Here is a 57,671-nt window from a genome sequence, read left to right on the forward strand (position 1 = left end):
ACTAAAATGCACGACTATAAAAATAGAGCTTTGGCTATTTTAGAAAATTTCCCAGAATCTGATTATAAATCATCATTACTTAAAATGATTGAATATGTTGTGGAAAGGAAGATTTAATTTTATACATTTTTGATTTTATTATAAATTTTGTTTAAACTAACATTATGAAAAAAATTACTTTTTTTGTTGTTTTTCTTTTTTTTTATTTGCCTCAAACAAAAGCACAGAAAACTTTAGATATTATTTTTTCTCAAAATCCATCTCAAGACAGTAGATGTAATTATTTTAATAATTACTTTTTAAATTCACCTAAAGAGATACGCTATTCTATTGTAATGGAAAATGAGAAACTGTACTTTGAAGTTACAAATAAATCTTGGGCAATTCATTTATTTAAAAATACTGGAGATGGTATTGCCATAGATATAGTGTCGAAATCTAGTTATAATTGTGGTATAGATATGGGAAAATCTCAAATTAAAGGCACTATTTTAAAACCAGTTTATGCAAAGCAATTAGTAAGAGGTTTTAAACCTTCAAGAGGAGGTGGATTTAGAACTTTAGTAGGTGCAATACCTCAAAATTTAAAACATGAAGAATTAGAGTTTAATATTTTATTTTTAAATAATAAAGTACTTTGTAGACAACAGAAGATTTATAATTTAGAATCATACCCTTGGGAATTACTAGATATGGGTGTTTATTTAGATTCACTTACTTATAAATCTAAGGAAATAAGAACAGTGAAAGATAAATTCATTACAAAGTATAAGAAGCTAAAATTTATAATCCCTTTTCAAAAAAATAAATCAGAATATATTCCAGAAGATATCAAACCTTTATATGATTCTTTAAGATTGACGGATTTTAATATTAAAAAAATTAATATCAAAGCATATTCTTCAATAGAAGGTAGCTTGGAAAGAAATTTAGAATTACAAAAACAAAGAGCACATACTATCGCGAAATCATTAAAATCTTTTCAAAAGCCCGATATAGTTACAAATATATCTTCTTCAGAAAACTGGGTAGAATTTTTAAATGATATATCTAAAGGTAAATATAAGGATTTTAAAAAACTCAATAAAAAACAAATTAAACATAAAGTTATTGGAGTTGTTTCTAAAGAATTAGAAATGTTTTTAAAAAATCATAGAAAAGCAGTTATTATTCTTGAACTAGAAAAGAAAAATAAATACGGAGAAATGACTACTGGTAATCTGATTTCTAAATTTAATAAACTGGTAAAAGAGGATAATATTGAAGAAGCTTTAGTAATTCAAAATTCTATTTTCATGAAATTAAGAGAAGAAAAATCACCTAATAAATTAAGGCGGTTAATTGTTCCAAAACAAATAAAGTTTATTCCTGTTTTAAATAAAAACAGCATTTTTAAATACTTATTAAATTTAAGCTATTCAAAAATTGTTTTTGATGAATTGAAAAAACTAGAAAAATTAGATTCAAAAAATAAAAGAATCAAATATAATTTAGTTGTTGTAAAATTTATTATTTGGAGAAATAATTGGGAAGGAATTAATGAGGAAGATTTCGAAAAAGAAATTAACCTACTGAAAAAACACGGAATTAAGCAAAATTTAATAGACAGGATGTTAGTGAATTTTCATATTGTAAAAGCTGAAAAAAATATGAAAGCTGGAAAGTATGATGAGAAAGATGATTCTGTAGAGTTTATAATTGATTCTTATGAAAATTTCAATTTTTCTAATTATGATTATTTAAGTTTAGCCCAGTTTTTAACTTATTACTCTAATATAGATGATGCAACCGACTTATTAGATGACAAAGTAAGAATGATAACAATAGATGAAAATTTATTATTTTATTATTTAAACTTAACAATAACTAATAAATATAATGTGGCATCTCAAAATTATAGAACTATCATGCTAAATGCAATTAACATGAACAAAGAAAGGTTCTGTAAATTGTTTAATTCCTCATTAGAAAAAGGTGTGACTTTTCAGTTATTAGAAAATGAATATTTAAGAAAGACATATTGTGAAAACTGTAAAAATTAATATCCTAAATTTTCAATCTTAGCACAGCACTTTACTCGATAAGATTTTTTTTAAAAGCCATAAAACCTCAATATTATTTTCACCTTTTTTAGGTTGAATAAAAATGTTAATTGCTGTAACTATTTCTTTTTCAGTAGCAAAATGACGACAATGTCTTTGTCTACTTTGTTATAAAAAACACGTGCAATACCAGAAGTTATAATATTTATATGATTGCAAATTTTAACTGTCTGTTGTAAAATTGCAAGTTCAAGGTGTTTCTCAAAACTCATAACCCTTTTAAAAGCTTCTGAAAGCTCAGGATTTTCTAATAATAAAGAAGCATTTTGATCGAAGAAGGAATTCATAATTATAATTTTAAAAGTTCTTCTACAAAAGCTCTAGAGTTCGATAATCTGGGTACCTTATGTTGTCCGCCTAATTTATTTTTTTGTTTTAACCAATCGTAAAACAATCCTTTTCTTGCTTGATGAATTTTAGGTAAAGCCAACGTCATGTTATTATATCGCTTTGCTTCATAATCAGAATTGATAGATTTTAAAGCATTGTCTAATAATTCAATAAAATAATCTAAATTTTCAGGAGCTTGATTGAATTCAATAATCCACTCATGACTACCACTTTTTTTATCTTCCATAAAAATTGGTCCAACCGTATAATCAGAAATAGTAGCATTCGTTTTTTCACAGGCTAATCGTAAACCTTCTTCAGCATTTTCTATAATTAACTCTTCTCCAAAAACATTAATATGATGTTTTGTTCGTCCAGTAATTTTTATTCGATACGGATTTAGATCTGTGAATTTTACAGTATCACCAATTAAATAACGCCACAATCCACCATTGGTTGTAATTAAAATAGCATAGTTAATATCTTTTTTCACTTCTGATAAGGGAATTGCTTCCGAGTTTTCTCCATCATATTCATCCATCGGAATAAACTCATAAAAGATACCGTAATCTAACATTAGCAGTAATTCTTTAGAATTATTTCTGTCTTGTAACGCAAAGAAACCTTCCGATGCATTATAAGTTTCATAGTATTTAAAATCTTTTTTAGGAATTAGTTTTTTGTATTGTTTTCTATAGGGGTTAAAATTTACGCCGCCATGAAAATAGACTTCCAAATTTGGCCAAACTTCTAGAATATTGTCTTTTCCAGTTTTTTCTAAAACACGATTTAATAGTACCAACATCCAAGAAGGAACACCAACTAAACTGGTAATATTTTCATTGATAGTTTCATTAATAATGGCTTCCATTTTGGTTTCCCATTCCGCCATTAATGAAACTTCTTGACTGGGAGCAGAACTAAAGTCTGCCCAAAAAGGTAAGTTCTCTGTTATGATTGCAGATAAATCTCCGAAATACGAATTATTATCTTCGTAAATAGTTGTGCTACCGCCTAATTTTAAGCCTTTACCTGTAAACATTTTGGTTTCTTCATTGTTGTTTATATACAGGCACAACATGTCCTTTCCAGCTTTCATATGGCAGTATTCTAGCGCTTCATCACTTACAGGAATAAATTTACTTTTTGCGTTAGTTGTTCCGCTAGATTTTGCAAACCATCTTATATCACTTGCCCAAAAAAGATTTTGTTCTCCTTTTCTACAACGCTCTATTAAAGGTTCTATACTTTCATATTGTTGAATAGGAACATTTTTAGCAAATTCTTTATAACTTTCTATGGATGAAAAATTACAGTTTGTACCAAATTCAGTATTTTTTGCACTATTTAATAGTTTTAATAAGAGTTCTTCTTGTACATCCATAGGATATTTTAAAAACAACTCTATTTGGTGCTTTCGTTTCTTTAAAAACCAAGAAATGATAGAATTAATAAACGGAAACGCCATAGAATTTAGTAAGTTTGTTAGAAGCTAAAAATAATAAATTCTTTTTGATGGAATACCAAGGTGTCTTAAAAAAAATGCCAACTGAATATTTAGACGAAATTCAGTACTACCTAGATATGAACTCTGATTTTCTAAATGTTAATCAGTTATTAAATAAAGAGATTACCATTTCGTTTGTTAAATACGAGTGTTTAAACTGTCATTTAGAGAAACAAATTTACCGTCAAGGATTTTGTAAATCATGCTTTTTTGAAACACCAAATGCTGGTGATTGGATTATGAGACCAGAATTAAGTAAAGCGCATTTAGGGATTGAAGATCGTGATTTAGCCTATGAACAAAAAGTGCAATTACAGCCTCATATTGTGTATTTGGCAAATTCGAGCAATGTAAAAGTTGGTGTTACAAGAAAACAACAAGTTCCAACACGTTGGATAGATCAAGGAGCTCATGAAGCAATTGAAATTGTTGAGGTTCCTAATCGTTATTTAGCAGGGATTACAGAAGTTGCATTAAAAGAGCATGTCGCAGACAAAACCAATTGGCGTAAGATGCTTAAGAATGATATTGAAGATGAAAGTTTGGTAGAGTGGAGAGATAAATTAAAAGAATACATTCCTGAAGAAGCAAAACAATATCTAATAGAGAATAATACAGAAACTAGTATAAATTTTCCAGTGCATAAATATCCAGAAAAACCAAAGAGTTTGAACCTTATTAAAACGCCTAGCTATTCTGGAAAGTTAGTGGGTGTTAAAGGACAGTATTTAATCTTTGAAGACGAAACTGTTTTTAATGTGAGAGCTAATGAAGGATTGGTGGTTTCGATTAACGTTTAAGGAATGAAAAATAATCTATTAAAAGTAGCACTTGCACAAATTTCTCCAATTTGGTTAAATAAAGAGAAAACAATTAAAAAAATTGAAAAATCAATTTTAGACGCTGCAAAAGAAAATTGTGAACTTATTGTTTTTGGAGAAGCATTATTACCAGGATACCCTTTTTGGATTGCCTTAACCAATGGAGCAGTATGGGATTCTAAAATTCAAAAAGAGATTCATGCTCATTATGTTCGTAATTCTATAACGATAGAAAAAGGTGAATTAGATTCCATTTGTAAATTAGTTAAAGAAAATAATATTGCTATTTATTTAGGGATTATGGAGCGTGCCCAAAATAGAGGTGGACACAGTATTTATGCTTCTTTGGTATATATAAATGCAGAAGGAGAAATAAAATCTGTGCATAGGAAATTGCAACCTACCTATGATGAACGATTAACTTGGGCACCTGGAGATGGAAATGGTTTACAAGTACATCCATTAAAAGAATTTACCGTTGGAGGTTTAAATTGTTGGGAAAATTGGATGCCTTTACCAAGAACAGCCTTATATGGTTTAGGAGAGGATTTACACATTGCTGTTTGGCCTGGAAGCGATCATAATACAAAAGATATTACACGTTTTATTGCAAGAGAATCTCGCTCTTTTGTGATTTCAGTTTCTAGTTTAATGCAAAAATCAGACTTTCCAGCAAACACTCCTCATATAGAAAAAATACTAGAAAAATCACCAGAAACTTTAGCGAATGGAGGCTCGTGTATTGCTTCACCAGATGGTGAGTGGTTGGTTGAACCTGTAATTAATAAAGAAGGTTTAATTATTGAAACCTTAGATTTTAATAGAGTTTTGGAAGAGCGTCAAAATTTTGATTGTGTAGGTCATTATTCTAGACCAGATGTAACCAAATTACATGTAAATAGAGAAAGGCAAAGTACAGTTTCTTTTAAAGATGAAGCGTAATTTATTACTTAGTAGAATCTCTAATTACGATATCTGTTTTAATAACCTTCGTAATAGTATCTGTAATTTTCTTCTCTAATCTGTCAATTAAAATTTCAGCAGCATTTTCTCCCATAATTTCTCCATGCTGACTAATAGTAGTCAGTTTTGGACTTGAATGTCTAGCTAAAATACCATTAGAAAAAGCAATAACAGCCAAATCTTTTGGAATGTTAGTTCCATTTTTTAAAGCTGATTTCATAGATGCAATTGCTGCAGATTCTCCAGTAGTTATAACAGCATCAATATTATTTTCTTTGAAAAAAGGTGTTAAAACAGTTTCGTATTTTTTATAATCCTTCTCAAAAATATTAATCACTAAATCTTGTTTAAATTCCAAACCAGATTTTTCTAATCCTTCTTTATATCCTAAGAAACGTTTCTTACCAATAATTAAATTACTCATGGTAGAAACAAAGGCAATATTTTTATGGCCAGATTTTGCTAAAAATTTAACGGTATCAGTTGCGCTATTAAAGTCATTTGTGATTACTTTATCACAGTCAATAGATTCGGCAACTCTATCAAACATAACTATAGGTGTTCCTTCTTTAATCGTTTGGCTTAGGTGATTAAAATCTTGTTTTAATTCAGTTTCTTTAGCCATAGACATAATAAAACCATCAATACTTCCATTAGAAAGCATTTCAATAGTTTCTACCTCTTTTTTATATGATTCGTTAGAGATACAAGTGATTATTTTATAACCACGTTTGTTGGCCGTTTTTTCAATTCCTTTAAAAACTTGAGCAAAAAAGTAATTTAACATGGTTGGAATGATAATTCCAATAGTTTTTGTACTTCTGTTTTTTAAACTTAATGCATTAAAGTTTGGTTTGTAGTTATTCTCCTTTGCATATTTCTGAATCTTATCTTTTGTGTTTTGACTGATTTCATAACTATCATTCAAAGCTTTAGAAACCGTAGATATAGATACATTAAATTTTTCTGCTATGTCTTTAATTGTAAGTTTTTTCATGAGATGCTAAAATACGAAAAATATAAAAAATCAATAATCAATATTGCAAATTGTTATGAACTTTTTATTAATTTTTGCTTTTTAAGCTCCCAAATTAGGAATCCATAAACAAAAATGTATTCTAAAAGAACAAACCAAAGGTTTTCTTTCCAAGGATTATTGGCGTATGCTTGGTAACTAAAAATAATAACTAAACTCCAAATTATTGGAAAACGATATTTTGTGAAAATAGATAAAATAATTAAGGTAGCTAAATACCAAGGATGCATTGTTGTGGTTGTAAAGTAGTAAAAAGATAATCCAAATAATAGTGCGGTTATTAATTGTTTAGTTGAAGTGTTTTTTCTGAAAAAAGTAATAATTAATAAAAAAAGGATAGTGAGTATTGGCGCTATTTTACCAATAATAGCAATTTCATTATAGCCTCTAAATAGATATCCAATTTCCCTAAATACATAATAAAAACTAGCATTGAATTCAAAATTTCTAAACCATAGACTTACAGAGTTAGCATAGTTATTAATAAATTCTGATGAATAAAAAGGAAGGAATAAAATTAGTATTGTAGTTAAAATGATAAGATAAAAAGTGAATAGTTTTATTAAGCCATTAAATGAAAATTTTAGATTGTCATTGTGAAGAGTTTCCGACGAAATAATCTCATTATTAAAAAGAGATTGCTTCATTTCATTCGCAATGACGTTTCTCTTAACAAACCATTGATAAAACAACGGTAAAAATAACAATGGAATCAGTTTTATAGAAACGGAGCATCCTAAAAATATCGCAGCCCATATCCATTTTTGTTGATGTAATTTGTATAAACTCAATATTAAAAAGAACAACATAACAGGTTCAAAATGTAAATTACCTGTTAGTTCAATAATAATAAATGGATTGAGCGCATACCAAAATATATTTCTTGGATTTAATTGTAGCTTTTCTAACAATTTAGAACCATAATATAAAATACCAATATCGGCTAGAATAATTAATAACCTCATAGTAATTACTGAAGCAAAAATACTTTTACTGCCAATAATTGCAGCAATTAAAAAACATAGTTGATTTATTGGTGGGTAATTGGTGTAATGACTTCCGTTGGACTCTCCCATACCATTGTATAAATTAATGGCTTCATCAATTGGATACTTTTGTTGCTCTATAAAAGTTTGTGGTAAACTTAAATAGGGATTAAATCCTTCAAAAATCATTCTTCCATCCCATATAAATCTATAAAAATCTTGTGATAGGTTTGGGATAGAAAACAAAAATATTAACCGAAATAAAATGGTTAAACCTATTAGAGTTGAAACGTCAATTTTTTTATTCTTTATTAAAAAGTAAAAACAAAAAAACAGTGAAAACCATAAAAAAAGTAACTGGTAGAAATTAGTTCTGTCTAAGAAATACGCTACAAAAAAATATAAAACGGAGCTTAAAAGTATTAAAAGAACATCTTTATATTTTTTAAAAAAAATCATTAAGCTTTAGAAAAGATAGATTTAAAAAAGACGTAACCAAACCCAGCAAAAAGCATCAAATGAAAAGGGAATAAACCAAAGTCTCCACCTTGTTTGCCAACTATAAATGCACTGTACATTCCGAATGCAAAATACAACGCTAATAAACCTTCAAGAATTACATGTGGAGAGACTTTTTTACGAATATATATATTGTTTTTCCAGCCATCCTTTAGATTTTTAATATTGAATTTTGGTGTTCTTACAAATTCACTTTTTTTACCAAAATGACCTTCCAAAACTGCTATTGTATTGTGTAAGGAAAAGCCCATTGCAATAGAGAAAAAAGAAAAGAAAGCACCAATATATTTTATAAAATTTAAAAAACCACCACCATAACTATTCTTATACATAAACCAATAACAAACAAAGAAAATGATTGTGCTGATTACAAAAAAGCTCATCACAATAAAGTACATTTTTAAGTGTTCATATTCGTTTTTTATATAGAGCATAGGTATACTTAAAACTGCTACAATAAAAATGCAAGTAAACATAGAGCTGTTTAATAAATGTAAAAGTCCGTGAATCTTAGTTTTAAAAGACATGGTTTTACTGGTCAGAATTCTCTTTAACATTTTTTGAAAATTCTCTGCGCCTCCTTTATTCCATCTGAATTGTTGAGATCTTGCAGCACTTATCACTACAGGTAATTCAGCTGGTGTTTCTACTTTTTCTAAGTATTTAAATTTCCACTTTTTTAATTGTGCTCTATAACTTAAATCTAAATCTTCAGTTAAAGTATCTCCTTCCCAATTTCCAGCATCGTAAATACATTCTTTACGCCAAACCCCAGCGGTTCCATTAAAGTTGATGAAATGCCCTTTACTATTTCTGCCAACTTGTTCTAAAGTAAAATGGGCATCCAAAGCAAAAGCTTGAATTTTTGTAAGTGTAGAATAATTTCTGTTGATATGTCCCCAACGTGTTTGAACAACTCCAATTTCTGAATCTTTAAAATAAGGGACAGTTTTTTCTAACCAACATGGTTTTGGTAAGAAATCAGCATCAAAAATGGCAATAAATTCACCTTTTGCAATTTTTAAACCTTCTTTTAAAGCACCAGCCTTAAAGCCTTCTCGGTTTTGTCTTCGGATATGTACAATATCTAAACCAGTTTCTTTTAACCTTTTTATGTGTTTTTCTGTGGATAAAATAGATTCGTCTGTAGAATCATCTAGAACCTGAATCTCTAATTTCTCTTTCGGGTATTTTAATAATGCAATATTATCCAATAAACGCTCCATAACATACAACTCGTTATAAACGGGAAGTTGAATGGTTACAAAAGGAATTTCTTTTGCGTTATTGAAGTCAAGTTTAGGAGAACTGTCAACTTTTTTACTTGCTTTTAAATAGTTGAAAAGTAAATTTAATTGAGCAATAGCATACATTAGAATTAATACTAATGCAATAGTATATATAGTTATAATAACGTAATCGATAACAATCATTTGAAACTATATTTAAAAATCCAACTTAAAATTTTTATTCCTGCAAATATAGTTCCTTTTACGGTTCCAGAAACTTTAGAAACGCCAATTCTATTTCTGTATTTTACAGGTATTTCTTTATAAGTCATTTTTTGTTTTAAAACTTTTAACTGCATTTCTACTGTCCATCCATAGGTTTTGTCTTCCATGTTTAGAGCAATAAGTTTGTTGTATTTAATCGCTCTAAAAGGACCTAAATCTGTAAACTTAGCTCCAAAAAAAAGTTTCATTAAAAAAGTTGCTAACCAATTTCCAAAAACTTGTTGAGGTGTCATAGAATTACTTTCACGTAGTCGTTTAACACGCGAACCAATAACAAAATCAATGTCTTTTTTTATGATAGGACTTACTAGTTCTGTTAATTGCTCTGGATAATCTGAATAATCACCATCTAAAAAAACGATAATATCTGGATGCTGAGAGGAGTCATTTCGCGCTATATAATCCATTCCTTTTAGACACGCATATCCGTATCCTTTTCTATTTTCGGATAAAACTGTTGCACCAGCATTTTGGGCATTTTCTTCTGTTTTATCGGTAGAATTATTACTGATAACTATAATTTCATCAACAATTGAGGGAATATCATTAATAACATTTGCAATAGAATCTTGCTCATTATAAGCAGGAATAATAACCTTTATTATTGATTTCATTTAATTTAAATCCTTCAAATTATTCTCGTTTTTAAAAGATGAGAAATTAGTCCACTCTTTTACTTTTTTACCGTTTTTGAATTTTAAAGCTTTAATCAATTTCTGCTTTTTGTATAATAAACAATAGCCATTTTTTTGATTATTTTTTAATTGACATTTATGATTAACAAAACCACTTTCATCATAAAATAACCACCAATTTTGTTGTTTACCTTTTTTGTAATGTCCCTCTTTTTCTTTTGTAGAGTTTTTTTTGTAAAAGTACCAATAATTAGTTTCTATGTTGTTTTTAAAATGGCCTTCTTTTTTTAAGCTACCATTTTTATGATAAAATTTCCAATAAGCAACTTTATTATTGTTTTCTACCCAACCTTCTTCTTTTACGTTACCATTTTTAAAATATGTTTTTTTATATTTTTTTTGTGAAAAAAGTGAAAAACAAATTAGAAAAATAAGAATTGAAAATTTACTTTTCATTAACTAGCTCCATTAAATCAACATCATTACCTAATAAAATTTCCGTTGGATTTATACGTCCATCTTCTGGGCCGTTTTCTAATTTTAAAACCCCACGAGGGCACACTGCAGAACAAACACCACATCCAACACAACTAGATCGAACAATGTTTTCTCCTTTTTGTGCGTAAGCTCTTACATCAATTCCTTGTTCACAGTATGTAGAACAGTTTCCGCAAGAAATACATTGCCCTCCATTTGTGGTAATCCTAAATCGAGATTTAAAACGTTGCACTAATCCCATATAAGCTGCTAAAGGACAGCCAAATCTACACCAAACTCTATTTCCCATTATTGGGTAAAAACCAGTACCAATTACGCCTGAAAATACAGATCCAATTAAGAATCCATAATAAAATTGTAAATCATAAGTTTTGATTCCTAAAATCATATCAGTACCAGAAAAATAAGTATACAATGTAGCGGCAGTCATTAATAAAGCAAATACTAAAACTCCATGAATTAACCAACGTTCAATTTTCCAAGCAACTAATTTTTTACTAGAATGCTGTCTATACGGGTCTCCTAAAGTTTCTGCTAAACCACCACAACCACACACCCAAGAACAATACCATCTTTTACCATAAAAGTAGACCATTACAGGTACAATAACTAGCGTTAAAACGATTCCCCAAACCAACATGAAAATACCAAGATTTCCGTTGGCAATTAAACTATTAATATTCCAATCGAAGAAAAAATCGTAATCTAAGGGAAATGCATTTTTAAAGTCGAAATAAGGTTTATTAAATCGAACTAATATTTCAGGAATGATAAAAGCAAATGCTACTTGAAAAAATAATACAGATGTTGTTCTTACAATTTGATAGGCATTATGACGATATTTTATATACATTCTTACTGCCATTACAGTCATAACAGTGCAATATAAAAATCCGTATAAAAACCATTGACTTGCTAAATTACCACTTAAACTCTGACTTATTGGATCTAATACATATGTCCAATTAACAATAAAATCTGGATAAAAATATAAGAGGATATAAAATCCTACCAAATAAACAAAAGCAAGCATACTTATCCAACCTTTATTGGTTGCTGCATGATGATAAATTCCGTTGTTTTTTATCCCTGGGTTTCCAAGTAATATTACATCAGGAATGATGAACATTAGTGCGCCAATAATTCCTAAACCAAAAGTTAAGAACCAATACCAACCTTTGTTTGTTATTATTTTACCAATTCCCGCAGGTTTTAATAAATCGTATGATAAACTATGTGGTTTATCCCAAATTACCTTATCCCATTCATTATTTTTTTTATGTACCGTATTTGATGCTTCGATTGCTTCCACAATCTTTGAAGAAAGTTCAAATTGACTATCGAATTCCTTATCAACTACTTTCATTTTAAGCGAATTAATAAACCATTCGCTTTTTATATTTTTACTTTTTACTGTAGATTCAAATTGTCCTGAAGTTACTTTAAATTTACCAGTAAAAAGGAGAGAGGTAAAGAAGATTAAACCTACCAAGAAAATAAATAACCCTATATTTTTTATTGCTTTCATAAGTTTATGCTTTACTAAAAATTCTTTTCCAACTTTTCTTTTTTAAGTTGATGTTTGTATTGTTTTCTTTATTGAATTTATCCACAATTTCTGGTTCATGAAGTTTGTAAAATTCTGGGTCAAAATTTGCATCAGCTAAATGTTCTAACACATATTCTACCGATTTTTTTTGGGTAAGAATTTTATCAAAAAACTCATGACGCATTCTAATTCCGAATGTATTTATCCCAATAAATTGGTGTGTTTTTTTATCATAATTAATATGAATACACTTTTTTCCATCTTCATGTTCCCAATAAAAACGTGCTTCGTTTTCTTTTGATTTTGCCCAAACCCAACCATAAGTTTGGTATTCTATATCCATAAATTTGGCAGAATTAAACCAATGACCTGGTTTATATTCTGTTTTTTTATTGCAAATGGTTTGTGCAACAGTTTCTCCCATCATTCTTCCGGTATACCAAACTGCTTCAATATTTCTACGCTCTCCAATAGCTTCATGTTGTTCTGCACAATCACCAATAGCATAAATTCCATCAATATTTGTTTCCAAAAAACGATTGACTAAAACACCTCTATTTGTATTAATTTCACTTTCTTTTAAAAAACTAACGTTAGGAGAAACACCGGCTGTTAATCCAACAACATCGCAAAAAATTTCTTCACCAGTTTCAGCTATTACAATTGATTTTACTCTTCCGAGATCGTCAGATTTTATTTCTTTTAAATTAACGCCTAAACGTAAATCAATATGATTGTCTAATATCTCTTTATTTATCATGTTAGATTCTTGTTCTGGTAAAACACCATTCCAAAAACTATCTTCTCTTACTAAAAATGTTACGGGAATATTTCTACTATGCAACATTTCAGCAAGTTCTATCCCAATTAAACCACCACCAACTATTACTGCTCTTTTACACTCTTTATTATCTGGTGCAAATTTTTCTAGTTTTTCTAAATCTTGTTTGTGGTACATACCCATAACGCCATCTAAATCTTGCCCTGGCCAACCAAATTTATTTGGTTTAGATCCTGTAGCAATAATTAATTTATCATACGTTAAATTAGTGCCGTTAGAAAAGTTTAAAATCTTGTCATTAGTATTAATGTTATCTACAAATCCTTGTTTGAGTTCTATATTGTTTTTTTGCCAAAACCAATCTTCATAAGGTTGTGTATGTTCAAATTTCATATGCCCCATATAAACGTACATTAAGGCTGTTCTAGAAAAAAAGTACTTTGATTCTGCAGAAATCACAGTGATTTTTTTATCAGAATTCTTTCTAATATGTCTTGCAGCGGTAATTCCTGAGATTCCATTACCTATTATTGCAATATGTTCCATAGTTTTAGTTTGATAGCTTTTAAGTCGAAGCTAAAGTTAAGAACTTAATATTTAACTTTAATTTAGATTTGTTATAAATAAAAAATGAGTTTAGCATTTTGTAAGTAATTATATTTGTTTGTGACTTATGGAGTATTAAAATTATTTATACATGAAAAATTCAATTTACAAAGTACTATTTACTTTTATCATTTTAATAAGTTTAAATACTTATGGACAAGAAGATGATACAGACACCAAAAGTAATATCCAAACGTACACTCCCTCTAAATTATTAGATAACGGACAATGGGATATTAAGTTTTTTAATAGTGTTTATACGCAAACAAAACAAACAGATTCGGGTAGTAAAAGTGTAACCATACCGAGACAGAATTTCTTTACATCAACCGTAGAGTTTTTTACTGGAATCAATGATAATAACAGAATAAATATTGGTGCTATTGTAGAATTTAGATCAAATACTTTTAATGGTAGAAATGCTTTTTCTGTCTTTAGTTTTGATGGAAGAGCAGGGTTAACTACGATTGCACCAGCAATTAAATGGCAGCCTCTTGAAAAAGTTGGAAATTTTTCTATTCAAACTGCATTACACATTCCTACAATAAGTGATGAAGAAAATACTGATGGATATTTAGATCAAACTGCTTGGTCATTTCAAAATAGATTTTTTTATGATTACACTTTTCCAAGCGGTAATTGGCAAATATTTACAGAGTTAAATACAGAGTATAGTTTTGGATCTGATCAAAGTTTTGCAAATAACACTTTTCTGTTTTCACCTGGGTTCTTTTTAAGCTATTTTCCAAGTAATGAATCTACCATACTTGTATTTACTCAACACTTGCAAAGAGTAGGAGATTTTGCTCAGAATGGAACATCTTTAGGTTTAGGTGGAAAGTATCAACTAACAGATGTTTTAAATTTAGAAGTTTTGTATAGTAAATTTGTTAGAGGAAATAATTTTCAAGGGTTAGGTAATACTTATAGTATTGGTTTAAGAGCTCTTTTCTAGAAAAATAACTTATTTTAGGAGTCAATTATGAAAAAATATAAACTCCTTTTTATACTACTGATACAATTTAGTTTTGGTTGCCAAAGTCAGCAGCAAAAAATAAATGGTATCAGTTTTGTTGCTTCTGGCGAAAAAATTATTCAAAAAAATGTTACACCAGTTGCAAATGTTTCAGCTAATTATGCTGCATTAATGCCGTTTGGTTTTATTAAAAATTTAGCAGCTCCTACAATTAATCATAATACAAATAGACAGTGGTTTGGCGAAACTGAAAAAGGAATTATTCAATACGGAAAATTACTTCAGAAGAACAAAATCCAATTAATGATTAAACCTCAAATTTGGGTTTGGCATGGCGAGTTTACTGGTAATATTTTAATGAAATCTGAAGAAGATTGGAAGGTTTTAGAAGATTCTTATCGTAGTTTTATTTTGACTTATGCTAAGGCTGCAGAAGTTTTAAAAGCTCCAATTTTTTGTATAGGAACTGAGTTAGAGAAATTTGCATTAAATAGACCAAGATATTGGCGTCATTTAATTAAAGAAATTAGAAAACTATATAAAGGAAAACTAACATATGCAGCAAATTGGGATGAATTTAAACGAATTCCGTTTTGGGATGATTTAGATTTTATTGGTATTGATGCTTATTTTCCTTTAACAGATAAAAAATCACCAACTATAGAAGAATTTGAAAGTGGATGGAATTCTCATAAAAAAACGATTAGTGCTGTTCAAAAGAAATATAACAAACCTGTTATTTTTACAGAATACGGATATAGAAGTGTAAATTTTACGGGTGCAAAGCCTTGGGAATCGAATAGAGTAAAAGATAATGTAAATTTAGAAGCTCAAATAAATGGATATCAAGCATTATTTAATCAGTTTTGGAAAGAAAAATGGTTTGCTGGAGGTTTTATTTGGAAATGGTTTCATGATTATAAAAAAGGTGGTGGTTTAAAAAATAATAGATTTACTCCACAAAATAAACCTGTAGAAAAAACGATAAAACAACAATATGAAAACTAACATTGGTATTGTTTTAATAATAACGTTATTGCTTTCTTCATGTATTGGAAGTGTAGATTTAGACACTAATTTACAATCTTATTTAGATGATAACTCATTATTAGAAAAAGGTGAAGTTATTGCATGTGCGGCAAGTAAGAAAAATGATGATACTACAGCATTTATTTTTTATTATCCAATTGTTGGGGCTGAAGAAATTCTATACTTTGAAACTGAATCTGCAGGTGTTGATCCTAATGACTTTTCTAACTATCATTTTAAAGCACTTCCAAAAGAACCAGTATTCAATGGGTATTTAGAGCGTTTTGTAAAAGGTGAAGTAAAAGAAGTTTATTGTTTGGTGACTTATATTGTTAATAATACACTTCATAAATCGAATCCAATTAGATTAAAAAATCAATCAAAACCTACAGAATGGAATGAAAAAGTTTCAATTGACTTTACACAAAGTACGATGCCAGTTTTTTCTTGGAAAGATGGAATTTATGATGATACAGAGATTTATTTTGAAGTATTAGCTGATAAAGAAAATAATTTACTTTCTGGAACATATACATATGATAAAAAGTTTCAGTATTATAATTTAAATAATGTGGTGTTAAATGTAACAAGAAATATACCACCCAAACTAGAGTCATCAGAAGAATATTCTTTCACACTTATGGGTGTAAGTAAAGATAATTGGGTAAATTTGGTAGTTCAAAAAACCTTTATAATACCTTAAACTGATGAGGTTTAAAATTTCATTTTTACTATTTATTCTTTGTAATATTCATATTACAAAAGCTCAAGAATATAAAATTGAACACCTTAAAATTAATGGGTATAAAAAAACAAAACTTAGTTTTTTAAAATCTATTGTTGTTACTAAACGAGGAGATCGATTAGATTCACTTACTTTAGAAAAAGACATTATTTCTTTAAAAAGATTAGCGGCTATTTCTAATGCTTATTTTAAAGTAGGGTATTCTGAAAATAAAAAATCAAATGTTGAAATTATTGTAGAAGAAAATTTCACAATCATTCCTGAAGTAAATTTATGGACATCTGTTAACAATCAATTTTCCTATAAACTTGGATTGTACGACTATAATTTTTTGGGAAGAAATATTGGGTTAGGAGGGTTTTATCAAAATAATGGATTTGATACCTATGCGATTAATTTTAGGGCTCCAAATTTATTTTCTAGAAAATGGGGGTTGGCAATCAATCATCAAAATTGGAAAAGTGAAGAGCCATTATATTTTAATTCTGGTTCTGCAAATTATTTGTATAATAATATTTCTTTCGAAATTTTAGGGTTACATCAAATCAATTTTAATAATAAAATTAGTTTCGGGATAAACTTTTTTAATGAAAAATATAAATACTTATCTGGTGTTACATCAGCAACAATTCCATTAAATCTAGATTTAAATAAGAAGCTCTTAAAGTTTGTATATACCTACGATAATTTAAATTATTTTTATCAATATATAGATGGATTTAAAAGTGAATTGTATCTGCAATATGTTGTAACGGAAAACGATTTCCAGAATCAATTTTTTGTATTTTGGAATGATTTCTTTTACTTCAGGAAAATGTGGTCAAGCGGAGTTTTGGCTAATAGATTACGAATAGGTTTGGCCAAAAACGATAAAACACCTTTTGCTCCTTTTGCTATTGATAATAATTTGAACATCCGGGGTGTTGGAATCCTAGTGGATAGAGGTACAGGAAGTGTTGTATTAAATTCAGAATATAGACATACGTTGTTAGAAAAAGACTGGTTTGTTTTACAAAGTAATACTTTTATTGATGTTGGTTCTTGGAGAACTCCAGGTGGTGATTTAAATGATTTAACCAATCATAAAAACATTCAATTATTTTCTGGTGTTGGTTTACGATTTATTCATAAAAAAATATTTAATGCGACTTTTAGAATAGATTATGGATTTAGTTTAAAGGATAAATCAAGAGGAATTGTTTTTGGTATTGGTCAATATTTTTAATCTTATTTAAATTTCTTTTCTTTTTAGAAAGTACTTAGTTTTGTCTAAAACTAAATAGTATATGCGAATGTTTGCAATTGGTGATATTCATGGTGGATTACGAGCTTTAATTCAGGTTTTAAATCAGCTAGAAATTAAAGAAGATGATACCCTTATTTTTATGGGCGATTATGTTGATGGTTGGAGTGAATCTGCACAAGTTATCGAGTTCTTAATTAATCTCTCTGAAAAAATAAATTGTGTTTTTATTAAAGGAAATCATGATGTTTGGTGTCAAGAATGGTTAGAAAAAGAAGCAGTGCACCCTTCTTGGTATATGCATGGAGGCAAAGAAACCATGGAAAGCTATGAGCGATTTTCTCCTGAAGAAAAAAAGCAGCATTTAATTTTTTTTCAAAACATGCCTTTATATTATTTAGATTCTCAAAATAGACTGTTTTTGCATGCAGGATTTACTTCATTACATGGTGTAGAAAGAGAATTGCATCAACAAAATTTCTATTTAGACAGGTCGCTTTGGGAAATGGTTTTAGCAATGGATTCGGAACTTTCTGTTAGTTCAAAATTTTATCCTAAACGATTACAACATTATAAAGAAATTTATATTGGACATACACCTACAACAAATTATGAGATCAATGTTCCAATCAATAAAGCAACTATTTGGAATATTGATACTGGCGCAGCTTTTAAAGGAAAAATTTCAGCATTAAATATCGATACAAAAGAAGTTTTTCAAAGTGATGCTTTACCAGGTTTGTATCCAGATGAAAAAGGTAGAAATAAGTAGTTTTTATTTCTTGCTTAAAGGATAGATTTCTTGCCCAATAAAATCTTGCGGAAAAACGTCATCATCATCAAAACCAAGTTCAATATTTTTTCCATCTGAAGGTATATAATCTGTTTTAAAAAGATAATCCCATAGGCTTAAAGTGAGTCCAAAATTAACACCTGTTTTATTCGGAATTTCTTTACTATGATGCCAAATATGCATTTTAGGATTATTAAAAATATATTTGAAAACACCCAAAGAAATGTTGGTATTGCTATGATTAAAATGGCCCCATGTAAGTGTAAATAAATGCACTAAAATAAAATCGTCAATTCCAAAACCTATCAATGCTAACGGAATATATTCTAGGGTTCTGTATACTACAGTTTCCATCCAGTGAAAACGTAAATGAGCTGCAAATCCCATTTCTTTTACTGAATGATGGACTTTGTGAAAATTCCATAAAAAAGGAACTTTATGTAGTAGTCTGTGGATAAAATATTGAATGAAATCTCTTACCAGAAAGAGAATCAATAATTGACTCCAAAAAGGAAACTCTTCTACATGAAAAAAAGTAAGATTGTCAATTCCGATAGCTTTTAAATTATCGTTAAAAAAAGTTACAGCAACATTAGAAATTGCATTATAACCAATTAAAGAAAATAGAAAGAAATTAAAGAACATGTAAAAAGTATCTAGCCAAAAATCACGTCTAAAAAGAGCTTGTTTTTTTCGCCAAGGAAGTAAGATTTCTATAAAAAAGAAAATTAAAGAAATAGCAATTAACCAATAGAAATAATTACCCCAATGTGGGTTTAAAATTTCATTGATTAGATAGTTGTAATATCCAACAAAAGACTCTTTTGCTATGTCAAAATATTTAGTCAAAATTGATATTTTTTCTAGTGCTATTTATAGACCAATTCATGTTTTTATTTATAAAACCAAATGCTATTTTATAATCTCCTTTTATATTTTTTGATGTTACTTTAAACTCGATTTTTTTAGATTGATTAGGATTTATTAAGATACTGTTTTCTTCTAAATTTCTCAAATTATCATCCCTTTTTTCTTTACCAATTATTGAAATATAGATTTTTGAAGAAGATATATTTATAGTTTTATTTCTGTGATTTTTTAAGGTGATAAATCCTGAGAGCACATCTTTTTTTAAAGAAATGTCTTTTGGATTAAAATCAATTTTAATGTTGTTAAACGAGGTGAAATTATCAATTAATTTATAATGAATTGTTTTTCCCATTCGGGTTTTTAAATCGATACTAGTATTAAAAGAGTGTCTTTTAATGAGCATAATATCTTTATTCTGAATAGAATCTTCGTACTGCCAAATTTGATATTGAGATTTTTTAAACTCACCTGGAAACATAGCGATACCTAATTTTTTGGCATAAAAAGAATACATTGGTGCTTCTCGTAGAGATTCATTTCCAGCATCAAATAAAACAGGTTTTCCTTGTGAAATTTTTGTGATGTCTTCTGCCCATAAGTTTCTATCGTGATAATAATCGGTACCTAGTTTATTAGACGGAAATATCTGAAAAGATAAGTACAATCGAATTATAAGTAACAAAAAGACAAAGGGTAACACTAAACTATAAAAAAGTGTTTTCTTTTTTAAAGATGAATAATATTTAGCAGATAAAATAATGATAGGGAAAATTGCAATAGATGTCCAATGAATATGAACAAAACCTTTTAAAGAACTAAATAAGAAAAATAAAAAAGATCCAATTGCTATAAATTTCAATGTTTTTTCAAATTGATTTTTTGTTTTAAAAATAAAGGGAATCCAAATTAAACCTAATCCAATTATTGGGATTTGTTGACTTATAAATTCGCCAAAAAAGCGAGTTTGAAAAGGATTAGATCTTCCCACTAAATGAAATTTTAAAGAAGCAAAATTATGATCTATTTGCCATAATATATGAGGTAAATAAAACACAATAACTAACGCTAGAGCAGTATAAAAATATTTGTTAGTCAGTAATTTTAAGTTAGAGATAATTACAAATCCAATAAATAAAATTGCATGATATTTAGCATAGAACATCAAGGCTATAATAATGCTTAGAATAAACATATTCTTTTTAGAACTACGTTCTAAAAATTGTTTATAATAATATAAAAAAGCCATGCTTAATGCAACCAAACTAGAATCTGGAAAGGCAATAAATGTGATATAGTTTAAAAGAGGAAATCCTAAAATTATGAGATATAAAAAATGCTTTTCTTTTCTTGTCCAAGGTCTAATTTTAAAAAGAAAATAGAGTGCAATTGAAAGTAACAGTACATTTCCAAAACGAACAGCGATTTCACTTTCAAAAAATAGTTTACCAAAGTTTATTAATAAAGAAATTAAAGGAGGATGATCGTAATACCCCCAATCTAATTCTTGTGAATAAAACCAATAATAGGCTTCATCACTTGTAAGTTCAGTTGTAGCAATTTGAAAAAAATTCAACAAAAACCAGAATACTATAAAATGGTTTTGGTTAAATTTTTTAGAAAAAAAATGAATGATTTGTTTCACGAACTCTTGTGTGTAATTGTATTCTTTTCTAAAGTAAAAACGTTTACTTCAAAGTTAATGAAATAAACGTTTTTAAAATAATTTAATACCGATTATCGGCTAACAACAACCTCCACCATCATAATGAAACGTAGAAGGAGAAAAGAAAATATCATCTCTACCTAAAGCTTCTAAAGCGGCAGCAGTTTTATCACAAATTGCTAAGGGTTGGTTTTTTAGTAATGTATGTCCTAAACCATCATCAAAATAATCATCTTCACCATAATAAATAGCCGCTTTTCCAGTAAAAATACAAGGGCCGTCAGCAGGCATCGGATCTTTAATTGCAGCAACTTCTATAGATTCAATATAAATTAATTCGTCTGTTGGGTAATTCTTAGGGTCAAGAATTCGATATGGTTTTCTAGCTCTAATTTCTATGGTTCCAAAACCAGCATCAGTTAATGCTTTTACATAATCGGCAATTGATAAACTTCCGCTTAAACATAAAGCACGTAAACGTTCATCGTTACGTAATTCATCATTCATTGGTTGTTCACACGTAGGATCACTCATTACTAAACGTCCGTGAGGTTTTAAAACTCTATGCATTTCTGCAATCGCTTTCTTTAAATCATCAGACTTAAAAATATTAAACAAGCAGTTTTGCGCAGCAACATCTATAGAATTATCATCCACAGGTAAATCCATTGCATCTCCTTTTCTAAGGTCTACAAAATCACTCTTAAACCAATCATTCTGTTCTTCAGCAATTTTAAAATTTTTGCGCGATGCTTCAAGCATTTCATCAACAACATCTAAACCAATTACGCCATCTTTATTTCTATTAAAATAAGCGAATTGTAGTAATTCCATTCCACCACCAACACCAACATATAGCATCTTAGGATTGTTTGTTAAATCGCGTGCATGTACTGTAGAACCACAACCGTAATTCATTTCTTGCATGATTCTTGGAATCTTTAATCCAGGTAATTCCCAAATAGGATTTGTAGTACAGCAAAGCCCTACATCTGGTGTTAAAGCTGCCTCTTTATATACGTTATGTGTGGTTTCTAAGTAACTCATTTTTTTTAGTTTTCGGTTTTCAGTTATCAGTTTTTAGTCAAGTTACAGACTGTTATCTGATTTACTGCAAACTTTATATTGTTTTAATTAATTCTTTAAATAATGTTATCATTTTTGGTTCTGTTTTTCCAGCAATTTCAATGATTTCTGCAATATTAACAGGTTGTAAATTTTTAGGATCACATTCATCGGTTAACACAGAAATTGCGGCACAGTCTAAATTCAATTGTTTAGCAACAATGACTTCAGGAACTGTACTCATACCAACGGCATCCGTTTCTAAAATTTGTAACATTCTATATTCTGCACGTGTTTCAAGTTGAGGTCCTACAACACTCGCGTAAATACCTTCATGCAATTCTATATTATTTTCTAAAGCAATTTCTTTAAGTTGATCATTTATTTTTTTCGAATACGGTTCTAACATATCCGCAAAAATATTTCCAAAAGTGTTAGCTCCTTTAAATGCTAATGGCGATCCACCTTGTAAATTAATATGATCATCAATCAACATTAAATCTCCTTTTTTATAGTTTAGATTGATGGCACCAGCAGCATTTGAAATTAACAATGTAGTGATGCCTAAAGAATGCATCGTTCTAATTCCATAGGTAACTTCCCAAAGATTATAGCCTTCATATAAATGAAAACGACCAGACATTACCAATACTTTTTTACCAGATAAGGTTCCGTAAATTAATTTTCCAGAATGAAACTCTACAGTGGCAGTTGGAAAATGTGGAATTTCAGAATAGGCAATTTCTTGTTCAATTGTAATCTCATCAACTAATTTTCCTAAACCAGTTCCTAAAACAATTCCTAATTGAGGGTTTGTAATTCCTTTTGATGTAAGAAAATCTGAGGTTACTTTTAAATGTTCAATCATAAATTAATTAACTATTCTATCACCAATTTTCTAGTCGTTTTTTTATCACCTTTAATTACTGAAAGTAAGTAAATTCCAGTATTTAAATTAGAAAGGTCTAATTTGTTTGTGCCTTTTTCTTTAGGTTGATGATATACTTGTTTCCCTAAAACATCAAAAATACGGATTTCAGTTTTAGCCATGTCTACATTAGTAAATTGAATACTATTTTTTGCAGGGTTAGGGTAAAAACTAAAGTTAGTTAACGATGTTTTTTCAACATTTAATATTGAACAAGAATTTGCTGTAAATGGTGTGTATTTTCCATAATCCCAAAATGCTGTATATTGAAGACAATAGAAAAATACTGTATCATATTTAGTGATATCTGCTCCATTTGGAATGTTTGCGGTGTAAGACTGAACGCCAGAAAAACCTACTAAACCAAAAGAAATATTATCAACTGTAGTTGGATTTAAACCTTTTAATTCATCATTTGTTTTTCCTTCAGATTTTATTAAATATGCTCGTACATCTGGCCCAGAAGCAGTAGAAAAATTACTGCCAAAATCTAGATTTACACTGGTTCCGTTTGCGTTTAAAACTACAGAAACATCCCCGGAAATATTGTATGATTGTGTTGATGTATTATTACCAAAGCTAGAAGCAGATTCGGTACATTGAGCGCTTGTGTTAAGAACTAAAAAAGAAGTTAAAGCAAAAAATAATATTGCTTTTCTAAAAGGTAAAGTTAGTTTCATAATTTATTCTTTAATGATTTTTAACAATGAGTCGTGTTTTTTTAAGTCTTCATACACATCAATGTCATTTAATTCTTCAAGTTGAAATGTATTTTGATTCTTTAAATCTTCTAAAGTGGCTTTTCTTACAGAAGAAGTTCCCCAATTTTTATTTTGAAAGATTTCTGGATAGTTTTTTTTCATCCCTAATAAATAGTACCCTCCGTCTTCTGCAGGTCCAATAACAGTATCATTTTTATCAAGTTGATAAAAAGCTTCATTTATAATTTCTTCTGATAAATCAAATAAATCACTACCGATAATCATCACTTTTTCATATCCTTTTTTAAATGAATTTTCAAAAGCATTCTGCATTCTAAAGCCTAAATCATTTCCTGTTTGTTGATGTTTTTGATATATTGATGAATCCCAAATATCATTTTTTCTAATCTTAACAGAATAATAAACGGCCTTATCACAATCTAAATATTGAGTTACCTTTTTAGTTTGATGTAGTAGTTTTTTGTAAATTTTTAAAGCATTTTTATCACCAATGGTTTTAGCGAGCCTAGTTTTTACTTTTCCTAATTCAGGATTTCTAGTAAAAATTAAAAGTAAGTTTTTACTCATATACTTTTTCTCCTTTTACTAACCACTGACTCCATTCTTTAGTACACGTATGTACTTTTTCGGTTGATTTTTCTTTAGAATTAAAAACAGTATTACCGTTGTTTTTCCATTCAAAAATTCCGCCATATAAGTTTAGAACATTAGTATAACCAGCTTTTTTAAGTTTTTCTGCCACAATTTCCGATCGAACTCCTAAGCTACAATAAACCACAATTTTTGCATTTTTATTAGGAAGGTTTTTAGTTGTTTTTTTTAAGTTGAACTTATCATACCCTACAAAGAGCGCATTTTTTAAATGACTGACTTTATATTCTTTTTTTTCTCTTGCGTCTAATAAAATAATGTTATTGTCAGCTAGAGTGGAGTCGAAAGGTTTTTTTGTTATTTTCTTTAAACTATCAACAGAAATATACGGAACACTTTCAGTATTATATTTTTTTAATAAATCTTTTAAACTCTCTTGAGAAAAAGAGTTTAAAGAAATTAATACAAATAAGAAGACTATTTTTTTCATTTATAAATGAACACTTAATTTTTCTAACAACTATTACGCTACAACACCTTGGCAACTACTTCCTGCACCAGCAGTACATCCATAGCAATGTTGATTGATAATTATATTTCTGTTTTGTAATAATTCTTCGTTATATTCTGAAATGTGTTTTACTTTACTAGCTACTTTTAAATTTAGCATTTGATTAAAATCACAATCGTATAAATTTCCGTCCCAACTAACCGATAAGGTATTGGTACACATTACATTTTCTACTGCTAACGGATTATATGCTTCTACTAATGCATACATGTAATCTTCGTAATTTTCTGAAGCAATTAAATAATCTAAAAATCGACTGATTGGTAAATTTGTAATAGCAAAAAGTTGATGAAAATCGATGTTAAAATCCTCTTTCAACGCTTTTTTAAAGTCGTTTTCTAACGCCATTTGATCTCCAGGTAAAAATGCACCTGAAGGATTATATACCAAATCTAATTTTAAATTTGAACCTTCTTTTCCATACCCAACTTCGTTTAGCATTTGTAATGCTTTAATCGATTTGTCAAAAACTCCGTCACCTCTTTGTTTGTCTGTTTTACCACGTGTCCAATGCGGCATTGATGAAACTACATGAACATTATGCTTTTTAAAGAACTCAGGTAAATCGTAATATTTTTTATTAGCTCTAATGATAGTTAGGTTTGAACGAACGATAAAATCTTTAATTCCTGCTTTTGATGCTTCTTCTACAAACCACCTAAAGTTAGGATTCATTTCTGGTGCGCCACCAGTTAAATCTAACGTGTGAGCTCCAGTTTTTTTAATGACATCCAAACATTGCTGCATGGTTTCTACCGTCATAATTTCTTTTCTGTCAGGCCCTGCATCTACATGACAATGAGCACAAACTTGATTGCACATATACCCTAAATTAATTTGTAGAATTTCTAACTTTTTAGGACGTAAAGGAAATTGATTGGTTTCTTTTATTTTTTTAGCAAACGTTGGTAATTCTCCATCAGCAAACATTCCGTTTGAAAGAATTTCTAACTGACGTTGTGTGTTTGCTAAATCGTTATTTCTTGCTAATAGTGATTTCTTCATTTATGCTGAACTTGTTTCAACTTCTCATTTTAATGGATCCTGATTTTCATCCGGATAAGCGACCTCTAAAATTTTGCTTTAGGCAAAATTAGAGCCTGCTTACATTTCTAATTTATTCACTTTATTCATCATTTGAACTCCATGTACTAACGTTGCACCACTTTTTATAGCAGCTCCAACATGAACAGCTTCCATCATTTCTTCTTTGGTAATTCCACGTTGTAAGCCATCTTTTGTGTATGATTCTATGCAATATGGACATTGTTCTGTATGAGAAACTGCCAAAGCAATTAAAGATTTTTCACGAGCAGTTAATGCTCCTTCTTCAAAGACTTTTCCATAATAATCAAAGAACTTGTTACCAAGTTCTTCGTTCCATTCTGTTATTTTTCCAAACTTTCTTAAGTCAGCCGGGTCATAATATGTTTTAGACATTTGTTTTATTTCTGTTGAAAAGTAAAAATACGAATTGTTTTCAAGCTTTTTTATCAAAAAGTAATAGTGTTTCTTACTTTCCGTTTAAACTCCAGTCGTATTTTAAATAACTAACTTTTGTTTTTTTGGTAGTTATAACATCTGAATATTTATTTAAATATTCTTTTAGAGAACCATTTGTTGTAAAGTCTTTTTTGTACCAATCAAATATTTTAGAAAGTTGAGCTTTCTTTTCAGAGACTTTATTTCTTTTAGGGTCATTAATAAATTTCTTCATTAATTCTTCTGTTTTTGCTTCGTAGTTTTCTTCTGTAAAAGCAAAGTTTCCTAATTGTGGACAAGATCCTGAAGCACAATTTACCGCTACATGAATTTTTGGATCTTTATAATTCTTTCTTAAAACATCATGTTCAATATTATTTAAGGTATATGTTTTTCCACCAACATTTGCAAACGGAATATTCCAAGCATCTTTCCCTTTTTTCTTAACTTTCATGATGCTTTTTAATGGGTAATTTTTTAAAATTAATTTAACAGTATATGCATTATATGCATTTGCCCAAAAAGCTTTGGTTTTTGCTGCAGACCAAGATTTGTCTATTTTAGTTTCTACTAAACATGTTAAGTAAGCGTCTAGTTTAGCTTCATCTTTTTTGAAGCCTTTATAATCTACATTACCATCTTTATCTACATGCGTTTTTAATAATGAATCAAATTTTTCAGTTTGCGCATTTATGTTAAATGTTAACATAAGAATAAAAATTATTGCGATACTTTTTTTCATGATTATGATATTTAATTTTAAGTTTAGACGAATGGCTATTTATAAGTTTACAAAAATGTTGCCAAAATTTTAATCGGTTATTTCTTCTCCGATTTTTAAGTTGAATTTTCTTCTAAAAAGATACACAATTCCGTATAAAATTGGTGTGTCTAGGGCAGCTACTATTATTTTAAAGAGTATTCCGCTTATTAGTAAGCCTAAAAACAAGTCCCATTTTATGATTCCGAAAGAGCATAATAAAAGTAAAACTGTTAATGTGTCTACAATTTGTGACGTAAATGTTGAGAAGTTATTTCGAAGCCATAGGTGTTTTCCTTTGGTTAGATTTTTCCAAAAATGATAAACTCTAATGTCTATAAATTGTGCAAATAAATAAGCTAACATAGAAGCTAATACTGCTAATGGTGCAGCGCCAAATACATCTAAAAAAGTATCGTCTTTAACAGGAGACCATGAAATTGCTGGTACACTTTTAGATACATATATTATTAAAAGAGAAAAAAATGAAGCGAAAATTCCGGCAATAACAACTTGATTAGCTTTCTTTTTTCCATAGATTTCTGATAAAATATCGGTGATTAAAAAAGTGATAGGATAGGGTAATAAACCTACAGAAATTTCAAATAATTTAACATCAAATAGTTCTATGTCGATTGGATACCAATAAAAGAATTTTTGAAAAATTAAATTTGAAGTAACTAATGATGCAATAAACAACGCAGCTAAAATTAAATAGATTAATTGTGCTGAGGATTTTTGTTTCGCTGTCATAAAACGAAGTTAATGAATTTAGATTATTAGATTGCTAGACTTTCTAATTTTTAAATTCGATTATAAATATGCTTAGCCCCGATTGAAGCATTTGTTTGAGCTCTTTTTTGTCATTGCGAATAAAATGAAGCAATCTGCTATTTTAATGAGATTGCCACAGTTTACAAAAAAGTAAACTTCGCAATGACAAAAAAAGCGAGTGCATTTCGACTTCGCTCAACATAAACTTCAAGCGGGAATAGCTTCCAATTAAAATCATTATTTTTGCGGCGATTAAATAATTAAACGAATTATCAGTTACATAAATAAACATTACATGAAAGCATATATTTTTCCAGGTCAAGGAGCACAATTTCCAGGAATGGGATTGGATTTATACGAACAATACCCTTTGGCTCAAGAATATTTTGAAAAAGCCAACCAGATTTTAGGGTTCAATATTACCGACATTATGTTTGAAGGTACTGCGGAACAATTGAAAGAAACTAAAGTAACGCAACCGGCTATATTTTTACATTCGGTAATTTTAGCAAAAGTATTAGGTGATTCTTTTCAGCCAGAAATGGTAGCGGGTCATTCTTTAGGTGAATTATCTGCATTGGTTGCTAACGGAGTTTTATCTTTTGAAGATGGATTAATTTTAGTTTCTAAGCGTGCTTTGGCGATGCAGAAAGCATGTGAAATTCAAAAATCAACGATGGCAGCTGTTTTAGGATTGGAAGATAAAATAGTGGAAGATATTTGTGCAGAAATTGATGGAGTAGTGGTTGCTGCAAATTATAATTGCCCAGGGCAATTAGTAATTTCTGGTGAAGTTTCTGCAATTGAAAAGGCTTGTGAAATATTAACAGAAAAAGGCGCAAGAAGAGCATTAATTTTACCTGTTGGTGGTGCTTTTCACTCCCCAATGATGGAGCCTGCAAGAGAAGAATTGGCTGCTGCAATTGAAGAAACTACTTTTAGCGAACCGACTTGTGCAGTATATCAAAATGTGCCAGCAAAAGCTGTTACAAACCCTGATGAAATAAAAGAAAATTTAATTGCGCAATTAACTGCTCCTGTTAAATGGACACAATGTATCCAGTCTATGATTGCTGATGGAGGAACTGAATTTATTGAAGTTGGACCTGGTAAAGTGTTACAGGGTTTAATGCGTAAAATTGATAGATCTGTTGCTGCGAGTGGTGTTAGTTTGGAGGCGTAGTTTTGATCTTTCTAGATTAAATCAGTTATAAATTTATTTTCGATATATATCAAACCAATATTTTAGCAATCAATAAAAATTACTTTTTTTGCTCAAAAAAAGATGTAATACTGCTCATAATAATATAATTTGAGCAGCATTCAATTAAAGTTTGGGCAGTATTTTGTATATTTGTACTTAGTAAAGTAATAATTAGATAGCTAAATTGAAAATATGTTAAAGGTTAAAAAACAAGCAATTATAGATTTTGTAAGAGCAAATCAACCAGTAGAAAGGGCGAGCATTTACAAAGGAGTAAAAGTAAAAATGGGGGAAAGTACCATAAGGAGGCTGTTATTAGAAATGACTCCAAAATTAATAAAAACACATGGCAACGGAAAAGCAAGAAGGTATTCAATCTCTGATGCATACGAGTTGTTTGTTCCAATCGACCTTAAAGCATATTATAACTTGCTTCCGGAAGAACGTAATGCAAAGAAATTTTTTAACCTTGAATTGATTCCAAAAGTGTTGAGTAAAGCGGAACTATTTACAAAAGAAGAAATTGAACAGTTAAATTTATTGCATGATAAGTATACTAAAAATATTGCTCCACTGTCTAGTAGTGAATATAAAAAGGAATTAGAAATTTTGGCAATCGATTTGTCTTGGAAATCTGGTGAGATAGAAGGAAACACTTATACTTTACTTGAGACAGAAGCACTAATAAAGTATAAGGAGCTTGCTGAAGGTAAGAAGCAAGAAGATGCTATAATGCTTCTTAATCATAAAGATGCTTTAGATTTTATTATAGCTGAACCAGATTATTTGAAACCTTTGACAATCAATCGAATTGAGGATATCCATTCTATCCTAATTAAAAAATTAGGAGTTGAAAGAAATATCCGAAAACGTGGAGTTGGAGTTGGAGGAACAGAATACAAACCTTTAAGTATGGAGCAGCAAATAGTAGAAGTTCTGCAACAAATGTGTGATTTAGTAAACGAAAGGAATAATATATTTGAAAAAGCATTATTATTATTAATCTTATTATCATATATTCAAGCATTTAATGATGGTAATAAGCGTACTGCCAGAATTATAAGTAATGCCATTCTTATGGAAAATGGATATTGTCCATTGTCTTATAGAAGTGTAAAAGCTTCTGATTACAAAAAAGCAATGCTCCTCTTTTACGAACAAAACAATATTACTGAATTTAAAAAGATATTTATAAATCAGTACAAATATGCTGTAAACAAATATTTTAATTTAGAACCAAAGCTAACAGAGTAGTGTTTACTAAGTAAAATTGATAGATCTGTTGCTGCTAGTGGAGCAGTTTTGGAATAAGATTACTTATATTTTAATTAAAAAGAGCATGTTTACATGCTCTTTTTTTGCATTAATTTTTTTCACCCTTTTTTACCATTAATGGACTGAACTCGACAGGTAATGGATTGAGAGCGACACTAAATGGATTAGCTATTGTGTAACTGTACCTCTTGTTTCATCTTTGAAATTGAAAACTATATTAATTTAATATAAAGACAAATGAAAACAAGAATACTTTTTTTAACGCTAATTACTTTTTTAGTATGTAATAGTAAAACATACGCGCAAGTAGATGTTGTAACAGGTTTAGGTTTGCCCACGGATATGGCAATTAACGGTAACGATATGTATATTGTAGAAAATGGAGGTAGAAAAATTTTAAAAATAGATATAACATCGCCAATACCTACAACTGCAACAGATATAATAACAGGTATAGGTGGTGGGGCTGGATTACTTTTAAATGGGAATGATTTATATATAGCAGAAAATTCGAATGGTAAAATTTCAAAAATAGACATTACAGCAGCTACACCAGTAGTTATAGATGTTATTACAGGTTTATTTAACCCTCAGGATATGATTTTGAGTGGTAATGATTTATATATAGTTGAAGGTATTGGTGGTAAAATTTCAAAAATAGACATAACTGCTACTATACCTGTTGCTGTTGATGTTATAAGAGGTTTAAATAATCCATCAGATATAATATTAAACGGAAATGATTTGTATATATCTGAATTTGCTGGTAATAAAATTTCAAAAATAGATATTACAGCCACTACCCCTGTAGCAATTGATGTAGTAACCGGTTTAAATTGGCCATCAAAATTAGAATTAAATGGAAATGATTTGTATATATCTGAATTTTTTGGTCAAAAAATTTCAAAAATAGATATTACTGCTTCATTACCAACAACTGCTACAGATGTAGTAATAAATTTAGCTGGAGTTACTGCAACTAAACTTATTGGTTCAGACCTATATATAGCAGAATATAGTGCTGGTAAAATATCTAAGCTTTCTTTAACAGCTAGTGGTTTAACAAATGTACCAGATCCTAACTTAGAAAATTATTTAGAATTACATAACGCACAGGGTATGCCAGTCGCTCTTAATTCTCCAAATAGTATGGGTGATGGTATTAATGGAAATGGTACTGTTTTTACTAATAGAATAAATACGGTTACAAAACTAGAAGTACCAAATTTAACCATATCTAGTATGGTAGGTATAGAAGATTTTGCTGCTTTAAAAGAGTTAAATTGTAAAATGAACCAAATTGGTACTATAGATTTATCTCAAAATACGTTATTAGAAAAACTAAATATAGGTCAAAATCAACTAACTATGTTAGATGTTACTAGTAATGTAAATTTAATAGATTTAGTCTGTTTGTCAAATCAAATCACTTCCATAGATTTATCTATGAATAGTATGTTATTAAATTTTGATGGAGGTAATAATAAATTTACATCGTTAGATTTTAGACAGAATACTAAAATTACTACCATTAATGGAAGTACTAATCAATTAACTAATGTAAATGTTTCTGGTGTAAGTACTTTAACAACCTTAGCTTTAATAGATAATCAACTATCTTCTTTAGATGTATCAACAAATATAAACCTTAGAGCTTTTTTTATTAATAAAAATAATTTTTCAAATATAGATGTTACTAATAATCCATTAATTGATAGTTTTTATGTATCAGATAACCAATTTGCAAGCTTAGATTTAAGTGCGCAAACTAATATGAGGGTTTTTAGGGCTGAAAATAATATGTTTACTGCCCTAGATTTTAGCGCATTCTCTAGGTTGTTTACTTTGATTCTTAATAATAACCAGCTCGTTAGTTTAAATATAGCCAACGGTAATAATACGGGTTTATTTAACTTTAATATATCAGGAAATTCTGGTTTAACATGTGTTACTGCAGACGCAGCAACACCTGCAGCAGGTTTGTCTGCTTAGGTAAAAGATGCACCCCACATGTTTAACGCTACTTGTACAAACGCATTAACATACGTACCAGATGATAATTTAGAACGTTACCTAGAAACACATGATGCCAATGGTGTATTTGTTGGTCATGGTGCTGCTACAAGTATGGGTAATATAACCTCTACAGTTGGGCCTTTAGTTTTAGATAATCATGTTTTTACAAATCGAATAAATACGGTTACAAAATTAGAAGTACCTAGTTTAATGATTTCTGATATGACAGGTATTCAAGATTTTGCTGCTTTACAAAGGTTAGAATGTTCTAATAATACTATTTCAAATTTAGATTTAAGCTCAAATACAGCACTAAACTATGTTAAGTGTGAGGTAAATCAAATAACAAATTTAAATGTAACAAATAGTCCAAACTTAAATTTTTTAGCATGTCCTATAAATATGTTACCTGCTTTAGATGTAACACAAAACCCAAATTTAACAATCTTAGATTGTGATACAAATAAAATTACCAACTTAGATGTAACACAGAATCCTAAATTATATTTATTAGATGCTCAAGATAATTTGTTAACTGCTTTAGATGTTAGTCAAAACCCGTTACTTTTTACGTTGGTTTGTAGCAGTAATCAAATTCCAATGATCGATGTAAGAGCCAATACTAAATTAAATGCATTTAATTGTAGGGATAACTTACTTACAAACTTAGATTTAAGTTTAAATACTGATTTAGAGATACTTGATTTTTCAAAAAACAGTATTTCTAGTATCAATTTAGTAAACAACCTAAAACTTAAAATTCTGTCTGCAGCAGAAAATCTACTAAGTAATTTAGATGTGCATTTAAATACTAGTTTGCATAATTTAACTTGTAATAATAACCCCAATTTAAGTAATTTAAATATTGCTAATGGAAATAATGCAAGTTTTACGTTTTTTCAATCAATGAATAACCCGCTTTTAACATGTATAAAAGCAGATGCTGCTACACCTGCTATTGGATTATCTGGTTGGTATAAAGACCCACAGCATATGTTTAGTACAACATGTGCTGCTATTTGTTCTATTGTAACTACTGCAGATACAAACTCAACACTTGAAGATACTGCATTAACTGTAGCTGCTGCAAATGGTGTTTTAGCAAATGATACAGCAGGTTCTTGCTCATTAACTGTAACTCAATACGCTTCTGGAGGAACTTCTTATTCAGCAGGATCTACAGCAACCCTCACAGAAGGTACAATTATTATAAATGCAGATGGAAGTTATACATTTACACCAGCTGCGGATTTTTGTGGAGCGGTGCCACAAATTACATATACAACTACAGATGGTACCACAACAAGTAATAGTACTTTAGATATATCAGTTACCTGTGTAAACGACGCACCTGTAGCAGTAAATAACACCATGTCTGGTGTGCCTTGTCCAGTAGCTACAATACCAACAATACATACCAATGATACTGATGTTGATGGAACTTTAGATCTTACAAGTTTTGTTTTAATTGATTCGAGTAATGCCTCAAATACCGGGAATATAAGTACACCATTAATTGTTGCTGGTGTAGGTACTTTTACAATTAACACATTAGGTTATGCTTTCTTTAATCCAGTAGCAGGTTTTACCGGTGCTATTGCAACAGTTAATTATACGGTAAAAGATAATGACGGAGCAACGTCTAACATTGCTACTTTAACATTTAATCTAACTACAAATTTAGCAGCATATCCAGATACAAATACAACAAATGAAGATACAAGTTTAACAGTTACTGCACCAAATGGATTATTAGTAAATGATACGGGATCTTGTGGACTTTCTGTTGTAGATTTTTCTGTAGGTGGAACAACTTATACAGCAGGGTCATATGTTGTATTATCAGAGGGATCATTGATCATAAATTTTGATGGAAGTTACTCATTTATACCCACTACAAATTTTTGTGGAGTCGTTCCTCAAATTACTTATAAAATTACAGATGGTTTAACTACAGCTACAAGTTCATTTGATATTACAGTTACTTGTATAAATGATGCACCTATAGCTATAGATGATGTTGTAACAACATCTACAAATACTCCGGTTGTAATTTCTGTAAAATCAAATGATACAGATGTAGAAAATGATCCTTTAACGGTTTCTCCTTTAACTTCAAGTCCTACTAACGGAACAATAGTGTTAAATTCAGATGGTACCATTACATATACACCAAATTCTGGATTTACAGGTACAGATAGTTTTACATATACGGTTTGTGATCCTTCAGGAGCGTGTGATACTGCAACGGTAACAGTAACAATAGCTGGCTGTACTTTAGTAACATTAATACCGGATGTTAATTTTGAGCAAGCTTTAATAAATCAAAGTATTGATTCAGATGGAGTTATAAATGGTCAGGTTTGTACAGCAGATATTAATACTATTAAATTTCTTGATGTTAGAAACTTGAGTATTAGATTAATGACAGGTATAGAAGATTTTAGAGATATTGAACAATTATATGCCTCTAAAAATTTACTTACAAGTATCGATGTAACTCAAAACTTAAATTTAATTAAATTAGTTTTAGGTCAGAACCAAATTACAGGAAATTTAAATGTAAGAAATAACAGGAATTTAGAACTTTTAACTTGTGATAATAATCTAATTACCACGTTAGATGTAACACAAAACATAAAACTTAAAGGATTACATTTTTCGAACAATAAAGTTCCAACGATTGATGTGACTAATTTGTCAGATTTAGAAGTGTTAACTTTTGATACCAATCTAATAAGTAATTTAGATGTTTCGCAAAATTTAGCTTTAATTGATTTAGTAGCGGATAACAATTTACTACCCACTATAAATGTTACAAACAATAGGTTGTTAACCAGACTTGCTTGTCAAAATAACATGTTAACAAGTTTAGATGTAACACAAAATACGGTGTTAGAAACATTAGCATATGGAGATAATAATATATCAAGTATAGATTTATCTCAAAATTCGAAAATAAAATATTTATTCTGCTATAGAAACGGAATATCTACCATTGATTTATCATCTTTACCTTTGTTAGAAGCATTGCATTGTAGAGGTAATATATTAGTTGATTTAGACTTAAGTATTCAATCTAATTTTGTTCAATTATTTGGAGATTCTAATAAATTAACTAGGTTGAATATAGCAAATGGAAATAATTCAGCATTCTCCTTTTTTGAGATAACAAGAAACCCTGATTTAAAATGTGTTCAAGCTGATGCAGCAACTCCTTTAACTGGTTTAACAGGTTGGACTTTTGACCCTCAAACATCTTTTAGCACAGACTGCTCATCCGTTTGGTCAATAAACGTTTCTGCTACAACGCTAGCAGCACTATTAAGTGTTATTCCTTCTATAGATATATCTCCAAGTGATGGTGTAATTAGTTTAGCAGAAGCAGCAGCGTATACTGGCACTTTAGATTTAAGTGGTACGGGTATAACAGATGTAGAAGGTTTACAGGCATTTACAGGGATAACAACTTTAGATGTTTCAGGAAACGGAATTACAGATTTAAGCCCATTAACAGGTCTAGTAGGGGTAACTATTAATAGTAGAACAACTGGAGAAACAAAAAATGTATCAGTTAAAGCGATGGCTTTAGAAACATTAATTATAAAAAACAATAAGATAGAGAATGTTAATTTAGATAAACTATCGAGCCTAAAAGAAATAGATCTAAGTGATAACCCAGATTTGGTAACGGTAAGTTTAAAAAACGGAGCTAACGCAAGCATTACCTCTTTTAATGCTAGCAACACACCATTATTAACTTGTATTATGGTAGATGATATTAACGCAAGTTATTTAACCAATTGGACCAAAGATGATGCAAGTACTTTTGTAACGGATGCTGCAGATTGTACCCAAAGAGTATTAAGTGTTAGTGAGCTAGATCTACAGAGTAAAATTAGTATCTATCCAAACCCAGTAAAAAGTACACTTACAGTACAATTGAAAAGTAATTTGGCTTTAAAAAGTATCGAAGTGTATAATCTAGTGGGAAAACGTGTTATGATAAGTAAAGAAAAAGAAGTAAACCTAAGTACTATATCAAACGGAATGTATCTAGTAAAGGTAATTACAGATAAAGGAATACGTATTCAAAAAATAGTGAAAGAGTAAAAGAAACTAGTTGTTCTTTAAAAAATTAAAGCCCCCAGAATACTAAAGAGCAACTGGTTTAAAAAATAGTTTTTTAAGATTAGTTGTTTATTAATACCATAAGTACAAAGTTAATAACATTCAATAAAAGGAATAATAGCACATTAACGGGTTGCTTATGGTGTTTTAAAGTTATAACTTTAAAACCATTAATAAAATTAGCTTTTACATCTAACCAATTTAGAGTATTAATATTAAAAAAAAAGAGAAAGTTTATTTGGGGAAAGTTGCTTTTAATTGTTGTTAAACCATAAGGTTATAAACCTTATGGTTTAACAACAATTAATTCCTTTTAAAACAAAATTGTATCTTTAAACATGCTAAAAAAACTAACCAAACTACTTTTTTTTAGCTTGTGCATTTTTTTATATGCACAAGAACCCATACGCTATACAACAAAACAAAGCTTGCCTTCTAACCATATTTATGATATGCAAGAAGATGCCGATGGTTTTATGTGGTTTGCAACCAATAGAGGTTTGGTAAAATACGATGGTGAAACCTTTAAAACTTTAACGATAAAAGACGGATTACCGAATAACGATACTTGGGCATTAGATTTAGATTTTCAAGGTAGGCTCTGGTATTTCTCTAAAAGCAGTTACCAAGGGTATATTAAAAATGATAGTATCTATAAGTTTCAAGAAGAAAGTAAAAAAGTTAGGACTCCTTCTTTGTTTAGTAAAAATAAAGAAATGTTCTGGTATTATTCAAGAACTGGAGTTATAACGCTTAAAGATGATAAACTAGTAAATTTATTACCTTTTAAGGATGTTACGTACAGCTTACATGCAACAAAAATAATAAAGCAACTTAATTTAGGTAACCAGCATTATACTTATATTTTTATCCCAACAACTAAAGAGTTTTTCTTTTTTATAAAAGATAAACTTCTGGTATATGATTTTGATTTTAATTTTAAAGAAGAAATTCCAAATACGACAAAGGTTGATTTTACGGATGTAAATACTGTAGCACAAGGAATATTACCCAATAATCAATTCTATAAAACTAACGGCTCTATAATATTTTTTTTTAATGTAGTAACTAAGAAATTTTCTAGTTTTGATCTTAAATCTATAGACCGATCCTTAAAAACATTAAATTTTTTAAAAATTAAAGCAGTTAAAGATGAAATACAAGTAAGTTTTCCAGGACATTTATTAATTTTTAATTATAATTTAGAGTTAATCAGTAAGCATTCGTTTATACATGAGGCTTCTAATATAGCTAGTTATAAAGATAGTAAAGGGAATATATGGTTGAGAGATTTTACGAGTGGTATTTCTTTAATACCAAATACCCAAGTACATTCTCGATATTATTTTAACAATAAAAAAGTACAGAAAATAGCCGCTATAGATAGTCTATTAATTTCAGGCATTCAACAAGATGGATTCTATACATTAAATCCAAAGACAACTTCAATTAAAAAGGTTGTAAAATTAAAAAATTCACAAGCCGAAATATATCAAATAAAAAAAGATGCAACCTCACAATTCATAACACTTGTTTCAAGTTATGAGAGTTATTTCTATAAATCTTCATTACAGTTTCAAAAACAACATAAAATTAAGTTACATTATCAAGATTATTATAATGATCAATATGGTTTTAAAGACATTAGACGTTTTAATAATTTTGATTATTACACTAGTGCTCATAGTATATCTAAAATAAACCCTACTACTAAAAAAGGTCCTATTGTATCTGATAAATTAGGTTTAATTATCAGTGAAGTTTTTAAAAATAGTTTGTTTTTTGGTGGTAGTGATGGTTTACATCAGCTTGTAAATGACAGCCTGTCTAGGCCTAAACTTAAGCATAGACTTCTTAAAGTATCTGTAAGTTCTATCGCAGCAACCAAAAATAATCTATGGGTTGGTACAGATGGCCGTGGTATGTATAGTTATAATGAAAAGAACTTAGCACATCTTAAAGTAACTGATGGTCTTAGCATACAACGCATTCTTCATAAAGATTCTCTAATATGGATTGCAAGCAACATAGGCGTGCATAAGATTACATTAGACCAAAATAGTTTAGAAAACTCAAAAATCACCAATAACTTTTTTGAATCTGATGGTTTGTTGCAAAATAATACAAATGATATTGCTATGATAGACAGTATTTTGTATGCAGCAAGTGATATTGGTTTAGCTAAAATTAATGTAAATAGTGAGATTTATAAAACCAAACCAAAACTTTATTTTAAGACTAAAAAAGATACAATGTCTTTTGCTAAGGAAGCTAGAGATAATATTTCTATTTCTTTTGGTTTGCAGGATTTTGTAAATCAAGAAAACACCAGTTTTGAATATCGTTTATTACCAAATCAAAAAAAGTGGGTAACAACCCAAACAAGAATTTTAAATTTTTCTAACTTAAAGCCAAACCTTTATGTATTAGAGGTTAAAGCTACAGACCAACATACTAATTTTACTATCAAAAAGCAATATATAGAGGTAATGCCTCTGTGGTGGCAAACACTAGTAGCGAAAGTAAGTTTTTGTCTTCTAGGTCTTTTTATCATTTTTGGCTTTTTTCAAATAATTAAAAAAAGAATTGAACGTAAAGAGAAAGCAAAAACATTATTAAATAAACGTATTTCTGGTTTAGAATTGCAATCGTTGCGTAGCCAAATGAACCCTCATTTTGTACATAATTCTTTAAATGCAATTCAATATTATATTCAACGGAATGAGGTGGAATTATCGGAAGATTATTTATCAAAATTTTCCAAATTAGTCCGTTTGTTTTTTGAGTATTCTAGAAGAAATACAATAACTATTGCAGAAGAAATTGGTTTGTTAGAAAATTATTTGTTGATAGAAAAATTACGTTTTGAAGATAAGTTATCTTTTAAAATAGAAGTCGATAAAAAGTTGGATGTAGACGATCAAAACATTCCTTCAATGATTTTACAACCCATCATAGAAAATGCAGTAAACCATGGTTTATTTCATAAAAAAGAGAATGGTTTTGTACGTGTTAACTTTCAACAAAAAGCAAAGAATTCTTTTACAGTTATTATAGAAGACGATGGTATTGGTATAAAGAAAGCAAAAGAGATTTATAAAAATTCAACAAAGAATTATCAATCTAATTCTACCAATGTTTTAGAAGAACGATTAAGTCTTTTAAAACAAAGTCATGATTGGGATATTGAATACACAATAAAAGATTTGTCTAATTTTAAAGAAAAGACAGGAACAAAAGTTATTTTAAAATTCAATAAATTAGGTGATTAAAAAATAATTATATAAAACGGATAATAGTTTAATGTTAATACACTTTTAATACATATGTTAATTTGGTTATTCTTATTGGGTATTACTTTTTCGTTTATTATACCTGCAGTAAATCTTTATTTAAGCGAAAGAAAAATACCTTACATATTTTATATAGGTTATATTCTTACTAGTGTAATTTTTATACTTTTCACTTTTGTAAAATATAATAATCTCATACTTTTTAAAGACGTAGATTTCACAAATTTTTTTAGTTATGAAAGAATTATAAATTCTATAGCAGCAATATTTTATTATACCTTTCTATGGCATTATGTAGAAAATTCTAAAAGAAAAAAGGCATATAGAAAAATACTAAATAGATTAATTTTTTTCACTTTCATTGCATCCGTATTTATTACAATATTAGACGTTTTTAAGTTTGGTAACAATATTGTAGATATAGTTACTCTTGTATTAAGTTTATTAGTAATCATATATATTCTAATATTGTGTGTAAAACTTATAAGTGATAAAAACAATGTTTTTAAAATTATAGGTGTTGGGTTTTTAGGTTTTATGGTTTTAGTAACAGGGTCTTTATTTATTGATACAGTTCCAGCTTTAAGTTTCATTTCAGACAATCCTCATAAATTGTATTTAATAGGCGTAATTTTTGAACTAACACTTTTAAATTATGCTTTAAATTTATCGAATCAAGATCATATAAAATCTTTAAGTTTAGAAAAAAACAGCATGGAAGGGCTAGCTCTTAGATCTCAAATGAATCCTCATTTTGTACATAATTCGTTAAATGCGATACAATATTATATTCAAAGGAATGAGGTAGATTTATCGGAAAATTATTTGTCAAGATTTTCTAAATTAGTTCGTTTATTTTTTGAATATTCGAGAAGAACTACCATTTCAGTTTCAGAAGAAATTGTATTGTTAGAAAATTATTTAATTATAGAAAAATTACGTTTTGAAGATAAATTATCTTTTAATATAAATGTTGATGAAAAAATGGATGTTGAAGAGCAACATATACCTACAATGATTTTACAACCCATTGTAGAAAATGCAGTAAACCATGGGTTATTTCATAAAAAAGAAAAAGGTACTGTGAGTGTTAATTTTATAAAAAACTCAGAAAATTCTTTTACAGTAATTATAGAAGATGATGGAATAGGTTTAAAAAAAGCAAGAAAAATATATAAAAACTCTTCTAAAAACTACCAATCAAATTCTACTAATGTTTTAGAAGAAAGATTACAACTTTTAAAACAGAGTAAAAAGTGGAAAATAGAATATAGTATCAAAGATTTATCAGACGATGATAATAAAACGGGTACTAGAGTGACTTTATTATTTAAAATAAATAAACTATGAAAGTAAATGCAATTCTTATAGATGATGAACCAAAAGCGTTAGCAATTCTTAAAAATAAAATTGAAAGGTTCTGTTCTAATGTAACCATTATTGGAGAAACTCAAAACCCAGAAGAAGCAATAGAAATTTTAGAAAAGACACAGCCAGAACTTGTTTTTTTAGATATTGCAATGCCACAAATGAGTGGTTTTGATTTGTTAAGTAAAATTAAAAACCCCACGTTCGAAATTATTTTTGTTACTGCTTTTGATGAATATGCTATTGAAGCAATTAATCATTGTGCAATAGGTTATTTACTGAAACCAGTAGATAATCAAAATTTAATTTCTGTTGTACAAAAAGCTACTAATAATATTGAAGAAAAAACTGCTTTAGAAAAAAACAAAATTTTAATAGAGAATTTAGGAATACAGACATTTCAAAAAAAGAAAATAGTAATCCCTACAAAGGATGGATTAGAATTTATAGAAATAGAAAGAATTATTTTTTGTGAAGGTGTAGATGGGTATACTAAAATTCACCTTATAAATAAGCAAACTATATTAAGTTCCCATAGTATTGGTCATTTTAATAAGCTATTAGTAACTCAAGGATTTTATTTAATTCATAAGTCTTATTTTATTAATATTGATCATATTTCAAAATACTTAAATGAGGGATATGTTGTTTTGAGTGAAAACCATAATCTTCCAATTTCTAGAAGTAGAAGAAATGATTTTGTTAATAGTTTAAAGAAATAAAAATTTAAAAAATAGGTGTTTTCACCCTTTTACAAAATAAAATAAGATAATACTTTTGTTGTGGTAACTCCCCACAGAAACTAAGTTGCTAAAACACATTGTACATTAGTATAATGTGTTTTATTTTTTAGAAATCAAAAAGCTCTTAGAGATCATTCCTTTATCTGTTTTAAGTTTTAGAATATATAAACCATTAGAAAGTTTTTCTATCCCAATTCTTGATTCATTATTTTTTGGAGTATCATTTTTCCAATAAAATAATTCTTGTCCTAGTAGGTTAAATCCTTTTAAAGAATGAATTGTAACAGTTTCTTTTGAGTTTTTTCTGACTACAATTTCATTAGAATTTTCGTCTATATAGAATTGTAATTTATTTGATAAAACATTATTTTCTACGTTTAGAGGTGTTTCTCCAAAAGTTATATAAAACCTATTTTCATATGTTCCTTCAGGAAGGTTTAATGTTAATGGTGAAGATAAATCATGTGTAAGATTTGTTTGACTATCTTTAATAAATATTTTTCTGTTAATGTTTTCAATATCATCTAACATTAAATAAGTCTCTTCTGATGAGTCAATTTTAATTACAATAGGAACTTCAAGTGTGTCCGTAAGTTCTTGCACACCTGCAATTACTAATTTATCTCCATCTTCTGTAAATTGAAAATAAATGTCAGAATCTTTAATTTCAATTTTTTTACTATCAAAACCAGTTTCTATTTCAAATGTTTTTCCTTCAGAAAAAGAAATACCCACTTGTGAGTGTAAATAAAAGCCTTCTGAGTTTTTAGCTTCGAAACCTAGTTTAAGGACTTTGTATTCTAATGTTTCTTTATTACTCTTTGTTCTAAAAAAGTGCGAATCGCCAGCTTCTGTCTCAAAATAGCGTTGACCATTTCTAAAATTAATAGTTGCCGCTAAACCTGTAGCTGTTTCTGCAAAGAAACCTTGACCAACTGGAATATATCTTCCAGGGGTGCTGTATACGTTTCGCCTCCTAATCCTGCAGTTCCGCTCACAGCCGTATCTGCTGCAGTTCCCATAGTTGCATTTCTATAACTATAGCCTCCAATATATCCAGATTGCCAGTGCCCTTCTTCTCCAGAGCCTGTAACTTCATTTTTATGTTCCCAAAAATATAAAGTAGCTAAATTAGAACTATCAATAAATAGTTGATTTGCGTCTAATGCTGATGGATAAGGGTTTCCCAATAAACTAGTTTTGTCTGCATCAATACCAAAAGAATAATCTCCGTCATTTGGAACGCCTTTAAAAGTATAGTTTTGAGTTGCTCCTGGACTTTTTAATAAGAAACCTTCACCTGGATTAAAAGTTCCTAATTCTCCCTTCTGAACCCATGATGATCCATCAGTTCCATTAAGGTAATCATAAATCCAATAACTTGATAATGTGAGTGGTCCTGTTGAACCATCGTAACCAGTTGTGAATGCCAAATCTGGTGGATTTGATACATCAGATGTGGGTGTTGTTCCGTTTTTTAGAACACCAGGAACAGTATAGTTCGAAGCGCCACTTAAGACTGGTGAACTCCAATAATTATATCGATAGACACTTGCTAAATCACTATTTTGATCTATATAAAGGTTTCCTGCTCCACTATTCATAGAACCACCAGTATGTGTTTGAATTAATTGAGAAGATCCTGTTAAACGAATATCACCTTCATTAACAATTCCGTTGGTAATTTGTAATCTAGTATTTGTGTTTAAAACAAGCTTGCCGCCACTTTCTACTTCTACTTCTCTAACGTCTCCATTTTCTGTGATAGCTAAGGATCCGTCCGCTGTATTTTTCACTAATAATTTAAAGCAATCATCATTGGTGTCTGGAACATTGGAATCTCCAGATCCATTATAAAACTGAGTGTCATCTACTACAATCTTATCAATAAATTCTAAAGAGAACTTTCTATTATTTACAAAGGTTACATTTTCTGCTCTATAAAAGTTACCTCCAATATGCGTTAAATCATAAACATGTGAAGGAGATAATAAATTATCATTATTATCAATTACTAACTGTATAGTAGAGCAATCAGATTTCCCAGAAAGATCAACACTATTTAAATCAAAAGTAACGGTAACGTTACCTGGATTATTTCGTCTACTAACTCTCCATCTTGTGTTTAGTCTTTCTTTATAATTTGCGGTATTGGTAGTAAAACTTAAAGCATCTCTATTATTTCTTCCCCAAAATAAGAATTCATCATCGGTCATACCGGATGGATTATTTATTCTTACAATTCCTGTTCCTTGAGAATCGTCATGCCTTGAACCATCAGAAGCTTGTCCAATTCCTGCTACATCGAAATCATAATTACCATTATCATCTTCATTATAAAAATCGTTTGCATCTAAAGTACTATTGTATTTTGCTTGTAAATAGTTTTCTACAATTATCTTCTGAGCTAAATTTAAAGGTTTGTCGTAATAAAAAACTTCTGCATAATTCCCACTTGTATATTTATTCTCAGTGTATCTTTTTGCAATACTTAATAAGCTGAAATTAAAATTTCCTGTTGAAGAAACTGTTGACCCAGCTATACCGTTTTGTCTTATAATATTATTAGCACCATCATATTCAGAGTTCATGATTTTAAACCCTGAAACTGAAAGACCATTTGTAACTATGGATTTGGTTCCGTTTCTGTAAGAATGTAAGTCATTAGTATTATTTAATCTATTTAATAAAACTGTTCTGTTATTATTATTCCAATCTAATTGTCCGGAGGTAGAAGCAGATAATATTCCTGTCCAGGTTGTACTAGTGTAATTTGTAATGTCAGCAGCTACATAGGCTGATAATTGATTTGAAGTATTAGAAGTAATATTTGCTACTAAATGATCATTTCCATCAAAATTAACAACATCATAAGAATTTATTGTTGCAGAAACATTTGGATCACCTCCAATTGTTGAAACATTACTGCCATATCCACTTTGATCTGACCACGCTGTAAGATTATCGCTCCCATCTTTAGTTACTCCATTTTCTGGTAATATCCAGAATTTTAGTGCAGAACTACCATCTGTTTGTCCTACACCTCCTGGGCCTAAATAACCTACTACATCAGTAGAAACAATATTTAGTCCACCAATTAAAAATTCTTGATTAATGCCAGAATTACCAGTTTCTGTATACGTATTTGCTGCAGTATCTACAGTAGGTGATATTGAAGCCCATGTTGTATATGAATTATCTGTTCTATTATATCCTTCAATATTTGGTTCAGCTAATTGTGCAGCAACATAAGAGGTATAATCATAAACTCCAGTATATGTAGGCGATGTTCCACCAGCTACATAAACTCCATAATAAATATCGTTAGACCCAATTGTATTTGTAATTCCCGTTTCGGAATTTGGAGTAGTATCTACTCTATAAATATGTACTCCGTCTGGAGTTCCTGTTATTGTATTTACCTCAAAATCTCCTCTATTTGTAGAGGTTAATGAAACACTACTTCCGCCATAGGTATAGGAAGAAGCATTTCCTATTGCAGCACCTGAGGTTTCCCAATCTGTAGCTGCATTCATATTGGTTAATGTTCCGTCTGGTCCAGTTACAGCTGTTAATGTTGTTCCAGAAGCTTCATCAAATCTCCAATAACCTGCAAGTCCAGTTTCCGAACCTGTTAGTTTTTGACACATATTTGTTCTTAGTTCAGTTTCAGAACGTGCGGTTGTCCAAACTCTCACTTCATCTATTTTCCCATCAAAATAATTATCAACTCTACCAATCCATCTTAATGGGTCAACTGGTGTCCCAGTAGTTCCTGTTCTTGTGGTTACTAAAACGCCATTAATATAAACTCTTAAATTAGTGCCTTCATAAGTCATTGCTACATGGTTCCACTGATTCTCAATAAAACTATTAGATGGAGTATTGCCTGATTGCCATGTGGTTCCATTTCCAAAACCGAAGTGAATTCTATTGTTTTGATACACCCACATACCTGGAGCTCTATTAGCTCCGCCAGAACTTTGATTACCAATAAATCCGTGCCAAGAACCATTTACTTGTGAAGAATAAATCCAAGCTTCTAAGGTGAAAGTAGTACTTAAAGCGATACCTGATGCGCCAAGATCTATATAATCATTCGTTCCATCGAAATCTAAAGTGGCTCCAGAACCAGGAGACTGACTTAGAAGGATTGAACTATAAAAAAGAGCAGTTAGTAGGGTGATAACTCTTAGCTTCATTGGGGGTTTACTATTACTTTTTAGACATTACTTTTAAGCAAAAGTCTCAACAAGTACATATACCTTATGATTGATAAGAATATTCATTTGGGGACAAATGCAAGTTAAAAATACTAAAAAAAAATGAATTATTGCTTTTCTTGCCACTTCCATGCGGAAAGTAGGGCTTCATCAAGTGTTTTTTCTGTCTTCCAATTGAGTTCTTTGTTGGCTATTGTAGTGTCTGCATACGCAGCTGTAATATCACCAGCTCTACGTCCTACAATTTTGTAATTTAAAGGTTTTCCTGTTGCTTTTTCAAAAGATTGTATTACTTCTAATACAGAGCTTCCAGTTCCAGTCCCAACGTTAAAAAACTCGAAATTAGTTTTATTTCTTTTTTCAATTAATCTAGATAAAGCAGCAATATGTGCTTTTGCTAAATCTACAACATGTATATAATCTCTTACAGCAGTTCCATCTACAGTATCATAATCATCTCCAAAAACAGATAATTCTTTTCTGATTCCTGCTGCTGTTTGTGTAACAAAAGGAATTAAATTTTGAGGAACACCTAATGGTAATTCGCCAATTTTAATACTTTCATGTGCTCCAATAGGGTTAAAATAACGTAATGCTATTGCGTTTAAGTTATAAGAACCACAGCTTTCTTTAATGATTTCTTCGCCAATCTGTTTGGTGTTTCCGTATGGAGATTCAGCAGGTTTTGTAGGCGCGCTTTCCGTAATTGGTAATTGATCTGCCTGACCATAAACTGTACATGAAGAACTAAAAATAAAGTTATCTATTTTTCTATTCTTCATTTCTTGTAAAATATACACCAAAGTTGTGATGTTATTTTCGTAATATTTTAGAGGCTCATTTACACTTTCGCCTACCGCTTTTGAAGCCGCAAAATGGATAATTCCATCTACAGTATTGTTTTCAAAAAAATGTTGCACATCTTTTTTTACACGTAAATCAATTTGATAAAAATCTGGTTTTGTGCCAGAAATGGAAGTAATTTGATCTAAAACTTCAATTTTTGAGTTTGATAAGTCGTCAATAATAACTACCTCAAAACCTGAGTTTTGTAATTCTACAACGGTATGCGATCCTATAAAGCCTAATCCGCCTGTAACTAATATTCTTTTCATTGTTTGTTTAAAAAGTTCGAATTAGCCAGCTAAATTACTTAATTTATTTTAAAAAATCGTTGATTGTCTTAGTTATGAACTCCAATTGCTCAGTATCTAATTCGGTATGCATTGGTAGAGAAATAACTTCATCAATTAATTGATTAGTTATTTTAAAATCATTTTCATCATAACGATCATCTTTATATGCTTTTTGAGCATGTAAAGGAACAGGATAATAGATAGCATTTGCAATACCATTATCTAATAAATGTTGATGTAATTCGTTCCTTTTTCCGTTTGTGATTTTTAAGGTGTATTGATGAAAAACATGGCAATTACAAGTGTCACAAATTTCTCTACAAGAACTGGTAGTTGGAGTTATAATATTCGGATTGTTAGCGAATGTATTGTTATAAAAACGCGCCGCATTTCTTCGAGCTTCACAATAGGAATCTAATAAGGGTAATTTTGCTTTTAAAACAGCTGCTTGAATAGAATCTAATCTTGAATTTACACCAACAACATCATGATAGTAACGTTTGTACATTCCATGATTTACCATGCCGCGTAATGTGTGGGCTAATTCATCATCATTAGTAAAAATAGCACCACCATCACCATAACATCCTAAATTTTTAGAAGGGAAAAATGACGTTGTTCCAACATGCCCTATAGTTCCAGCTTTCTTTTTAGAACCATCTTTAAAAGTGTAATCTGCCCCAATTGCTTGTGCATTATCTTCAATAACAAATAAATTATGTGCTTCGGCAATTTCCATAACAGCGTCCATATTGGCAACTTGCCCAAATAAATGAACAGGAATAATTGCTTTGGTTTTTGGCGTAATTGCTTTTTTTAACGCATCAATATCAATATTAAATGTATCTGGTTCAACATCAACTAAAACGGGTGTTAATTTTAATAAGCTAATCACTTCTACAGTTGCAGCAAAAGTAAAATCAGCAGTAATTACTTCATCTCCTTGTTCTAAACCTAAACCCATCATAGCAATTTGCAATGCGTCGGTTCCGTTAGCACATGGAATTACATGTTTTACATCTAAATATTTTTCTAAATCAGCTTGAAATTCTTTAACATAAGGACCGTTAATATATGCTGATGAATTTAGAACTTCTTGAATAGAGTTATCAACCGTTTCTTTTATTTTTTGATATTGACCTTGTAAGTCAACCATTTGAATTTTTTTCATTCTGAAAGTGAATTTACAACATCAAAAATACAAATTAAATTTCTCTTATCTTTGGGTAAAATCCGAATAAAAAATGAAGTTGATTAAAAAATTTTTAAAAATTGCTGTTGCTTTAATTTTAATAGTTATTGTTGGTCTTTTCTTCTATTTGAGAAGTTTTTCGCCGATGTATAATGGTGAGTTAGAGATTGCAAATTTAACTGATGAAGTTACTGTTTATTTTGATGATATTGGCGTACCACATATAAATGCTCAAAATCAAAAAGATGCATATACGGCTTTTGGATATGTACATGCGCAAGATAGATTGTGGCAAATGGAGTTAATTAGAAGAATTGCTGCTGGTAGATTGTCAGAGCTTTTTGGAAAAGAATTGATACGTACGGATAAGTTTTTCTCTGGATTAGGTATTGAAGAAGCTTCGGAAAAAACTATTGCAGAATTAGATAAAACAAGTGAAAGATATCAATATGTTATGGCTTATTTGGATGGAATAAATCAGTATATCGAAAATGGAAAAACACCTTTAGAATTTACGCTGATTGGTCTAAAAAAAGAAAAATATACCATTAAAGATGTGTATAGTGTTTTTGGTTATATGGCCTTTAGTTTTGCTGTTGCTCATAAAACTGACCCTATGTTAACTGAAGTAAAAGAAAAATTAGGATTAGCATATTTTAATGAATTGATAGGTGCGGAGACAGAAAACCTAACCTATATAAAAAGCAGTAAAGACGATAAAATAAAAGGCGATTTTGCGAAAGCAATAAGTGGTTTATACGATAAGCTTCCAATTTCTCCTTTTATAGGAAGTAATTCTTGGGTGATTGCTCCTGAAAAAACAAAGAATGGAAAAGTGATTTTCGCAAATGATCCTCACATTGGATTTTCACAACCTTCAGTTTGGTATCAATCACATATAAAAACGCCAAATTATGAGATGTATGGATTTAATCTGGCATTATCACCTTTTCCTTTATTGGGACATAACAGAAATTATGCATATGGTTTAACGATGTTTGAGAATGATGATGTAGATTTTTACTTAGAAAAAAATAATCCAGAGAATGAGATGGAATATCAAACTCCTAATGGATATGTGAAATATGACATTAGAGAAAAACGGATTAAAATAAAAGGAGAAAAAGATTCTGTGTATCAAATAAAAGTGAGTAAACATGGACCTCTTATGAATGGTGTTATTGATTTTCTTGATGATGAACGTCCAATTGCCATGCAATGGATTTATACAAAACATCAAAATAAATTATTAGATGTTGGTTATGAGATATCACACGCTACATCTTTAGCAGAATTTAAAGAAGGTGCAAAAAAATTACATGCGCCAGGTTTAAATATGATGTATGGTGATGCAAAAGATAATGTAGCTTGGTTTGCTTCAGGAAAGTTGTATAAATACAGAGATTCTTTATACACAAAAACTTTTTTAGATGGAACCTCTGGAAAAGATGAAATTGTAGAATATTTAGATTTTAATAAAAATCCGCAATCAATAAATCCGCCTTGGGGATATGTGTATTCTGCCAATAATCAGCCAGATTCTATAGCAGGAATGTTATATCCTGGTTATTACTTAGCCGAAAATAGAGCAAAACGAATTGTAGAGTTATTAGAAGCTAAAAACGACTTCACAAAAGAAGATGTAGCAACCATGTTATACGATGTTGTTTCTCCAACGGCACCAGTTGTGATTAAAAGTTTATTAAATTATTTAGACGACTCTGATTTTTCTGCAAGTCAGAAAATTGCCATAAATTATTTAAAAACTTGGAAAGGAAATTATAATAAAGATGAAGTTGCTCCAGTTATTTATAATCGATTTGTATATGAGTTTCAGAAAAATACATTTGCTGATGAAATGGGTAAATCTTTTAATCAGTTTGTAAATACACCTTTTGTAGAAAAAGTTTTACCAGTTCAAGCAGAAAAAGAAAAATCGATTTGGTGGGATGATATTTCTACGAAGGATACAGTAGAAAGTAAGCAAGAAATTATTAATAAATCATTTGTAAATACATTTACGTTTTTACAAAATCAATTAGGAGAAAATGTAGATAATTGGACATGGAATAGAGTTGCTTCTGTTGAGTATGAACATGCTATAGGAAAAGCTGGCGGTTTACTAAGAAAATATTTTAATGTTGGGCCATTTGAAACTATTGGTGGAGATCAGGTGATTAATAATCAGATATTTAATATTGATTCTACTGGGTATTATAAAATAAAAGCAGGTCCATCAACACGTAGAATTGTAGATTTTTCTGATGTAGAAAATAGCTTAGCAATTTTACCTACTGGACAATCCGGAAATAGAGCTAGTGAGCATTATAAAGATCAAGCTCAAAAGTATTTAAATGGTGAGTTTGTAAAAATGAGACTTAATGCGTCTGATATTAGGAAAAGTAAAAATGTGTTGATTTTGAAGCCGAAGAAATAGTTATTGATGATTTTGATTTATAACCTGATCAAGTGTTAGTTTTTTATAAACTATATCCATACTTTGAGCATATTCTTCAATTGTATTTTTATAACCAATGGCTTTTCTAAGTTCATTAACTTTTTCAGGATTTTTAATTGGCCAAATAAAATATTTCCATTCTATTTTTCCTGTTTTATTGTTTTTAATTTCTCTACCTGAAGCTTGAGTACCATAAATTTGTTCTTTTTTTTGATACATTAATAATCTATCCTGCATCATTGCTACTAAAGTCATAGGTATTTCTTTTTGTTTACCTGCTTTTTCAATTAAAGTAAAGTGTTTTTCAATAATATTCTTTCTAGAATGTTGAATTACATACCATGCAGCTTTATTGGTTGGTTCTCCTACTAAACTTTTTCCTGGGTATCCATTTTTTTTGATTATTGACTCAACTTTAATTTGATTTAAACTATCATGTTTATTTATGATAACCCACTTCTTTTTTTGAAATTCCTCTAAAGTATATCCTTGTTCTTTAAGGAATTTTTTATAATTTTTAGTAGGACTGTTTAATAAATATCTAAATGTTTGGTCAACATTATAAATACTGTCTAGTTCTTTTTTTAAAGCTTCTTTGTTTATTTTTCTTTTACATGATGTTGTAAAGTGAATAAGGAAAATTAATAAAATAATTTTTTTCATAATACTAGTTTTTATCTTTCCTTATAAACTTCATCAAAAGGAATTCTAAAACGATCGCCATAAACACCTTCTGGCTTTCTGATTCCGCAAGATACAATCATATTTATTTCAGAACCATAAGGCAGTTTAAGTAATTTTTTTAAGCGCCAAGTATCCGAACCTTCCATTGGGCATGTGTCATAGTTTTCTGCTGCCATAGATAGCATAAATGTTTGTGCAGCTAAACCACACGTTTTATGAGCTACAATTCGCATATCGCTATTTCTAACTTCTCGATACATGGGTTTAAATAAACCTGTAATTAAAATCATTAAATATTTAAAGTAACCAAGAATACCTAAAAATTCTGTGTACGCAAACGGAATTATTTTTCCGTAATAATTTCTGGCTACTTTTTCTCTTCCACGTTGTTCAGATTTTGGATTGTTTTTTCCGAACACCTTATCCATGAAACCTAAATTAGCTTTTGCACGTTTTTTCCATAAATCCTTTCTCACTATAAAAACCACTAATTGTTGTGCTGTTTTTGCAGCATTCTGATTAAAACACATTGGTGCAATTTTATCAATGGTTTCTTTTGAAGTTATATGATAAAACTCCCACAACTGCATATTGCTACTAGTTGGAGCTAAACTAGCTTGCTCTAAACATTTTTTAACAATCGATTTGTCAATTGGTTTTTCAGCATCGTAAATTCTTACAGAACGTCTATAGTGTATAGCTTCTGAAACTGTTTTTTCTGACATAAATTTTAAGAAATTTCTTCTAGTTTTTTATTCATTAATCTAAACCAAAGTGGTGGGAATAATGATAAAATCATCATTCCAGGATATCCTGTTGGCATTTGCGGACTTTCTGGTAAAGACTTTAATAATTGATAATGTTTTGCTCCGTTATAATGATGATCTGAATGACGTGATAAATTAAACAACATTGCCTGCCCAATGGCATGGTCGGAGTTCCAAGAGTGCGTTCTTTTCACCCGTTCAAAACGACCGTGATCATTTTTATTTCTAAGTAAACCGTAGTGTTCTATATAATTTACGGTTTCTAATTGTATAATTCCAAAAACAGCTGCTGCAATAAAAGCGAGCAGTACAAAAATTCCTAAAAAATAATAAATATTACTTAAGATAAGAATGTTGCAAAGAGTGTATATAACCATTCTATTTTGAAGATGAAACCAACTTCTATTACTTTCTTTTAATCGTTTATTTTCTAAATTCCATGCTTGAAAATAACTAGAGAAATGAGAGCGTATATAAAAAGTGTAAATCAGTTCATTTTTTCTAGCAGTAGCAGCGTCTTTTGGTGTGGCTACATTAAAATGATGTCCTGCATTATGATACGGTAAAAAATGTGCATTTAAAGAGGTGAGAAGTAGTAATTCTCCTAAAAACTCATCAAATCGATTATTTCTATGTCCTAATTCATGTCCAACATTTAAGCCAATGGCACCGCATAATAATCCCATAGAAATAATTCTTCCTATAAGCTCTAGATTTGATAAATTAACGTCTTGTACTGCATCAAAAAATAGATATAGAAATATAAATTGTATAGGTACTGTAGCGTATAAAATAGCAGTGTAAATTTTATTTTCTTTCTCCTTTTTTTCTTCGTCTTTTGTGAAATTGTACTTGTTAGGTTTAAAAATTAATTCCACTAAAGGCATTATTATAAAAAAAATAATAAAAGGTAAATGGCAAAGCCAACCATAAGAATTAAAAGAGATATATGCTGTTACGGGGAGTATGAAAATAGATAAATATTTTAGAGCTTTCATTAAGTGATAAATGTTTCTCTAAAGATAGTAATATCTAGCATGCGCTCCAAATAGCTTCTTTTGGTGTTGGCGCTTTTATAAAAATATTTTCTTTCGAAATTGGGTGGACAAACTCAATTTTTCTAGCATGTAGATGAATGCTTCCGTCTTTGTTACTTCTTTTAGCTCCGTACTTTAAATCACCTTTTATTGTGCTTCCAATAGAGGATAGTTGTACTCTAATTTGATGATGTCTACCTGTTTCTAAATCAATTTCTAATAGATAATAGTTGTCTAATTTTTTTAGAGTTTTGTAGTGAAGTATTGCTTTTTTACTTCCATCAGTTTCCTTAATAAAAGAAGTCGATTTATTATTTTTTGGATTCTTCTTTAAAAAATGAATTAAAGTATCTGCTGCTTTTTTTGGTTGATTCTTTACAACTGCCCAATATGTTTTTTTGATGGTTTTTTCACGGAGCATTTTATTTAATCGCTCTAGTGCTTTTGAAGTTCTTGCAAAAATTACAATTCCAGTTGTGGGCCTGTCTAATCGATGAACCGTACCGAGATAAACATTACCTGGTTTATTGTATTTTTCTTTGATGTATTCCTTAACAACATCGCTTAACGGTTTGTCACCAGTTTTATCACCTTGTACAATATCACCTGCTCTTTTATTGACAATAATAATATGATTGTCTTCAAATAAAACCTGTAAATTGTCTTTGTGAGAATGCATTGTTGATTATTTAAAATCTTTAGCTACATCTTCGTTTACGCCATCAATAAAATCTAAAAATTCTTTACGTCCTAAACCTGTTGAAGATGAGGTTAAGAAATTTATTGGTAATGTTTCCCAATGTTGAAGTAATTTCTTTTTATAAGAAGTTATTTGTTTGTTTAATTTAGAGCTTCCTAATTTATCAGCTTTTGTAAAAACGATACAAAAAGGAATTTGATTTTCACCTAGAAACTTCATGAATTCCAAATCAATTTTTTGCGGATCATGTCTGGAATCAATTAAGACAAAAGTACAAACCAATTGCTCTCTTTCTTTGAAGTAATTTTCTATGAAATATTGAAATATGGTTCTTTTCTTTTTAGAAACTTTAGCATACCCATAGCCAGGTAAATCTACTAAAAACCAATTATTATTTATTTTAAAATGATTAATAAGCTGAGTTTTTCCTGGTTTTCCAGAGATTTTCGCCAAATCTTTACGCTCCATTAACATATTGATGAGCGAAGATTTACCAACATTAGATCGTCCAATAAAAGCGTATTCTGGAAGTCTATCTTTGGGAGCTTTAGTAACATTACTATTGCTCATTATAAATTCTGCCGATTTAATTTTCATTGGAACTAAATATTTCTAGAACTAAGCCAGTCTTGTAGAATTTGATTGAATTCTTTTGGGGTTTCCATCATGGCTGCGTGCCCACATTTATCAATCCAAAATAAATCTGAATCGGGTAAAAGTTTGTGAAAATCTTCAGCAACTTCTGGTGGTGTAACACCGTCTTGTTTTCCCCAAATTAAACAAGTAGGTTGTTTCATGTTAGGAATATCAGCAGCCATATTATGTCTAATTGCACTTTTTGCAATCGACAATGTTTTTAAGGCTTTCATTCTGTCATTTACGGTAACAAAAATCTCATCAACCAATTCTTTGGTTGCAATTTTTGGATCATAAAAAACTTCTTCTGCTTTTTGCTTAATATAATCGTAGTTTCCTCTTTTGGGGAAACTGTCTCCCATAGATTTTTCATACAAACCAGAACTTCCTGTTAGAACAAGTGCCGCAACATCTTCTGGATAATGTTTTAGGTAATACAAAGCAATATGACCGCCTAAAGAATTCCCTAATAAAACAACTTTATTTAGCTTTTTATATTCAATAAATTCATGAAGGTATTTTGCTAAATTCTTGACATTCGTTTTTATTAAGGGAAGTGTATAAAGAGGTAATTCAGGAATTAAAACTTTATATCCGTTTTTAGGAAAATGAGAAAAAGTATGTTCAAAATTACTTAAAGCTCCCATTAAACCATGAAGTACAACTATAGCTTGACCTTCACCAGCTTCTGCAAACGTAAAATCTCCTTCAGTCCTTAATTTTTCAGTCATTAAATTTTTGGTTTGACGTAACGACAAATGTAACTTTTTTTTATCAAATATTCACTTTTATTATTTGCGATCAATTTTAAAGCTCTTGTCCGCTAATCTCTCGGTTTTTGATTTCAAATGATAGGAAATTGCAATAAAGTGGTAAAAAGTGGTAAAAAGTGGTAAATATTTTATATTTTTGAGGCTTATGGAAAATTCTCAATAGTTGATAAACCTAATTGGAACATACGAATGTAAAGCTGATGCTAAAGGGAGGATGATGTTTTCATCTGCCTTTAAAAAGCAATTGGCGCCTGTGTTGCAAGATGGTTTTGTGGTAAAAAGAGCAGTTTTTCAGCCTTGTTTGGAATTGTATCCGATGAAAGAATGGAATTTGATGATGGAGAAAATCAACAAGTTAAACAGGTTTGTGAAAAAGAATAATGATTTTATTAGAAGGTTTACTGCTGGTGTGAAAATGGTAGAATTGGATGCTTCCGGTAGAATACTAATTCCAAAAGATTTATGTCAGTTTGCAGGGATTCAAAAACAAATTGTTTTGTCTTCGGCAGTGAATATTATTGAAGTTTGGGATAAGGAGAAATATGAAAAAGCTATCGACGACGCTGCGGTGGATTTTGCTGATTTAGCAGAAGAAGTAATGGGCAATACAGATAGTGATGAGTTATCATAACCCAGTTCTTTTACATGAGAGTATAGATGCCTTAGACATTAAAAAAGATGGGGTGTACGTTGATGTTACTTTTGGTGGCGGCGGACATTCTAGAGAGATTTTGAAAAGGCTAGGAGATAAAGGAAAGTTGTTTGGATTTGATCAGGATCCAGATGCTTTGGAAAATAATATAAACGACGATCGTTTTGTGTTAATTCCAGAAAACTTCCGATTTATTTCTAGGTTTTTGAGGTTTCATAATATTAAAAAGGTAGATGGAATTTTAGCAGATTTAGGAGTTTCATCTCATCAATTTGATGAAGCGGAAAGAGGTTTTTCAATCCGTTTTGATGGAGATTTAGATATGAGAATGAATCAGAAATCTAAAGTGTCTGCAAAAGAAATCATCAATAAGTATGATGAAGAAAGATTAGCAAACATTCTGTTTTTGTATGGAGAATTAAGAAACTCTAGAAATATTGCAAGAACAATTGTAGAAGCTAGAGAAGATGAGAAAATAGAAACAAGTTTTCAGCTTAGAGAAGTGCTTAAGAGATTTCTTCCAAAAGCAAGAGAACATAAAATATTAGCACAGATATTCCAAGCAATTAGAATAGAAGTAAATGAAGAGTTGGATGTGCTTAAAGAATTTTTAGAACAAACACCAGGATTGTTAAAAGAAGATGGAAGGTTAAGTGTAATCTCTTATCATTCATTAGAAGACAGATTGGTGAAACGATATATCCGAACAGGATTATTTAGTGGCGAGCCCGAAAAAGATTTTTTTGGAAACACAAGTGAACCGTTGCAAAAAGTTGGAAAGTTAATAGCGCCTACCCCAGAGGAAGTTAACATAAACAATAGGGCTCGCAGCGCTAAATTAAGAGTAGCAAGATTAAAGCAATAAGGGTTAAGTTATTGACGATAATAAGTCAAAAACATAATGCTTAGAGCATAAAGCGTATTTATGTCCAAGGTGAAAAAAAGTGTATACGGTATTCTAAAAGGAAATTTCCTTACAGATGAATCGGCTTTTAAAAACTGGCGGATATTAATTTTTATCGTTGCTCTTTTGCTAATAATGATTTCTAGTGCTCATAAGGCAGATAAAAAAGTAATACAAATTTCAAATCTTAATAAAGAAAAAAGAGAGTTAAGAGCAGAATATATAGATACCGGAAATATTTTAATGCAAATGAAAATGGAATCTAATATAAAAAGTAAAGTAGCTGCAATTGGATTGAAAGCTGCTAAAACACCACCTAAAAAGATAAAAGTAATATTTAAAGACTAATACATTGGCAACCCACAAGAAAAGCATACTTAACAAATTCTACATTGTAGCTGCTTTTATGACGCTTTTCTT

At 29.7% G+C, this 57,671-nt stretch carries 51 protein-coding genes (2 of these 51 only partly in view); 21 read left to right on the plus strand and 30 right to left on the minus strand.

Going from position 1 to position 57,671, the window contains the following annotated elements:
* Window positions 1–117 carry the end of a polyprenyl synthetase family protein gene (locus OD91_RS10365; protein ID WP_144896316.1) on the plus strand. Its footprint begins 861 nt before the window's first position, so the window shows 117 of its 978 coding nt (coding positions 862–978); its start codon lies beyond the left edge, outside the window; its stop codon occupies window positions 115–117.
* 47 nt (window positions 118–164) lie between these two features.
* On the plus strand, window positions 165–2,042 hold the full coding sequence (locus OD91_RS10370; protein ID WP_144896317.1) for a hypothetical protein: 1,878 nt from the start codon (window positions 165–167) through the stop codon (window positions 2,040–2,042).
* Window positions 2,043–2,161: 119 nt separating this feature from the next.
* Here OD91_RS10370 and OD91_RS10375 read toward each other — a convergent pair whose 3' ends face one another.
* Both OD91_RS10375 and OD91_RS10380 read right to left on the minus strand, forming a co-directional pair.
* The gene (locus OD91_RS10375; RefSeq protein ID WP_144896318.1) at window positions 2,162–2,389 is read right to left on the minus strand and encodes a hypothetical protein; all 228 of its coding nucleotides are present in this window, start codon (window positions 2,387–2,389) and stop codon (window positions 2,162–2,164) included.
* Between the two features lie 2 nt (window positions 2,390–2,391).
* The gene (locus OD91_RS10380) at window positions 2,392–3,900 is read right to left on the minus strand and encodes a GH3 auxin-responsive promoter family protein (RefSeq protein ID WP_144896319.1); all 1,509 of its coding nucleotides are present in this window, start codon (window positions 3,898–3,900) and stop codon (window positions 2,392–2,394) included.
* A gap of 47 nt (window positions 3,901–3,947) precedes the next feature.
* Between OD91_RS10380 and OD91_RS10385 the strand changes: the two genes are divergently transcribed.
* Both OD91_RS10385 and OD91_RS10390 read left to right on the plus strand, forming a co-directional pair.
* On the plus strand, window positions 3,948–4,739 hold the full coding sequence (locus OD91_RS10385) for a DUF2797 domain-containing protein (RefSeq protein WP_144896320.1): 792 nt from the start codon (window positions 3,948–3,950) through the stop codon (window positions 4,737–4,739).
* Between the two features lie 3 nt (window positions 4,740–4,742).
* Window positions 4,743–5,702, plus strand: a complete 960-nt coding sequence (locus tag OD91_RS10390; RefSeq protein WP_144896321.1) for a carbon-nitrogen hydrolase family protein — start codon at window positions 4,743–4,745, stop codon at window positions 5,700–5,702.
* A 4-nt stretch (window positions 5,703–5,706) separates the two neighbouring features.
* Here OD91_RS10390 and OD91_RS10395 read toward each other — a convergent pair whose 3' ends face one another.
* Genes OD91_RS10395 through OD91_RS10425 form a run of 7 tightly spaced genes read right to left on the minus strand, consistent with a single transcriptional unit; the run spans window position 5,707 to window position 13,787 of the window.
* The gene (locus OD91_RS10395; RefSeq protein ID WP_144896322.1) at window positions 5,707–6,720 is read right to left on the minus strand and encodes a LacI family DNA-binding transcriptional regulator; all 1,014 of its coding nucleotides are present in this window, start codon (window positions 6,718–6,720) and stop codon (window positions 5,707–5,709) included.
* A gap of 53 nt (window positions 6,721–6,773) precedes the next feature.
* Window positions 6,774–8,204, minus strand: coding sequence for a mannosyltransferase (locus OD91_RS10400; RefSeq protein WP_144896323.1), 1,431 nt, complete (start codon window positions 8,202–8,204; stop codon window positions 6,774–6,776).
* Complete coding sequence (locus OD91_RS10405) at window positions 8,204–9,697, minus strand: cellulose synthase family protein (protein ID WP_305067612.1); 1,494 nt, start codon at window positions 9,695–9,697, stop codon at window positions 8,204–8,206. Before OD91_RS10405 ends, OD91_RS10400 begins: the two co-directional genes overlap by 1 nt.
* Entirely contained in the window at window positions 9,694–10,392 is a 699-nt protein-coding gene (locus OD91_RS10410) for a glycosyltransferase family 2 protein (protein WP_144896324.1), read from the minus strand. Before OD91_RS10410 ends, OD91_RS10405 begins: the two co-directional genes overlap by 4 nt.
* Window positions 10,393–10,869: a toxin-antitoxin system YwqK family antitoxin gene (locus tag OD91_RS10415; protein WP_144896325.1), complete on the minus strand. Its 477-nt coding sequence runs from the start codon at window positions 10,867–10,869 to the stop codon at window positions 10,393–10,395.
* Window positions 10,859–12,439, minus strand: a complete 1,581-nt coding sequence (locus tag OD91_RS10420) for a 4Fe-4S binding protein (protein ID WP_144896326.1) — start codon at window positions 12,437–12,439, stop codon at window positions 10,859–10,861. Before OD91_RS10420 ends, OD91_RS10415 begins: the two co-directional genes overlap by 11 nt.
* A gap of 4 nt (window positions 12,440–12,443) precedes the next feature.
* Window positions 12,444–13,787, minus strand: coding sequence for an NAD(P)/FAD-dependent oxidoreductase (locus OD91_RS10425; protein ID WP_144896327.1), 1,344 nt, complete (start codon window positions 13,785–13,787; stop codon window positions 12,444–12,446).
* A 151-nt stretch (window positions 13,788–13,938) separates the two neighbouring features.
* On the opposite strand from OD91_RS10425, the gene OD91_RS10430 reads away from it, so the two are divergent.
* From OD91_RS10430 to OD91_RS10450, 5 genes are all read left to right on the plus strand, one after another.
* Window positions 13,939–14,802 carry a transporter gene (locus OD91_RS10430; RefSeq protein WP_144896328.1) on the plus strand — a complete coding sequence of 288 codons (864 nt, stop codon included), beginning with the start codon at window positions 13,939–13,941 and terminating at the stop codon, window positions 14,800–14,802.
* Window positions 14,803–14,829: 27 nt separating this feature from the next.
* On the plus strand, window positions 14,830–15,831 hold the full coding sequence (locus OD91_RS10435) for a glycoside hydrolase (RefSeq protein WP_144896329.1): 1,002 nt from the start codon (window positions 14,830–14,832) through the stop codon (window positions 15,829–15,831).
* A complete protein-coding gene (locus tag OD91_RS10440) occupies window positions 15,821–16,555 on the plus strand; it encodes a hypothetical protein (protein ID WP_255513238.1) in 735 nt (244 codons plus the stop codon). Before OD91_RS10435 ends, OD91_RS10440 begins: the two co-directional genes overlap by 11 nt.
* 4 nt (window positions 16,556–16,559) lie before the next feature.
* The gene (locus OD91_RS10445; RefSeq protein WP_144896330.1) at window positions 16,560–17,822 is read left to right on the plus strand and encodes an outer membrane protein assembly factor; all 1,263 of its coding nucleotides are present in this window, start codon (window positions 16,560–16,562) and stop codon (window positions 17,820–17,822) included.
* A gap of 61 nt (window positions 17,823–17,883) precedes the next feature.
* Window positions 17,884–18,612: a metallophosphoesterase family protein gene (locus OD91_RS10450; protein ID WP_144896331.1), complete on the plus strand. Its 729-nt coding sequence runs from the start codon at window positions 17,884–17,886 to the stop codon at window positions 18,610–18,612.
* Window positions 18,613–18,615: 3 nt separating this feature from the next.
* Here the strand turns inward: OD91_RS10450 and OD91_RS10455 are convergent, their stop codons facing one another.
* From OD91_RS10455 to OD91_RS10505, 11 genes are all read right to left on the minus strand, one after another.
* Window positions 18,616–19,482, minus strand: a complete 867-nt coding sequence (locus OD91_RS10455) for a sterol desaturase family protein (RefSeq protein WP_144896332.1) — start codon at window positions 19,480–19,482, stop codon at window positions 18,616–18,618.
* Window positions 19,475–21,076, minus strand: coding sequence for a glycosyltransferase family 39 protein (locus OD91_RS10460; RefSeq protein WP_186434436.1), 1,602 nt, complete (start codon window positions 21,074–21,076; stop codon window positions 19,475–19,477). The genes OD91_RS10455 and OD91_RS10460 overlap by 8 nt, the downstream gene beginning before the upstream one ends.
* Before the next feature lie 168 nt (window positions 21,077–21,244).
* Window positions 21,245–22,213: an arsenosugar biosynthesis arsenite methyltransferase ArsM gene (gene arsM, locus OD91_RS10465; protein WP_144896334.1), complete on the minus strand. Its 969-nt coding sequence runs from the start codon at window positions 22,211–22,213 to the stop codon at window positions 21,245–21,247.
* A gap of 73 nt (window positions 22,214–22,286) precedes the next feature.
* Window positions 22,287–23,099: a purine-nucleoside phosphorylase gene (locus OD91_RS10470; RefSeq protein ID WP_144896335.1), complete on the minus strand. Its 813-nt coding sequence runs from the start codon at window positions 23,097–23,099 to the stop codon at window positions 22,287–22,289.
* Window positions 23,100–23,110: 11 nt separating this feature from the next.
* Window positions 23,111–23,839 (minus strand): T9SS type A sorting domain-containing protein, encoded by a 729-nt coding sequence (locus OD91_RS10475; protein WP_144896336.1) that lies wholly within the window; start codon window positions 23,837–23,839, stop codon window positions 23,111–23,113.
* Window positions 23,840–23,842: 3 nt separating this feature from the next.
* On the minus strand, window positions 23,843–24,448 hold the full coding sequence (locus OD91_RS10480) for a TIGR04282 family arsenosugar biosynthesis glycosyltransferase (protein WP_144896337.1): 606 nt from the start codon (window positions 24,446–24,448) through the stop codon (window positions 23,843–23,845).
* A complete protein-coding gene (locus OD91_RS10485) occupies window positions 24,441–24,962 on the minus strand; it encodes a rhodanese-like domain-containing protein (protein WP_144896338.1) in 522 nt (173 codons plus the stop codon). The genes OD91_RS10480 and OD91_RS10485 overlap by 8 nt, the downstream gene beginning before the upstream one ends.
* A 33-nt stretch (window positions 24,963–24,995) precedes the next feature.
* Window positions 24,996–26,048 (minus strand): arsenosugar biosynthesis radical SAM (seleno)protein ArsS, encoded by a 1,053-nt coding sequence (gene arsS, locus OD91_RS10490; RefSeq protein WP_144896339.1) that lies wholly within the window; start codon window positions 26,046–26,048, stop codon window positions 24,996–24,998.
* 99 nt (window positions 26,049–26,147) lie between these two features.
* Entirely contained in the window at window positions 26,148–26,483 is a 336-nt protein-coding gene (locus OD91_RS10495; RefSeq protein WP_144896340.1) for an arsenosugar biosynthesis-associated peroxidase-like protein, read from the minus strand.
* A gap of 73 nt (window positions 26,484–26,556) precedes the next feature.
* On the minus strand, window positions 26,557–27,267 hold the full coding sequence (locus tag OD91_RS10500) for a DUF547 domain-containing protein (protein ID WP_144896341.1): 711 nt from the start codon (window positions 27,265–27,267) through the stop codon (window positions 26,557–26,559).
* Between the two features lie 69 nt (window positions 27,268–27,336).
* A complete protein-coding gene (locus OD91_RS10505; RefSeq protein ID WP_144896342.1) occupies window positions 27,337–28,038 on the minus strand; it encodes a queuosine precursor transporter in 702 nt (233 codons plus the stop codon).
* A 316-nt stretch (window positions 28,039–28,354) separates the two neighbouring features.
* Here OD91_RS10505 and fabD point away from each other — a divergent pair, with 316 nt between their 5' ends.
* The 7 genes from fabD to OD91_RS10540 all read left to right on the plus strand — a co-directional run bounded on the left by fabD (window position 28,355) and on the right by OD91_RS10540 (window position 42,068).
* Window positions 28,355–29,242: an ACP S-malonyltransferase gene (fabD, locus tag OD91_RS10510; RefSeq protein WP_144896343.1), complete on the plus strand. Its 888-nt coding sequence runs from the start codon at window positions 28,355–28,357 to the stop codon at window positions 29,240–29,242.
* A 213-nt stretch (window positions 29,243–29,455) separates the two neighbouring features.
* Window positions 29,456–30,517: a Fic family protein gene (locus tag OD91_RS10515; protein WP_144896344.1), complete on the plus strand. Its 1,062-nt coding sequence runs from the start codon at window positions 29,456–29,458 to the stop codon at window positions 30,515–30,517.
* Between the two features lie 258 nt (window positions 30,518–30,775).
* Entirely contained in the window at window positions 30,776–32,530 is a 1,755-nt protein-coding gene (locus OD91_RS10520; protein ID WP_144896345.1) for a hypothetical protein, read from the plus strand.
* Between the two features lie 18 nt (window positions 32,531–32,548).
* A complete protein-coding gene (locus tag OD91_RS10525) occupies window positions 32,549–36,667 on the plus strand; it encodes a tandem-95 repeat protein (protein WP_144896346.1) in 4,119 nt (1,372 codons plus the stop codon).
* A gap of 356 nt (window positions 36,668–37,023) precedes the next feature.
* Window positions 37,024–39,957, plus strand: a complete 2,934-nt coding sequence (locus OD91_RS10530) for a histidine kinase (protein WP_144896347.1) — start codon at window positions 37,024–37,026, stop codon at window positions 39,955–39,957.
* A 54-nt stretch (window positions 39,958–40,011) separates the two neighbouring features.
* On the plus strand, window positions 40,012–41,328 hold the full coding sequence (locus OD91_RS10535) for a sensor histidine kinase (RefSeq protein ID WP_144896348.1): 1,317 nt from the start codon (window positions 40,012–40,014) through the stop codon (window positions 41,326–41,328).
* Complete coding sequence (locus OD91_RS10540) at window positions 41,325–42,068, plus strand: LytTR family DNA-binding domain-containing protein (protein ID WP_144896349.1); 744 nt, start codon at window positions 41,325–41,327, stop codon at window positions 42,066–42,068. The genes OD91_RS10535 and OD91_RS10540 overlap by 4 nt, the downstream gene beginning before the upstream one ends.
* Window positions 42,069–42,188: 120 nt before the next feature.
* On the opposite strand, the gene OD91_RS10545 is transcribed toward OD91_RS10540, so the two are convergent.
* The 4 genes from OD91_RS10545 to OD91_RS10560 form a co-directional block, all read right to left on the minus strand.
* Window positions 42,189–42,824, minus strand: a complete 636-nt coding sequence (locus tag OD91_RS10545; RefSeq protein ID WP_144896350.1) for a T9SS type A sorting domain-containing protein — start codon at window positions 42,822–42,824, stop codon at window positions 42,189–42,191.
* Window positions 42,825–42,985: 161 nt separating this feature from the next.
* Complete coding sequence (locus OD91_RS10550; protein ID WP_144896351.1) at window positions 42,986–46,291, minus strand: LamG domain-containing protein; 3,306 nt, start codon at window positions 46,289–46,291, stop codon at window positions 42,986–42,988.
* Window positions 46,292–46,419: 128 nt separating this feature from the next.
* On the minus strand, window positions 46,420–47,427 hold the full coding sequence (galE, locus tag OD91_RS10555; RefSeq protein WP_144896352.1) for a UDP-glucose 4-epimerase GalE: 1,008 nt from the start codon (window positions 47,425–47,427) through the stop codon (window positions 46,420–46,422).
* Between the two features lie 43 nt (window positions 47,428–47,470).
* Window positions 47,471–48,619, minus strand: a complete 1,149-nt coding sequence (locus OD91_RS10560; RefSeq protein ID WP_144896353.1) for a DegT/DnrJ/EryC1/StrS aminotransferase family protein — start codon at window positions 48,617–48,619, stop codon at window positions 47,471–47,473.
* A 73-nt stretch (window positions 48,620–48,692) separates the two neighbouring features.
* On the opposite strand from OD91_RS10560, the gene OD91_RS10565 reads away from it, so the two are divergent.
* Window positions 48,693–51,077 (plus strand): penicillin acylase family protein, encoded by a 2,385-nt coding sequence (locus OD91_RS10565; RefSeq protein WP_144896354.1) that lies wholly within the window; start codon window positions 48,693–48,695, stop codon window positions 51,075–51,077.
* Here OD91_RS10565 and OD91_RS10570 read toward each other — a convergent pair whose 3' ends face one another.
* From OD91_RS10570 to OD91_RS10595, 6 genes are read right to left on the minus strand one after another with little or no spacing between them, the layout of a single operon-like run.
* Window positions 51,078–51,761, minus strand: a complete 684-nt coding sequence (locus OD91_RS10570; RefSeq protein WP_144896355.1) for a DUF6624 domain-containing protein — start codon at window positions 51,759–51,761, stop codon at window positions 51,078–51,080.
* Window positions 51,762–51,772: 11 nt separating this feature from the next.
* Complete coding sequence (locus OD91_RS10575; protein ID WP_144896356.1) at window positions 51,773–52,507, minus strand: nitroreductase family protein; 735 nt, start codon at window positions 52,505–52,507, stop codon at window positions 51,773–51,775.
* A 5-nt stretch (window positions 52,508–52,512) separates the two neighbouring features.
* Complete coding sequence (locus tag OD91_RS10580; protein ID WP_144896357.1) at window positions 52,513–53,547, minus strand: alkane 1-monooxygenase; 1,035 nt, start codon at window positions 53,545–53,547, stop codon at window positions 52,513–52,515.
* A gap of 34 nt (window positions 53,548–53,581) precedes the next feature.
* Window positions 53,582–54,265, minus strand: coding sequence for an RluA family pseudouridine synthase (locus OD91_RS10585; protein ID WP_144896358.1), 684 nt, complete (start codon window positions 54,263–54,265; stop codon window positions 53,582–53,584).
* 6 nt (window positions 54,266–54,271) lie between these two features.
* Window positions 54,272–54,883, minus strand: coding sequence for a ribosome biogenesis GTP-binding protein YihA/YsxC (gene yihA, locus OD91_RS10590; protein WP_144896359.1), 612 nt, complete (start codon window positions 54,881–54,883; stop codon window positions 54,272–54,274).
* 5 nt (window positions 54,884–54,888) lie between these two features.
* On the minus strand, window positions 54,889–55,653 hold the full coding sequence (locus OD91_RS10595; RefSeq protein ID WP_144896360.1) for an alpha/beta fold hydrolase: 765 nt from the start codon (window positions 55,651–55,653) through the stop codon (window positions 54,889–54,891).
* Window positions 55,654–55,858: 205 nt separating this feature from the next.
* On the opposite strand from OD91_RS10595, the gene mraZ reads away from it, so the two are divergent.
* The 4 genes in view from mraZ to OD91_RS10615 are tightly spaced (at most 60 nt apart) and all read left to right on the plus strand, a layout consistent with a single transcriptional unit that may run on beyond the window.
* Window positions 55,859–56,326, plus strand: coding sequence for a division/cell wall cluster transcriptional repressor MraZ (mraZ, locus tag OD91_RS10600; protein WP_144896361.1), 468 nt, complete (start codon window positions 55,859–55,861; stop codon window positions 56,324–56,326).
* Complete coding sequence (gene rsmH / locus OD91_RS10605) at window positions 56,313–57,212, plus strand: 16S rRNA (cytosine(1402)-N(4))-methyltransferase RsmH (RefSeq protein WP_144896362.1); 900 nt, start codon at window positions 56,313–56,315, stop codon at window positions 57,210–57,212. The genes mraZ and rsmH overlap by 14 nt, the downstream gene beginning before the upstream one ends.
* Before the next feature lie 60 nt (window positions 57,213–57,272).
* Window positions 57,273–57,599: an FtsL-like putative cell division protein gene (locus OD91_RS10610; RefSeq protein ID WP_144896363.1), complete on the plus strand. Its 327-nt coding sequence runs from the start codon at window positions 57,273–57,275 to the stop codon at window positions 57,597–57,599.
* Window positions 57,600–57,657: 58 nt separating this feature from the next.
* On the plus strand, window positions 57,658–57,671 hold the start of the coding sequence (locus OD91_RS10615; RefSeq protein ID WP_144896959.1) for a penicillin-binding protein. It continues 1,951 nt past the right edge of the window; the window shows 14 of its 1,965 coding nt (coding positions 1–14); its start codon is at window positions 57,658–57,660; its stop codon lies off the right edge, out of view.

The sequence above is a fragment of the Lutibacter sp. Hel_I_33_5 genome (assembly GCF_007827455.1).
GTDB lineage: Bacteria > Bacteroidota > Bacteroidia > Flavobacteriales > Flavobacteriaceae > Polaribacter.

Bases quoted from the DNA above. Each gene is read 5' to 3' on its own strand.
- OD91_RS10495 (WP_144896340.1), bottom strand. From the start codon at position 26,483: ATGTCTAAAACATATTATGACCCGGCTGACTTAAGAAAGTTTGGAAAA.
- arsM (WP_144896334.1), bottom strand. From the start codon at position 22,213: ATGAGTTACTTAGAAACCACACATAACGTATATAAAGAGGCAGCTTTA.
- OD91_RS10580 (WP_144896357.1), bottom strand. From the start codon at position 53,547: ATGAAAGCTCTAAAATATTTATCTATTTTCATACTCCCCGTAACAGCA.
- OD91_RS10560 (WP_144896353.1), bottom strand. From the start codon at position 48,619: ATGAAAAAAATTCAAATGGTTGACTTACAAGGTCAATATCAAAAAATA.
- OD91_RS10485 (WP_144896338.1), bottom strand. From the start codon at position 24,962: ATGAAAAAAATAGTCTTCTTATTTGTATTAATTTCTTTAAACTCTTTT.
- yihA (WP_144896359.1), bottom strand. From the start codon at position 54,883: ATGAAAATTAAATCGGCAGAATTTATAATGAGCAATAGTAATGTTACT.
- OD91_RS10540 (WP_144896349.1), top strand. From the start codon at position 41,325: ATGAAAGTAAATGCAATTCTTATAGATGATGAACCAAAAGCGTTAGCA.
- OD91_RS10585 (WP_144896358.1), bottom strand. From the start codon at position 54,265: ATGCATTCTCACAAAGACAATTTACAGGTTTTATTTGAAGACAATCAT.
- OD91_RS10405 (WP_305067612.1), bottom strand. From the start codon at position 9,697: ATGATTGTTATCGATTACGTTATTATAACTATATATACTATTGCATTA.
- OD91_RS10570 (WP_144896355.1), bottom strand. From the start codon at position 51,761: ATGAAAAAAATTATTTTATTAATTTTCCTTATTCACTTTACAACATCA.
- OD91_RS10480 (WP_144896337.1), bottom strand. From the start codon at position 24,448: ATGAGTAAAAACTTACTTTTAATTTTTACTAGAAATCCTGAATTAGGA.
- OD91_RS10500 (WP_144896341.1), bottom strand. From the start codon at position 27,267: ATGAAAAAAAGTATCGCAATAATTTTTATTCTTATGTTAACATTTAAC.
- OD91_RS10525 (WP_144896346.1), top strand. From the start codon at position 32,549: ATGTTTAACGCTACTTGTACAAACGCATTAACATACGTACCAGATGAT.
- OD91_RS10385 (WP_144896320.1), top strand. From the start codon at position 3,948: ATGGAATACCAAGGTGTCTTAAAAAAAATGCCAACTGAATATTTAGAC.
- OD91_RS10565 (WP_144896354.1), top strand. From the start codon at position 48,693: ATGAAGTTGATTAAAAAATTTTTAAAAATTGCTGTTGCTTTAATTTTA.
- OD91_RS10550 (WP_144896351.1), bottom strand. From the start codon at position 46,291: ATGAAGCTAAGAGTTATCACCCTACTAACTGCTCTTTTTTATAGTTCA.
- OD91_RS10420 (WP_144896326.1), bottom strand. From the start codon at position 12,439: ATGAAAGCAATAAAAAATATAGGGTTATTTATTTTCTTGGTAGGTTTA.
- OD91_RS10410 (WP_144896324.1), bottom strand. From the start codon at position 10,392: ATGAAATCAATAATAAAGGTTATTATTCCTGCTTATAATGAGCAAGAT.
- galE (WP_144896352.1), bottom strand. From the start codon at position 47,427: ATGAAAAGAATATTAGTTACAGGCGGATTAGGCTTTATAGGATCGCAT.
- OD91_RS10530 (WP_144896347.1), top strand. From the start codon at position 37,024: ATGCTAAAAAAACTAACCAAACTACTTTTTTTTAGCTTGTGCATTTTT.
- OD91_RS10595 (WP_144896360.1), bottom strand. From the start codon at position 55,653: ATGACTGAAAAATTAAGGACTGAAGGAGATTTTACGTTTGCAGAAGCT.
- OD91_RS10575 (WP_144896356.1), bottom strand. From the start codon at position 52,507: ATGTCAGAAAAAACAGTTTCAGAAGCTATACACTATAGACGTTCTGTA.
- OD91_RS10450 (WP_144896331.1), top strand. From the start codon at position 17,884: ATGCGAATGTTTGCAATTGGTGATATTCATGGTGGATTACGAGCTTTA.
- OD91_RS10425 (WP_144896327.1), bottom strand. From the start codon at position 13,787: ATGGAACATATTGCAATAATAGGTAATGGAATCTCAGGAATTACCGCT.
- OD91_RS10440 (WP_255513238.1), top strand. From the start codon at position 15,821: ATGAAAACTAACATTGGTATTGTTTTAATAATAACGTTATTGCTTTCT.
- OD91_RS10390 (WP_144896321.1), top strand. From the start codon at position 4,743: ATGAAAAATAATCTATTAAAAGTAGCACTTGCACAAATTTCTCCAATT.
- fabD (WP_144896343.1), top strand. From the start codon at position 28,355: ATGAAAGCATATATTTTTCCAGGTCAAGGAGCACAATTTCCAGGAATG.
- OD91_RS10400 (WP_144896323.1), bottom strand. From the start codon at position 8,204: ATGATTTTTTTTAAAAAATATAAAGATGTTCTTTTAATACTTTTAAGC.
- rsmH (WP_144896362.1), top strand. From the start codon at position 56,313: ATGAGTTATCATAACCCAGTTCTTTTACATGAGAGTATAGATGCCTTA.
- OD91_RS10395 (WP_144896322.1), bottom strand. From the start codon at position 6,720: ATGAAAAAACTTACAATTAAAGACATAGCAGAAAAATTTAATGTATCT.
- OD91_RS10415 (WP_144896325.1), bottom strand. From the start codon at position 10,869: ATGAAAAGTAAATTTTCAATTCTTATTTTTCTAATTTGTTTTTCACTT.
- OD91_RS10375 (WP_144896318.1), bottom strand. From the start codon at position 2,389: ATGAATTCCTTCTTCGATCAAAATGCTTCTTTATTATTAGAAAATCCT.
- OD91_RS10370 (WP_144896317.1), top strand. From the start codon at position 165: ATGAAAAAAATTACTTTTTTTGTTGTTTTTCTTTTTTTTTATTTGCCT.
- OD91_RS10610 (WP_144896363.1), top strand. From the start codon at position 57,273: ATGTCCAAGGTGAAAAAAAGTGTATACGGTATTCTAAAAGGAAATTTC.
- OD91_RS10380 (WP_144896319.1), bottom strand. From the start codon at position 3,900: ATGGCGTTTCCGTTTATTAATTCTATCATTTCTTGGTTTTTAAAGAAA.
- OD91_RS10535 (WP_144896348.1), top strand. From the start codon at position 40,012: ATGTTAATTTGGTTATTCTTATTGGGTATTACTTTTTCGTTTATTATA.
- OD91_RS10430 (WP_144896328.1), top strand. From the start codon at position 13,939: ATGAAAAATTCAATTTACAAAGTACTATTTACTTTTATCATTTTAATA.
- OD91_RS10475 (WP_144896336.1), bottom strand. From the start codon at position 23,839: ATGAAACTAACTTTACCTTTTAGAAAAGCAATATTATTTTTTGCTTTA.
- OD91_RS10470 (WP_144896335.1), bottom strand. From the start codon at position 23,099: ATGATTGAACATTTAAAAGTAACCTCAGATTTTCTTACATCAAAAGGA.
- OD91_RS10520 (WP_144896345.1), top strand. From the start codon at position 30,776: ATGAAAACAAGAATACTTTTTTTAACGCTAATTACTTTTTTAGTATGT.
- OD91_RS10435 (WP_144896329.1), top strand. From the start codon at position 14,830: ATGAAAAAATATAAACTCCTTTTTATACTACTGATACAATTTAGTTTT.
- OD91_RS10515 (WP_144896344.1), top strand. From the start codon at position 29,456: ATGTTAAAGGTTAAAAAACAAGCAATTATAGATTTTGTAAGAGCAAAT.
- OD91_RS10445 (WP_144896330.1), top strand. From the start codon at position 16,560: ATGAGGTTTAAAATTTCATTTTTACTATTTATTCTTTGTAATATTCAT.
- arsS (WP_144896339.1), bottom strand. From the start codon at position 26,048: ATGAAGAAATCACTATTAGCAAGAAATAACGATTTAGCAAACACACAA.
- OD91_RS10505 (WP_144896342.1), bottom strand. From the start codon at position 28,038: ATGACAGCGAAACAAAAATCCTCAGCACAATTAATCTATTTAATTTTA.